This is a genomic window from Bremerella alba, from assembly GCF_013618625.1.
GTDB lineage: Bacteria > Planctomycetota > Planctomycetia > Pirellulales > Pirellulaceae > Bremerella > Bremerella alba.
On sequence record NZ_JABRWO010000020.1, the window covers coordinates 1 to 57671 of the forward strand.

At 56.1% G+C, this 57671-nt stretch carries 47 protein-coding genes and 1 tRNA gene (1 of these 48 running past the window's edge); 16 read left to right on the plus strand and 32 right to left on the minus strand.

Translation table 11 applies throughout. The annotated features are described in order from the left end of the window. Together HOV93_RS24195 and HOV93_RS24200 are read left to right on the plus strand one after the other, a co-directional pair. Positions 1–404, plus strand: a 404-nt coding sequence (locus tag HOV93_RS24195) for a hypothetical protein (RefSeq protein ID WP_207399139.1), incomplete at its 5' end; no start/stop codon positions are given. A gap of 303 nt (positions 405–707) precedes the next feature. After that, positions 708–2066, plus strand: coding sequence for a TIGR01777 family oxidoreductase (locus tag HOV93_RS24200; RefSeq protein ID WP_207399140.1), 1359 nt, complete (start codon positions 708–710; stop codon positions 2064–2066). A 98-nt stretch (positions 2067–2164) separates the two neighbouring features. Here HOV93_RS24200 and HOV93_RS24205 read toward each other — a convergent pair whose 3' ends face one another. After that, positions 2165–3328 carry a hypothetical protein gene (locus HOV93_RS24205; RefSeq protein WP_207399141.1) on the minus strand — a complete coding sequence of 388 codons (1164 nt, stop codon included), beginning with the start codon at positions 3326–3328 and terminating at the stop codon, positions 2165–2167. 293 nt (positions 3329–3621) lie between these two features. Between HOV93_RS24205 and HOV93_RS24210 the strand changes: the two genes are divergently transcribed. After that, positions 3622–5025 (plus strand): FAD-binding domain-containing protein, encoded by a 1404-nt coding sequence (locus HOV93_RS24210; RefSeq protein ID WP_207399180.1) that lies wholly within the window; start codon positions 3622–3624, stop codon positions 5023–5025. Positions 5026–5276: 251 nt separating this feature from the next. After that, on the plus strand, positions 5277–5474 hold the full coding sequence (gene rpsU, locus HOV93_RS24215; protein WP_144972544.1) for a 30S ribosomal protein S21: 198 nt from the start codon (positions 5277–5279) through the stop codon (positions 5472–5474). A gap of 106 nt (positions 5475–5580) precedes the next feature. On the opposite strand, the gene HOV93_RS24220 is transcribed toward rpsU, so the two are convergent. From HOV93_RS24220 to HOV93_RS24235, 4 genes are all read right to left on the minus strand, one after another. Next, positions 5581–6252: an SGNH/GDSL hydrolase family protein gene (locus tag HOV93_RS24220; RefSeq protein ID WP_235990960.1), complete on the minus strand. Its 672-nt coding sequence runs from the start codon at positions 6250–6252 to the stop codon at positions 5581–5583. Positions 6253–6437: 185 nt separating this feature from the next. Next, positions 6438–7712, minus strand: coding sequence for a Gfo/Idh/MocA family protein (locus HOV93_RS24225; protein WP_207399142.1), 1275 nt, complete (start codon positions 7710–7712; stop codon positions 6438–6440). Positions 7713–7863: 151 nt separating this feature from the next. Continuing rightward, complete coding sequence (locus tag HOV93_RS24230; protein WP_207399143.1) at positions 7864–9936, minus strand: AAA domain-containing protein; 2073 nt, start codon at positions 9934–9936, stop codon at positions 7864–7866. After that, complete coding sequence (locus tag HOV93_RS24235; RefSeq protein ID WP_207399144.1) at positions 9866–11344, minus strand: MFS transporter; 1479 nt, start codon at positions 11342–11344, stop codon at positions 9866–9868. Before HOV93_RS24235 ends, HOV93_RS24230 begins: the two co-directional genes overlap by 71 nt. Positions 11345–11696: 352 nt before the next feature. On the opposite strand from HOV93_RS24235, the gene HOV93_RS24240 reads away from it, so the two are divergent. The 3 genes from HOV93_RS24240 (at position 11697) to HOV93_RS24250 (ending at position 17078) form a co-directional block, all read left to right on the plus strand. Next, positions 11697–12245 carry a DUF2760 domain-containing protein gene (locus tag HOV93_RS24240; RefSeq protein WP_207399145.1) on the plus strand — a complete coding sequence of 183 codons (549 nt, stop codon included), beginning with the start codon at positions 11697–11699 and terminating at the stop codon, positions 12243–12245. A 3-nt stretch (positions 12246–12248) separates the two neighbouring features. Further along, positions 12249–14036 carry an Hsp70 family protein gene (locus HOV93_RS24245; protein WP_207399146.1) on the plus strand — a complete coding sequence of 596 codons (1788 nt, stop codon included), beginning with the start codon at positions 12249–12251 and terminating at the stop codon, positions 14034–14036. Positions 14037–14228: 192 nt separating this feature from the next. Continuing rightward, a complete protein-coding gene (locus tag HOV93_RS24250) occupies positions 14229–17078 on the plus strand; it encodes a hsp70 family protein (protein WP_207399147.1) in 2850 nt (949 codons plus the stop codon). Between the two features lie 297 nt (positions 17079–17375). Here the strand turns inward: HOV93_RS24250 and HOV93_RS24255 are convergent, their stop codons facing one another. Next, positions 17376–17960, minus strand: a complete 585-nt coding sequence (locus HOV93_RS24255; RefSeq protein ID WP_207399148.1) for an LOG family protein — start codon at positions 17958–17960, stop codon at positions 17376–17378. Positions 17961–17993: 33 nt separating this feature from the next. Then, positions 17994–19028, minus strand: a complete 1035-nt coding sequence (locus HOV93_RS24260; protein WP_315853468.1) for a DUF3500 domain-containing protein — start codon at positions 19026–19028, stop codon at positions 17994–17996. A gap of 179 nt (positions 19029–19207) precedes the next feature. Between HOV93_RS24260 and HOV93_RS24265 the strand changes: the two genes are divergently transcribed. The 3 genes from HOV93_RS24265 (at position 19208) to HOV93_RS24275 (ending at position 22429) form a co-directional block, all read left to right on the plus strand. Beyond that, positions 19208–20098: an alpha/beta hydrolase gene (locus HOV93_RS24265; RefSeq protein WP_207399149.1), complete on the plus strand. Its 891-nt coding sequence runs from the start codon at positions 19208–19210 to the stop codon at positions 20096–20098. 292 nt (positions 20099–20390) lie between these two features. After that, on the plus strand, positions 20391–20939 hold the full coding sequence (locus tag HOV93_RS24270) for an REP-associated tyrosine transposase (protein ID WP_207399150.1): 549 nt from the start codon (positions 20391–20393) through the stop codon (positions 20937–20939). A gap of 605 nt (positions 20940–21544) precedes the next feature. Continuing rightward, positions 21545–22429, plus strand: a complete 885-nt coding sequence (locus HOV93_RS24275) for a CBS domain-containing protein (RefSeq protein WP_207399151.1) — start codon at positions 21545–21547, stop codon at positions 22427–22429. On the opposite strand, the gene HOV93_RS24280 is transcribed toward HOV93_RS24275, so the two are convergent. The 4 genes from HOV93_RS24280 to HOV93_RS24295 form a co-directional block, all read right to left on the minus strand. Beyond that, positions 22426–23718, minus strand: a complete 1293-nt coding sequence (locus tag HOV93_RS24280; protein WP_207399152.1) for a hypothetical protein — start codon at positions 23716–23718, stop codon at positions 22426–22428. The genes HOV93_RS24275 and HOV93_RS24280 overlap by 4 nt on opposite strands. 113 nt (positions 23719–23831) lie before the next feature. After that, positions 23832–24716 carry a phytanoyl-CoA dioxygenase family protein gene (locus HOV93_RS24285; RefSeq protein ID WP_207399153.1) on the minus strand — a complete coding sequence of 295 codons (885 nt, stop codon included), beginning with the start codon at positions 24714–24716 and terminating at the stop codon, positions 23832–23834. 94 nt (positions 24717–24810) lie between these two features. Continuing rightward, on the minus strand, positions 24811–25488 hold the full coding sequence (locus HOV93_RS24290) for a hypothetical protein (RefSeq protein ID WP_207399154.1): 678 nt from the start codon (positions 25486–25488) through the stop codon (positions 24811–24813). A gap of 33 nt (positions 25489–25521) precedes the next feature. Beyond that, positions 25522–25971, minus strand: coding sequence for a TraR/DksA C4-type zinc finger protein (locus HOV93_RS24295; protein WP_207399155.1), 450 nt, complete (start codon positions 25969–25971; stop codon positions 25522–25524). Between the two features lie 141 nt (positions 25972–26112). On the opposite strand from HOV93_RS24295, the gene HOV93_RS24300 reads away from it, so the two are divergent. Together HOV93_RS24300 and HOV93_RS24305 are read left to right on the plus strand one after the other, a co-directional pair. Further along, the gene (locus HOV93_RS24300; RefSeq protein WP_235990962.1) at positions 26113–27105 is read left to right on the plus strand and encodes a 3-keto-disaccharide hydrolase; all 993 of its coding nucleotides are present in this window, start codon (positions 26113–26115) and stop codon (positions 27103–27105) included. Between the two features lie 460 nt (positions 27106–27565). Continuing rightward, complete coding sequence (locus HOV93_RS24305; protein WP_207399156.1) at positions 27566–28543, plus strand: acyl-CoA desaturase; 978 nt, start codon at positions 27566–27568, stop codon at positions 28541–28543. Between the two features lie 83 nt (positions 28544–28626). Here the strand turns inward: HOV93_RS24305 and HOV93_RS24310 are convergent, their stop codons facing one another. From HOV93_RS24310 to HOV93_RS24355, 10 genes are all read right to left on the minus strand, one after another. Beyond that, positions 28627–29415: a response regulator transcription factor gene (locus tag HOV93_RS24310; protein WP_235990963.1), complete on the minus strand. Its 789-nt coding sequence runs from the start codon at positions 29413–29415 to the stop codon at positions 28627–28629. A gap of 51 nt (positions 29416–29466) precedes the next feature. Beyond that, positions 29467–30420 (minus strand): sensor histidine kinase, encoded by a 954-nt coding sequence (locus HOV93_RS24315; protein WP_235990965.1) that lies wholly within the window; start codon positions 30418–30420, stop codon positions 29467–29469. A gap of 270 nt (positions 30421–30690) precedes the next feature. Continuing rightward, positions 30691–31089 carry a hypothetical protein gene (locus HOV93_RS24320; protein WP_207399157.1) on the minus strand — a complete coding sequence of 133 codons (399 nt, stop codon included), beginning with the start codon at positions 31087–31089 and terminating at the stop codon, positions 30691–30693. A 33-nt stretch (positions 31090–31122) separates the two neighbouring features. Further along, positions 31123–32574 carry a neutral/alkaline non-lysosomal ceramidase N-terminal domain-containing protein gene (locus HOV93_RS24325; RefSeq protein WP_207399158.1) on the minus strand — a complete coding sequence of 484 codons (1452 nt, stop codon included), beginning with the start codon at positions 32572–32574 and terminating at the stop codon, positions 31123–31125. A 108-nt stretch (positions 32575–32682) separates the two neighbouring features. Continuing rightward, positions 32683–33276, minus strand: coding sequence for a hypothetical protein (locus tag HOV93_RS24330; protein ID WP_207399159.1), 594 nt, complete (start codon positions 33274–33276; stop codon positions 32683–32685). A 102-nt stretch (positions 33277–33378) separates the two neighbouring features. Beyond that, a complete protein-coding gene (locus tag HOV93_RS24335; protein WP_207399160.1) occupies positions 33379–33687 on the minus strand; it encodes a hypothetical protein in 309 nt (102 codons plus the stop codon). Between the two features lie 61 nt (positions 33688–33748). After that, entirely contained in the window at positions 33749–34765 is a 1017-nt protein-coding gene (locus HOV93_RS24340) for a DUF1559 family PulG-like putative transporter (protein WP_207399161.1), read from the minus strand. Positions 34766–35250: 485 nt separating this feature from the next. Further along, on the minus strand, positions 35251–35457 hold the full coding sequence (locus tag HOV93_RS24345) for a hypothetical protein (RefSeq protein WP_207399162.1): 207 nt from the start codon (positions 35455–35457) through the stop codon (positions 35251–35253). Positions 35458–35665: 208 nt separating this feature from the next. After that, positions 35666–36727: a ribonucleotide-diphosphate reductase subunit beta gene (locus tag HOV93_RS24350; RefSeq protein WP_235990967.1), complete on the minus strand. Its 1062-nt coding sequence runs from the start codon at positions 36725–36727 to the stop codon at positions 35666–35668. A 131-nt stretch (positions 36728–36858) separates the two neighbouring features. After that, positions 36859–39786 carry a ribonucleoside-diphosphate reductase subunit alpha gene (locus tag HOV93_RS24355; RefSeq protein WP_207399163.1) on the minus strand — a complete coding sequence of 976 codons (2928 nt, stop codon included), beginning with the start codon at positions 39784–39786 and terminating at the stop codon, positions 36859–36861. A gap of 925 nt (positions 39787–40711) precedes the next feature. On the opposite strand from HOV93_RS24355, the gene HOV93_RS24360 reads away from it, so the two are divergent. From HOV93_RS24360 to HOV93_RS24370, 3 genes are all read left to right on the plus strand, one after another. Further along, positions 40712–42871, plus strand: a complete 2160-nt coding sequence (locus tag HOV93_RS24360) for a DUF1592 domain-containing protein (RefSeq protein ID WP_207399164.1) — start codon at positions 40712–40714, stop codon at positions 42869–42871. A 38-nt stretch (positions 42872–42909) separates the two neighbouring features. Continuing rightward, positions 42910–44286, plus strand: coding sequence for a DUF1552 domain-containing protein (locus HOV93_RS24365; protein ID WP_207399165.1), 1377 nt, complete (start codon positions 42910–42912; stop codon positions 44284–44286). Between the two features lie 149 nt (positions 44287–44435). Beyond that, on the plus strand, positions 44436–45293 hold the full coding sequence (locus HOV93_RS24370; RefSeq protein WP_207399166.1) for a transporter: 858 nt from the start codon (positions 44436–44438) through the stop codon (positions 45291–45293). A gap of 191 nt (positions 45294–45484) precedes the next feature. Here the strand turns inward: HOV93_RS24370 and HOV93_RS24375 are convergent, their stop codons facing one another. Then, on the minus strand, positions 45485–46381 hold the full coding sequence (locus HOV93_RS24375; protein WP_235990969.1) for a peroxidase family protein: 897 nt from the start codon (positions 46379–46381) through the stop codon (positions 45485–45487). A gap of 8 nt (positions 46382–46389) precedes the next feature. Between HOV93_RS24375 and HOV93_RS24380 the strand changes: the two genes are divergently transcribed. Next, on the plus strand, positions 46390–47454 hold the full coding sequence (locus tag HOV93_RS24380; protein WP_207399168.1) for a tyrosine-type recombinase/integrase: 1065 nt from the start codon (positions 46390–46392) through the stop codon (positions 47452–47454). Between the two features lie 59 nt (positions 47455–47513). Here the strand turns inward: HOV93_RS24380 and HOV93_RS24385 are convergent. The 10 genes from HOV93_RS24385 to HOV93_RS24430 all read right to left on the minus strand — a co-directional run. Beyond that, positions 47514–47587: transfer RNA gene (locus HOV93_RS24385), tRNA-Val, on the minus strand. Positions 47588–47653: 66 nt separating this feature from the next. Continuing rightward, positions 47654–48004 carry a Sec-independent protein translocase subunit TatA/TatB gene (locus tag HOV93_RS24390; RefSeq protein WP_207399169.1) on the minus strand — a complete coding sequence of 117 codons (351 nt, stop codon included), beginning with the start codon at positions 48002–48004 and terminating at the stop codon, positions 47654–47656. A 91-nt stretch (positions 48005–48095) separates the two neighbouring features. Continuing rightward, on the minus strand, positions 48096–48314 hold the full coding sequence (locus tag HOV93_RS24395) for a Sec-independent protein translocase subunit TatA/TatB (protein ID WP_235990971.1): 219 nt from the start codon (positions 48312–48314) through the stop codon (positions 48096–48098). A gap of 207 nt (positions 48315–48521) precedes the next feature. Further along, on the minus strand, positions 48522–50630 hold the full coding sequence (locus HOV93_RS24400; RefSeq protein ID WP_207399170.1) for a hypothetical protein: 2109 nt from the start codon (positions 50628–50630) through the stop codon (positions 48522–48524). A 3-nt stretch (positions 50631–50633) separates the two neighbouring features. Further along, positions 50634–51053 carry an ExbD/TolR family protein gene (locus HOV93_RS24405; RefSeq protein WP_207399171.1) on the minus strand — a complete coding sequence of 140 codons (420 nt, stop codon included), beginning with the start codon at positions 51051–51053 and terminating at the stop codon, positions 50634–50636. 23 nt (positions 51054–51076) lie between these two features. Next, entirely contained in the window at positions 51077–51943 is an 867-nt protein-coding gene (locus HOV93_RS24410) for a MotA/TolQ/ExbB proton channel family protein (protein WP_235990972.1), read from the minus strand. Then, the gene (locus tag HOV93_RS24415) at positions 51944–54895 is read right to left on the minus strand and encodes a tetratricopeptide repeat protein (protein ID WP_207399172.1); all 2952 of its coding nucleotides are present in this window, start codon (positions 54893–54895) and stop codon (positions 51944–51946) included. Positions 54896–55254: 359 nt separating this feature from the next. Beyond that, positions 55255–55920 (minus strand): 3-keto-disaccharide hydrolase, encoded by a 666-nt coding sequence (locus tag HOV93_RS24420; RefSeq protein ID WP_207399173.1) that lies wholly within the window; start codon positions 55918–55920, stop codon positions 55255–55257. A 158-nt stretch (positions 55921–56078) separates the two neighbouring features. Continuing rightward, positions 56079–56930, minus strand: coding sequence for an AraC family transcriptional regulator (locus HOV93_RS24425; RefSeq protein ID WP_207399174.1), 852 nt, complete (start codon positions 56928–56930; stop codon positions 56079–56081). Positions 56931–57127: 197 nt separating this feature from the next. Continuing rightward, a protein-coding gene (locus HOV93_RS24430) for a hypothetical protein (RefSeq protein WP_207399175.1) crosses the window boundary here: on the minus strand, positions 57128–57671 show its 3' portion. It continues 50 nt past the right edge of the window; 544 of the gene's 594 nt are visible here — the last part of the coding sequence; its start codon lies beyond the right edge, outside the window; the stop codon is at positions 57128–57130.

The following is a 57671-nucleotide window of genomic DNA, read 5'->3' on the forward strand; positions in this document are numbered from 1 at the left end:
CCAAGGTTTCCAAACCGAAGCCGCGAAGAATCGACGGGATCAGGGTTCCTTCTGCCCAGGAAATGGACCGCGCGCTGGCGTGGGTTTCATTTCACCTCAAACTGCTCGGCCTGCAAGGCGGCGAAGTAAGGCGACTGCGGAAGCAGCTCAAGAAACGCGGCCAAGCGGAACGTCTCGCTCCGCGAACGACCCACGTCCGCGGTCATCGCCCCAGCCGTACGAAGAAAACACGCGTGCAGCGTGTGCCACGTCTTTGTTTGCGGGAATATGCGAAGACGAGCCCGGCGGTTAATCGGGCGTCGCAGACAACATCTGAATCGCAAAGCCATGCCCACGAAGACATGAGCCTGGCACCCGAAAAGAGGCCGCAAAGCTCTCCAGCAAACGAACGCGGGCCTCCGTGATCAAGCGACGAAAATCACCTTCGTAGGGTGCCGAGCAGTGACGCGAAGCGGAACGTATCGCACCGAATGCGGTCTCTAGCGACAAACAATGCATGAACATTGTTCGTGGTGCGATGCGCTGGCGTTGCTCTCACCCTACATGGACTCAATGCCAGTCCCCTCTCCACCGAGGACGGTGGAGAGGGGACTGGCGTGCGAGTTTCCCTTTTGCCACCAAATTCCTGTAAAATCAGGGGGCTAGTTAACCGTACTTCAATCTAGCGGTCAGACGGGTAGAGAGTGTCTCTTCTCGGAGGTTAATGGATGTTTACATTTCGCAGCAAAATTCCCGTTTCGGTGGCTACGGCGTTTCATTGGCACGAGCAGCCGGGGGCGCTTGATCGCTTGATTCCTCCGTGGGAAGACGTGCAGATCGAGCACCGCAGCAATTCGATCGAGCCTGGCAGTCGCGTGGTGCTGAAGATGCACGTGGCCGGCTTTCCGCTGCGCTGGGTCGCCGAGCACACCGAGCTCGAGCCTAACTCGCACTTTCACGACCGCCAGGTTTCCGGCCCATTTGCCCGTTGGGAACACACGCATCGGTTTCTTCCTAGCGAAGATGGCCAGTGCGTGCTGGAAGACCAGGTCGACTACCAAATCCCTGGCGGAGGTCTCGGCGATCGGTTTGGTCGCTCGAAGGTCGAGAAGATGTTGCTGCAAATGTTTCGTTACCGGCACGATACCACCACCCACGATTTGATCGCCCATGCCCGTTATCAGGAACGTCCTACGATGAAGATTGCTATCTCCGGTGCCAGTGGCCTGGTTGGCTCGCAGCTGGGCCCTTTCCTTACCACCGGCGGACATGAGGTCGCCAAGATTTCGCGATCCGCCGGCGAGAACACCATTCAATGGGACATCAAAAACCAAGAGATCGACTCGACAAAGCTGGAAGGGCTCGACGCGGTCATTCATTTGGCTGGCGAAAGTGTCGCCGCGCGATGGACCGACAAGAAGAAGCAAGCCATCATCAACTCGCGCGTCGATGGAACTCGCCTGTTGAGTGAGTCGCTCGCCAAGCTTAAAAACCCGCCGAAGGTGATGGTGTGCGCTTCGGCGATGGGCTTTTATGGGGATCGCGGCGACGAAATCCTGAGCGAAGGTTCTCCCCCCGGCGATGGCTTTCTGGCCGATGTTTGCCAGGCGTGGGAAGAGGCCGCCCAGCCGGCCCGCGATGCCGGTATCCGCGTGGTGCATGCCCGGATCGGCATTGTGCTGAGCCCGAAGGGGGGCGCGCTCGCCCAGATGTTGACGCCGTTTAAGCTCGGTGTTGGCGGGCAGATTGGTTCCGGTAAACAGTGGTGGAGCTGGATCTCGCTGGATGATGTCGTCGGCGCGTTGCATCACCTAACGATGAACGATCAGATTCGAGGGCCGGTGAATTTATGTGCCCCGAAAGCGGTCACCAATCACGACTTCACTAAGACCTTGGGACAAGTGATTTCGCGTCCGACCTTCCTGGCCGTTCCGGAGTTCGCCGCCAAGCTGGCCATGGGACAAATGGCCGACGAGATGCTGCTTTCCAGTTGCCGCATGGAACCGAAAGTGTTGGAAGAAACGGAGTATTCCTTCCGCGACCCCCACCTGGAACGTTGCCTGCGGAAGCTGCTAGGCCGGCAGTAATAGGGTTGAAATGTAGGGCCCACGTGACGCGGGTCGCGAAGCGGGTACCAGGATTCCGACCCGCGTCACGCGGGCCCTACCCAAAGTATGTGGCGGCGTTAATCTTCGTCTTCTTCCCAATCTTCGTCGCCGTCATCGGCGTAGGTTCGCGTCCAGATATCGGCGGCGACGGGCTCGGTGATTGAGGTCTGAAATTCCCATTGGGTCGATGGCGCACCGGAACCATTTTTCAGCTCGATCATATCGCGAAAGACCTGCTGCGGGGTGCCACGAGACAATGCGTCTTCCAGCTCGGCAATGCGTTGATTCCATTGCTGACGCTGCTCGCGAAGCTCGGCGGCGTCCTCGTCATCGTCAGGCTCTTCGAGCACGTCGGGGTAGTACTCTTCGTCGTAAACTTGCAGCAACTGTTCGGCCATCATCCGCTGGTGAACGACCACACCGTAACTTTGGAGATGATCCCATTGAAAGGAATTCAGCTCGGCCTCTTTGCGATAGCGCCGCAGTGCCCGATCGCTCAGAAATTCGTGGATCGCGGCTCGCCATTGAAGTTGAATCTGGCGAACCGTTTCGTCGGTGCACTCGTCGCCGTTCATGTCGGCGATACGACGAATTTCGTCTTGGGTCGCGCCGCCCCGTTCGATCCGCCAATCCATTTCGCGAGCGTAGGCCTTCTCGAAGTAGGCCGGAAAGTTTTCCTGGTTGAACGTTTCCATTTCGGTGGCCGGGGCTTCTTCGCGGAAGCGGCGGACGATCTCCTCGACCGAATCTTCGGGGAAGAACTTGTGCGTCGCGAACGGAGGGATATCCATGCCGTGATACTTGGTGCTGCCAAAGGTCCAGCCGGTGCCATCGTGGTAACGGCGGACGACGTCGCACCAGACGCCCATCACTGGGTGCGAATAGACGACGCCGAGCGTCGACTGATCGGCATCGAGCAAGACACGCATGGGGGTGACGATTTCTTCGGCCACGTAGTCTTCGAGCTTGGTAAAACCGAGACTTTCAAACTGCTCGACCGTGGCATCGAATTGCTTTCGGTGGTCGTCCATGACCCACTGATCGTCGGGATCGTCCAGGTCACTTCGCTTGGTCAGCTTAATGCGGAAAGGAGGAACGCCGCCCCCCAGGCCTTGAGCAATAAGATCGCCGAGCGACTTCAACCAGCTCCGCATTTTCCAGCGAATGAGAAGATACGCGACGACCAAAAACAAAACCAAGGCGACAAACACACCGCCCACAATTTGAAAGAAAAGTTGCATGACGTCCCCCGCCGAGCTGCAATAAGATCAGGTAGAATCCAGCTGACGGCAAGGTACCAACTGCCTGAATAGGATTCCAGCACTTTTTTGTGAAGCCATCGTTAATTGGCGAATCCTTTTTCGGTTCGCATTTACTTCACCGTGTGTCGCTTGGCGGAAAGCGTCCTGCAGACTTGTCATCCCCCTTAAACCATGAAATGGCATTACCCTTGTCGGCCGAACTTTGGCACCTGCGAATTCACGAAATCAACGACGCCCCGGTCAACGAGACGGGGAAGTATGTCCTGTACTGGATGATCGCTAACCGCCGGACCGAGTGGAACTTCTCACTGCAACGGGCCGCCTGGTGGGCCGACCAGCTGAAGAAACCGCTCGTTGTTTTTGAACCCCTGAGGGTGGGTTACCCATGGGCCAGCGACCGTTTGCACACGTTCGTCTTGCAGGGCATGCTCGACAACCAAACGGCCTTGTCCGACAGCCCCGTCGTTTATTATCCCTATGTCGAGCCACAGCCCGACGCCGCCAAGGGGCTGCTGAAGGCGCTTGCCGATGATGCGTGTGCGGTGGTGACCGACGACTTTCCCTGCTTCTTCTTGCCCCGCATGGTTCAGGCGGTCGGCAAGAGGCTGAAGGTCAAGCTCGAAGCGATCGACAGCAACGGCCTATTGCCGATGCAAGCCGCAGATCGCGACTTCCCTGTGGCTCACAGCTTCCGGCGATTTTTGCAGAAGGAGTTACCGCCTCATTTGGAAGTCTTCCCTAATGCGAATCCAATGGCGAAGAAGTCGTTTCCGGCCACCAACCATAAGCTGATCGCCGACATAATTCAGCAGTGGCCATCGATCGATAAACAGACGCTCGAACGCCCGGCCGACTTCATCGCCGGATTGCCGATCGATCACGAAGTAGGCCCGGTCGATACGCCTGGCGGAACGCTCGCCGCACGAAAGCAAATGCAGTGGTTCCTTAAAGAGGGCCTGCCACGGTATGCCGACGACCGGAACAACGTCGAAAGCGAGTGCGCCAGTCAGCTGTCGCCGTATCTGCACTTTGGGCATCTCTCGGCTCACGAGGTCTTCCACCATCTGGCGAAGCAGGAAAAGTGGGAGCCGAACCAGCTGAGCACCAAGGTGACCGGCAGCCGGGAAGGGTGGTGGAACATGAGCCCCGGGGCCGAGGCGTTTCTCGACGAGATTATCACCTGGCGCGAACTGGGCTACAACATGTGCCACCTGCGAGACGACTACGACCAGTTCAGCTCGCTGCCGGACTGGGCCCAGAAAACGCTTAACGAGCACAAAGACGACCCGCGCGAGCATGTTTACACGCTCGAACAGTTCGAGAAAGCCCAGACGCACGACCCGCTCTGGAACGCCGCCCAGCGGCAACTGGTGCAAGACGGGCGGATTCACAATTACCTGCGGATGCTGTGGGGAAAAAAGGTCTTGCACTGGACCAATACGCCAGAATACGCCGCGAAGATCTTAATTCATCTGAACAATAAGTACGCATTAGATGGCCGGAACCCCAACAGCTATAGCGGAATCTTCTGGTGCCTGGGACGATACGACCGAGCCTGGGGGCCCGAACGCGAGATCTTCGGCAAAATCCGCTATATGACCAGCGACAGCGCGATGCGAAAGCTCAAACTGAAGAGCTATATAAAACAGTACAACGAGGGAAAGCTGTTCGACTAAAGAGGTGAACGAGGTGGAACAATCGGCGCCAACTCGCCGCATTCTTCCTAAATTGACCAAGATTTGCCCAAGAATCGGGGTGTAGAGGGGCGATTTCTTCTAAATGGACTAGATGCATCGCTTGCTCTGGCGGTATATTAGTTGTTTGTCTTTGAGGTCAAGCGCCACCGGTATTGAAAAGCGCTTCCCATAATCCACATTTTCCGGCAGCAAGTCGGGCTATCGAAACAAAGGAAATCTTTAGGTAACCAATGGTTAAGGTACTCGTTCGCGACAGGGAATCGATTCAAGAAGCAGTTCGTCGGTTTGGTAAGTTGGTTATGCGAAGCGGTCTCAAGAAAGAGATGCGCCGCCGCAAGTATTACGAAAAGCCGAGCGACCTGAAGCGTCGAGCCCGCCTGCGTGCTGAACGCCGCGCCATGAAAGAACGCCTGCTGGTTCAAGAGTAAGCTCTTGCCGCACGCATCGACTGCCTAAAGTCGAGTCTATAAAAGAGAACGCCCAGTGTTTACACTGGGCGTTGTTGTTTCTTGATTGCTTAACGACTCAACGGCCTTAGTCCTGCAGGTGAGGCTGAATCTCTTTCGCCCAGACGGCGTAGCCTTCGTCGGTCATGTGCAGGCCATCTTTCTTAAACAGTTCTGGCCGCGGCTTGCCATCTTCGCCGAGCATGGGGGCGTCGATGTCGATGAACTCGCAGTTGTCGGTCTTGGCACATTCCTGGGCGATCAGCTTGTTCGTCTCGCGAACTTCCTTGATCATCTTCCAACGACTGAGGCTTGGCTTGACGGCGATGTACAGGATCTTGGTGCTGGGAAGCTCTTCACGAATCGTCGAGACGAACTCTTGGAAGTCTTCGCGAATCCGCTCAGGCGTATACTTTGCGGCCACGTCGTTATCGCCAGCATAGACAACAACCGTACGCGGCTTGTACGGCAGGATGATTTTGTCGGCGTAGTAGACCGAGTCTTCCAACCGGGAACCACCAAAGCCACGATTCAAGCCATTCAACTTGGGAAATGACTTATCCAGATCCCACATCCGAATGCTGCTGCTTCCCACAAAAACAACGCCGCCAGGTTTGACCGGGTTTTGCTGGTCCTTTTTGGCGAACTTGTCCATATCCTTCTGCCACTTGGCAATGCTCGCCGGCACTTCACCATCGGCGGCAAAACTGGTGGCAGCAAACAGAACCAAAAGAGCGAGACTCGCAAGCGTTTTTATCATGGGTGTGAATTCCTAATTAGATATGAACTGAGGCGGGAGGGTCATGACGCGAGAGTTTGTTCCCAACCAAACCCCAACGGGACTTAGAAATGGTAACGCAAAAATCAAAGAATCCTGACCGAATTTATCCAAAAGAAAAGCGGGATCCAGGGGATCCCGCTTTAACGAATTGGTCGTCTGCAAGACTAGCCGAGCACGTAAGGGGCGCGGTGGGCGCGGTGCGTCATCTCGGCAGCTTCGTTGTCGCCGTTGATCTTTTCCGAGACGGGGTCCCATTCGATCTTGCGTTCCAACCGGCAAGAGATATTGCCCAGGTGGCAAGCGGTTGCCGTGCGGTGGCCGATTTCGACATCGCAGATTGGCAGTTCGCGGGTTTCCATGCAGCTCAAGAAGTTCTTGTGATGGTTGCTGCTGTCGATCAAATGGATATCCGAATCCTTCAGCTTGATCGCCCCGATTTCCTCGGACGACGGCTTGAACACGCCACGGTTGACGTAGATCTCGCCCTTGTCGCCGATGAAGCGGGTGCCCATCTTGATGTCCTTTTGACCCTGGCCGACGATCATCTTCACGCCGTCGCCATAGTCGTAGGTGATGCGGCAAGCTTCTGGTACTTCGTGGGCACCATCGGGATGAAACTTGACCTGCTCGGCATGAACCGACAGCGGGCCGCTGTCGTCCTTGCCCATGCCCCAGTGGGCGATGTCGATATGATGGGCACCCCAGTTGGTCATCTGACCGCCGGAATAGTCCCACCAGAAACGGAAGTTGTAGTGAACCCGCTTCGAGTTGTACGGACGAACGGGTGCTGGGCCGAGCCAGAAATCGTAATTCAAGTTATCGGGTGCTTCGCCATCAGGCGGCAGCTTGCCGGGGTCGTTGGCATTGGCGATACCAACATGCACCGTGTGGACCTTACCGATATAGCCGTTGCGAACCAGTTCGCAGGCCTTACGGAAGTTAGAAGACGAACGCTGCATCGAACCGGTCTGCACGATACGCTTGTTCGCCCGAGCCGCGTCAACCATCTTGCGGCCTTCGTTGATCGTCAGCGACAGGGGCTTTTCGCAGTAGACGTCTTTGCCTGCTTCGCATGCGGCGATGGTCGTGATGGCGTGCCAATGGTCAGGCGTGCTCACCACAACGGCGTCGATGTCTTTGCGATCCAACAGCCGGCGGTAGTCCTCGAAGATCTCGACCTTGCGGTCCTTCTTATCGAGCACGGTCTTGGCGGCGTTTTCGGCATGCTTCGAGTCGACATCGCACACGGCAACCGCGTTGTCGAGGAACTTGCCCAGGTTGCCGCGGCCCATGCCGCCGACACCAATGTGACCGGTCAGAACCCGATCGTTGGCACCAAAAGCAGTCGAAGGGATGAACATCGGGGCCGCCGCCAAACCGGCAGCCGCTGTGGATGTCATGAGAAACGAACGACGAGAAACGCGATTATTAGCTGTCATGGATACCTCGTTGGTTCAAAGCGAACTAGCCTCTACTCGACCACGGCAAGAAAGGATGGAAGCTTCCGGCGGGGCGGTAAACTTCTTAGTTTAGCTGAAATCGGTTGCCGCGTTAAGTCAAAGAAGACACCATTACCCCTAGGTTATCGGATTATTCCATTTCTTCCCACACGCTGTGATAGCCATCAACCGCCTCGGCATACTGTAAGAACCGCTCGTAAAACGAGTTACCGCCGATCGTCGAGCTGTCCCCCACCACAATCAGCTTCCGCCGTGCCCGGGTCAACGCGACGTTCATGCGGCGCGTATCGTGCAAAAAGCCGATCTCGCCAGACGTGTTCGAGCGCACCAGCGAGATGATTACCACCTCGTTTTCTCGGCCTTGAAAGCCATCGACCGAGTCCGCTTCGACCCCGGGGGGCAACTGATTCCGCAGAAGTCGCACCTGGGCCGCATACGGAGAAATCACCGAGATCGCCGACGGAAGAATCCCCGCGTCGATCAACTGCGTGGCCTTTTTCACAACGAATCGCGCTTCGGCGTCGTTCACGCGGCTCGAGGTCGTTTCGTCTTCCTCTTCAACGAAGTCGGCCCCGGCGGTGTCGAAGAACTGCCACGGCTTAGGATCGACGTACGCCTGATCGCTGAGCAGCGGCTGCAGGTCGTGCGTGGCGACTGAATCGTCCGCTTCCAACTGGCCATCGTAAAACTCGAGGCTGCTGAAATCCATGATCGACGTGTGCATCCGATACTGACGCTTCAAGAGTCGGGCGATCGCAGGCCGCTTTCGCACCAACCGCTGCTGCATGCTATCCGAGAAGCCAGCCGAGGCCGCTTCCTGCGAAAGGATCGTCGGCGGAAGCTGGCAGTGATCGCCCGCCAGAATCACGCGTCCACTACGAGCCAATGGAATCCAGCACGCTGGCTCGACGGCCTGACATGCTTCATCGATCACAACCGTGTCGAACGTTCGCCCGGCCAGCAGGTCGTCGTCGACACCGGTCAACGTGACGCACAGCACCTGGGCATTGGAAAGGATTTGATCGAGCGTCTGCCGCTGGATGCGTTGGGCATCGTCGAACAACTGCCGTGCTTCGTCGCGCAGGGCCGTTCGCTCGCCGGGGGCTGGCTTGGCTCGCGTGTAACGCCCGGCACTGCGCAGCTTGGCCTGGGCATCGCGGATCAGCTTATCGGCCAGCTTGGCATCGGGGTGCGAGCGAGCCTGGTAATCGAGCGTGGCGTCGTGCAGCTGCTCGGAAACGCGCGCCGGATGGCCCAGCCGTACGGCACGAACTCCTTGGGCCATCACCCGCAGCATGAGGTTATCGACCGCCAAATTGCTGGGGGCACACGCCAAGACTTTTTCGCCTCGGTCGACAAGCTTACGAATCAGATGCGCCAGCGTCACGGTTTTGCCGGTGCCTGGCGGACCATGAATGATGGCGACGTCCTCGGCTCGCAGGGCGTTCTCGACGGCGTCCCACTGCGACTCGTTCAGGCTTCGTGGCGCGTCGCCTGTTTCGGCCGTCGCATTAAAGCGTGGGGGCGATTCGCCTAGCAACACATCGCGCAGCTCGGCCAGGCGAATGTTCTGAGCGCTCGCCGCTCGCTTCAAAGCGAACTCCATCCGCCGACGCGTTACTTCGTCGTCGCTGGGGATCAGGTTGAACGGGTCGTCGTCGTTCTCGAGAAAGTCCTGCGTGACCACTTCGATCGAACCATCGCGTACCGAAGCGACCAAGCCGCGAACCTGGTTTTGCTCGACATCGTGCACGATCAGCGGCGAGCCCGAGCGAAAGCGGTGCGGCGGCAGCGAGGCCCCTTGGGTCTTGGGACGGAACTGACAGATGACCCGCCCGGCCAAAGCCGACCATTGCTCGTGCAGCTTCAATCCTTTGAGGATGCCTGCTTTTTGCTTGCCATCGGCCAGCCGTTGCGATTCCTCTTTCGCTTCCAAGGCCATCCAGCGGCGGAAGTCGGCAAACAACGAAGGCCACTCGAGTTGGTCTGGCTCGAAGAACGCGTCGACTTCCGGCAGCGTTTCGCGAAGGGTTTTGGCGGCCCGCTTGGCGCGGTCTTCGGCGACTTCGACGCTGGCCTGACGGCGGACCAGGTCGATGGCCCCGATTTCCTTACCGGGGATATCCGCTTCTTCAATCAGCAGCCTGAAGAGCTGGTTGCGGTTGGTCCCCGGAGGAAGTCCCCGTAAATGAAGCCGTGCCATGGGTAGTGCTTTGTGGATGAGAATGCTTGCTGGGGTCCGCCACCTCTTCGCGTGCGGCGGGCGGGGTCGCGAAAAAGCACGCAACCGCCTGAAGGAACAACATGGTAGCAAACAACCACAGCACTGCGTCATAGCTGCCGAGAAGTTCTTTCCCCTGGCTCATCAGAAACGGTCCGGCGGCGCTGCCCCCCACGACCGACATCATCTGAAACCCTTTGATCTTGCCCAAGTGGGCTCGACCAAAATAGCGGGCCAGCAACGAATTCGATCCGGCAGCCGACACCCCCTGGGCCATACCAAAGGTCAGCCCATACACGCCGGCCATCCACACCGAGTCAATCGAAAGGTACGTCATGACGCCAATGCTTAGCAGCACCGAGCCGGCAACCATCAAGTAATTCAGCTTGAAGTAGTCGGCCAGAATACCGCCGAAGAACTGGCAACTGGCCATGCTGATGGCCATCGTCCAGAAGATGACCTGCGCGTCTTCTTCGGTGAGGCCACGGCTTTCCAGGTACGGCACCACCATGAACATGAGCGCGGTGCCAATCATCGCCCACATCGTCATAAACGAAAGGACAATCCAGAACGAACGTTCCTGAAACGCATCGCCCAACGACAACTGCGGCATCATGAAAAACGATCCGCGATTTTCAGTTTCGTTATCGCTGCGAGGGACTCGCTTATCGCCATCAGGCAGTTGGCCGATTTCTTCGGGATGATTCCGAAAGACAAAGATCAGCAGCGGAAACATGATCGCCCATACGCCGATACCCAACGCAAAATAGGCTTGCTGCCAACCGAGCCAGCTGATCAGCGCGATGGTAATCACCGGAAACGTAGCAAACGCGATCGGTGCCGACATGTTTCGAATGCCGTTGGCGAAGCCCAACTTCCGCTGAAACCACATGTCGGCCGTGTTGGTCGCCAACAGCGTCAGCGAGCCTTGGCCGAGGGTACGGATCGCTAAAAACGCGACAAACAGCGCGTACGGTCCTTCTACCTGAGACATGAACATACACGCCAGCCCGAACAGCACGATGATCATCGTGATCGTCTTCCGCAGTCCCCACCGGTCGGCCAGTGCACCGATCCAAGGAACCGGAAACGCGGCCAGAATCGTTCCCCATAAATAGGCAGTAGTGACCGTTACGATCTCGGCGTCGATCAGCTCCTTGGTCAGCACAACCTCTTGCCCAGGGTGCGCGTTGCGGAATGTTTCGGTCGCCAGCGAAGTGGCGATATGTTTGTTGAACAGGGCCACTCCGTAGGTCTGCCCAGGGCTGGTGCAGTACTGAGCGACCATCGCCACACCCAGCATCACCCATCCATAAAAGAAAGGGGTCGCTCGGACGAGTGGGTCGCGTCGCAAAGAGGCTGCCTCAAACGAGGCGGCGTCGGTGGCCATAAGTAAAGGTTGCCTGAATCTGTTCCAACGAAGATTTGCAGGCCAATAAATACCTGCGCGGACTCATATACTAACAATGGGTCTGGTAGGAGGAAACGGCTAATGGGGGTTCGGTTCGCCGTATTTTCTAGCACTCATTTGCACGCCCGTAAGCTGCAATACGTGGGGCATTTTCGCCAACAGTTGCAGGCCAATTGCAAGCTATTCACATTGCCGATACGTTGGAACGTCTTAGACACCCAACAGGGTGTCGTTTTGTTTGCGTAAGAAACCGCCTCGGGTGCGATGATAACGTCCGCATGAGCACGCCCCCTGTCGAACCCATACAACAATCAACCATAGCGTGAAGTGAATGAGCCGAATTGGTTTAGCTTTCAAGCTCTTTTTTCAAATTCTCTTTAATTCCGAAGTCGCCGAGCGCGCCGAAACCCTCTCGCTGCCGGCCCCTGAAAAAGAGGCCAAGCCAGCAGAGACCCCGCCGCCTAAGCCCAAGCCGAAACCAGCCAAGCCGCAGCGGCCAGAAGGTATCGATGCGTTGGTGCTGTTGGCTACGCTGCAGCGCGAGGCCCGCTTCTTAGACCTGTTTCAGGAAGACCTGAGCGAATACGACGACGCCCAGATTGGTGCCGCCGTGCGAGATGTGCAGCGCGACACCAAGGCCACCCTCAACCGCCTGTTCGCCATTGGCCCGGTATGTGACGAAAACGAAGGAAACCGCATCGACCTAACCCCGTCCTTCGATGCCAGCGAGATTCGTCTGGTGGGTAACGTACAGAACGAAAAGCCTGCCGGGGGTACGCTCGTGCATCGCGGTTGGCGGGCCACCAAGTGCGACGTTCCGACGTTCAACGGCACGCTCGCCCAGGCCCAAGTGCTCAACCCGGCGGAAGTGGAGGTTTAACCTATGGCGGCTAAATTTGTCATCGGCGTCGACCTGGGAACCACCAACAGCGTCATCGCCTACAGCGATCTGGAAGCCGAACAACCGGTGGTCGAGCTGTTAGAGATTCCGCAGTTGGTCGCGGCCAGTACACTCGAGAACCGCACGTCGCTTCCCTCGTTCTTGTACCTCGCCACCGAGGCCGATCAGCAAGGAGGCAAGCTCGGTCTGCCGTGGGACGACGATCAAGCGTTCGCTACCGGCGAGTGGGCCCGGCGTCAGTCGGCCGATACGCCAGACCGCACCGTCGGCGGCGCGAAGAGCTGGCTGTCGCATCATAAGGTCGACCGGCAAGGCGAAATCCTCCCGTGGAACGCCCCGAAAGAGGTCGGCAAGATCTCGCCGGTGGAAGCCTCGCGGCGGTACCTTCAGCACTTAGTAGCGGCCTGGAATGAAGCCCAGCCCGAGCATGCGTTCGCCGATCAAGCGGTCGTGCTGACGGTGCCGGCTTCGTTCGACGCGAGTGCCCGAGAGCTAACCCACGAAGCGGCCATCGCGGCTGGCTTCCCGGCCGATTTCACCTTGCTGGAAGAACCCCAGGCCGCCGTATACGCCTGGCTGGGTCACATGGGTGAGTCGTGGCGGAAGGCGCTTAGCGTGGGTGATAAGCTGCTGGTCTGCGACGTCGGTGGCGGAACGACCGACCTGACGTTGATCACCGTCGAAGAAGAAGCAGGCGAACTGGTCCTCAAGCGGATGGCCGTTGGCAATCATCTGCTGGTAGGCGGCGACAACATGGACCTGGCGTTGGCCTTTCATGTGGCCGAACTGTTCAAGGAAAAGAACGTCACGCTCGATCCGTGGCAATCGGTCTCGCTGTGGCACAGCTGCCGAGCCGCCAAAGAACAACTGCTGCAAGAGGGTGGGCCCGACAAGCACCCTGTCAGTATCTTAGGGCGCGGCAGCAAGCTGATCGCGAAGACCGTTTCTGTCGATGTCGAGCGCGAGCCGATCAAAGCGATGCTGTTGGAAGGTTTCTTCCCGGCATGTGCTGCCACCGACAAAGCGGAACGGGGCTTCGCCTCAGGCTTTCAGGAACTGGGCTTGCCGTTTGAATCGGACCCAGCCGTCACACGCCATCTGGCCGAGTTCTTGGCGATGCACGCCGAGAAAGCAGGCAGCGCGATTCACCCGACGCATGTGCTGTTCAACGGGGGCGTTTTCAAGAGCGAACCCTTCCAGACGCGGCTGATGGAAACGATCGAATCGTGGCAGCCGGAACAGCCTCCGCAGCGGTTGGCAGGCGATCACGATCTCGACTACGCCGTCGCTCGCGGTGCGGCCTTCTATGGCTGGGCGAAAGAGAAGGGGGGCATTCGTATCCGCGGCGGAACGGCTCAGGCCTATTACGTCGGCATTCAAACATCTGGCCTGGCGATCCCTGGGGCCCCGCGTCCGTTGAACCTGTTGAACGTCGTGCCGATCGGCATGGAAGAAGGAACCGAAACCGATGTGCCCAGCGCCGAGGTTGGCCTGGTGGTGGGCGAGACGACCAAGTTCCGCTTTTTCTCGTCGCCGATCCGCAAAGACGACCAGCCAGGGCAGATGATTCAGCGGTGGGACGAAGCCGAGATTTCCGAGACCGACAGCCTGGAAGCTTCGCTGCCGCGCGACGACAAGATCAACGAGCCATATGTGCCGGTGACCTTTCACAGCAAAGTGACCGAGCTCGGCATGCTCGAGTTGTGGTGCGTCAGCAGCAAGACTTCCGGCCGCTGGAAACTGGAGTTCAACGTCCGCGAAGAGGATTGAGCCTGTCCTTTTTTATAAGAGTAGGATTCGCCACAGAGGGCGCAGAGAGCACCGAGAGAAAGCAGGAACACACCACGGACAGGAAGAGAAATGGGGTGCCTGGTTTCTCTTCCGTGTCATTCGTGCTTCACGGTGTGCTTTCGGGCTAGTCCATTGTTCGTTTGAGCGGCTAATCGAGTAACCATTCCCACCATGTCCATCGTCCAAGCAACCTCCGCCCAGCCGCGTCCCGGCGAAGAAGAGGAACTCCCCAGCCGCTATCTCGTCGGCATCGACCTGGGCACGACCAACTCGGCCGTGACCTTTCTCGATACGCAGACCGACGGCGCAACCATCGAGACCTTCGCGGTCCCGCAAGTGATTGCCCCTGGGCAGATCGAACCCCGCACCACGCTGCCGTCGTTTCACTATCAGGCGGCTCAAGGAGAGTTCACCCCAGATGCCCTGCGGTTGCCGTGGAGCAAATCGGAAGAGACCACCCTGGTCGGTACGTTTGCCCGCGACCATGGAACGAGCGTCCCAGGCCGGATGATTAACTCAGCCAAGAGCTGGCTTTCGCACTCTGGCGTCGACCGCACGGCGGCCCTGTTGCCGTGGCATGGCAGCGCCGATGTCGAGAAGCTTTCGCCCGTCGAAGTCAGTAGCCGCTACCTGCAGCACGTGCGATGCGCGTGGAACGATCGCTTTAAGTCAGAGCCGCTGGAGAAGCAAGATATCGTGCTGACCTTGCCGGCGTCGTTCGATGAAATCGCGCGAGAGCTGACCGTCGAAGCGGCCAAACAGGCAGGGCTCAATCGCGTGGTTCTCATCGAAGAACCTCAAGCCGCGTTCTACGACTGGCTGGCCAAGCACGCCGACAGCTGGCAGCAGCATGTTTCGCCGGGGCAAACGATCCTGGTGTGCGACATCGGCGGCGGGACCAGCGACTTCACGCTCATCCGGGCTCGGGCCGGCGAAGAGAACCTGGTGCAGTTTCATCGCGTGGCCGTGGGCGAACACCTGATCTTGGGTGGCGACAACCTCGACCTGGCCTTGGCCCATCATTTGGAACAAAAGCTTTCGCCCAACGACAAACTGCCTGCCGATCGGTGGTCGATCTTGGTGCGTCGCTGCCGTCAAATCAAAGAGACGTTCCTGGGCCCAGATCCGCCGAAGTCGCAGACGGTCAGCCTGCCGGCGCTGGGATCGAAGTTGATTGGGGGTGCTCTGCAGTGCGAGGTAACGCGCGAAGAAGTGCACCAGGTGCTGGCCGAAGGCTTTCTGCCGGAATGCCAACTGGCCGATGCCCCAGATACGCGGACATCCGGCTTTCAGGAATTTGGCTTGCCGTATGCCCCCGACGCAGCGATAACCCGTTGGCTGGCCCACTTTCTGCGAACGCATCAGGAAGTGATCGAAGAAGCCAGCCGACATGCAAGCGGAGCCGTTCGGCCTGACCTGGTTTTACTGAACGGTGGCTTCTTCGAGTCGCCAGTTTTGAAGCAGCGTCTGCTCGACGTGCTGACCCGCTGGTTCACGCAGGACGACGCCAACTGGCAGCCGGTGCTGTTAGAGAACCAGCACCTCGACCTGGCTGTCTCGCGCGGGGCGACCTACTACGGGCAAGTCCGCCGGGGCACCGGCGTGAAGATCACCGCGAACCTGGCCCGCACTTATTACATTGGGATCGGCAGTGGCGAAACGCTCGAAGCGATGTGCCTGCTGCCAGCAACGACCGAGCCAGGCCAAGAGATCGATCTCAACTTGACCTTTCAGCTGCGCGTGTCTGAGCCGGTCGAGTTTCCACTGTTTATTTCCAGCACGCGTTTGATCGACCAACCCGGTCAACTGGTGCCGATCGATCCCCAGCAAATCAAAGCCTTGCCGCCAATTCGTACGGTCCTCAGGGCACGACGCCGGGCGGCGGCAGAGACGATTCCGGTGCACCTGCACGCCAAGCTTACCGAGATCGGTACGATTGAACTATGGTGCGCCGAGGTCGACAGCGACCGCACCTGGCGGCTGCAGTTCGACATTCGTAGCGCCACGCAAACCGACGTCGCCGCGCACCAATCGGCGAAGGAAGCCGAGGGGATGCTCGATGAATCGTTATGGAACGACGCGGCGCAGCTTCTCAACGAAACGTTCGGCAAACAGGCATCGCGCAAGCCGCAACCGTTGATCAAAGACTTGGAAGCGGCCCTGGAAATGCGTCGCGACCAATGGCCCACATCGCTGTTGCGCCGCATGTGGGAACACCTGATGGACCTGGAGTCAGGCCGCAGCAAGAGCCCCACGCACGAGTCGCGTTGGCTGAACCTGACCGGCTTCTGTTTACGGCCTGGCTATGGGCTGGCGCTCGACGATTGGCGGGTTTCCGAGACGTGGAAACTGCTGCAAGGGAGGGTGCTGCACAACGACGACAACTGCCGTAATCAGTCGTTGATCTTGTGGCGACGGATTGCCGGGGGCCTCAATCGCGGGCAACAGTTGGCCATCGCCGAACCACTTCTGTTGGCCACGCGCGCAATGCACAAGCGAATGACCAGTGGCGGCGGAGGCAGCACAGCCGCCGCGACCTTCACCCCGCAGCAAGCAATCGAAGCTTGGCGTCTGCTGGGAAGCCTGGAGTTGCTCGGAGCCCAAGAGAAAACCGAGATCGGCCGCAAGCTGGTCGACCTGCTAGGCAAGAAGAAACTGGAACCGGCCCGCGGAGCGATGGCCTGGACGATTGGCCGTATGGGAACGCGCGTGCCGGTATACGGGCCGCTCAATACGCTGGTCCCCAAAGAGATCGCCGCGAAATGGATGCAGGCGATCACCACGCAAAAAACAACCAACCGGGCCGACCTGCTGGCCGTCATGCAGCTGGCCCGCCATACCAAGGACCGCTATCGCGACCTGCCAGAAGCTGCCCGAAACGAGGCCGCCGCCTGGTTAGAAAGCCAGCAAGCTTCCCAGCACTGGGTACGCATGGTGCGTGAAGGAGGTCAGCTGGATGAAGAAGAGCAATCGCAAATCTTCGGCGAGAGTTTGCCAACGGGGTTAACGTTGGTGCGTTAGCCATTGCCCGGTAGGGTGCGTGCAGCGCCAGCGCATCGCACCAATTAAGGTCCATCGTGTCGCAGTGCGTTTTGGCAATTCGTGGTGCGATGCGCTATCGCTGCTCGCACCCTACGGAATTAATCTTTGTCAGGGCGTTCCTGTTCGACCTGCTTGCGAAGGGCTTCGACGTCGATGGATTGCTCGATTTGATCGTATGGGATTTCTAGGATCGTTAGGTTTCAATGACTGTGATCATCGCAGTGCGAAACGCAGCATCCGCCTTTTCCGAGATGTCATTACCTTGAACAGGCAAGCTCACGTCTCTGAGCGATCGATCCACCGCGGGTTTTCGTGCGGGTGGGCGTCGATTAGTTGCTGTAGGACCTCGGACGGTTCGCTTGCCGTGAGCAACAGACTGCGGTTTTCGGGGGACATGAACTGCTGGTCGGCGGCTTGGTCGAGCATGGCCAGCAGGGGATCGAAGAAGCCTTCTACGTTTAGCAGGCCGCATGGTTTGGCGTGGAAGCCTAGCTGGGCCCAGGTGATGACCTCGAACAGTTCTTCGAGCGTGCCGTACCCGCCGGGCAGGGCCAGAAAGCCGTCGGACAGGTCCGACATTTTCGCTTTGCGCTGATGCATCGAGTCGACGATGATCAAGTCGGTCACGCCGTGGTGGGCCAATTCGCGTTCGACCAAGGCGCCCGGGATCACGCCGATCACCTCGCCACCGGCCGCGAGAACGGCGTCGGCCAGCGCGCCCATCATGCCGACTTTTCCGCCGCCGTAGATCAGCTGAATCTTACGCTCGGCCATCAAGCGGCCTAGCTGCTGAGCGACTTGAACATAGGCAGGCCGGCTTCCAGATGCCGACCCGCAAAAGACACACAAACTTTCCATCATCAATTCCGTTAGGATGGAATGACTATAGGAGCGTTACTTCGCCGACAAAGCGAAGTCGCCTCGCATGTCACGCCATACGCAGTGAATGTGATTGGCCGGGTTGCCCGAGACATCTGGTTGAGCATTGACGAATTCAATGAGAAACGATTCTCCTTGAATGCGATAGTAATGCGGAATGCCCCCTTTGAAACCACCAGCCCAGGCAAAGTGGATGCCGTCCCAACCTGCTTCTTCGATGCTGGCGTTGCGTTTGGCGGCAACGTCTTGCGGCATGGCCGAAACGTAAACGTCAATCAGTTTCTTCAATGTGGCTTGCTGGTCTTTTTTCAGATCGGTCCAGGCAATTCCTTCGGGCGCCGTTTGTGGCGGTTGTGGATCGGCGGCGTTGCGGATCTCGGCGGGGCACTTCTCAGCGATCACCGCTTTTTCGAGCTGCTGTTTGGTGAGCGAGTTCGCCAGGTCGAAGGCAATTTCTTCTTCGGCCTTCAGCACGGCCATGCCCTTGGGATAACCATCGAGCACTTGCTCTTTGACTTCGGCCGGGTTGGTGGCGAAGAACTGCGGCGTCGACGATAGAACCTGGTCTCCCTCGACAACGAAGTTGAGCGACAGGTGATGCCCCTCGAAGCTGAGGCCCCAGCGGCTTTCAGGCGTGGGCTCGCCGAAGATGGTCACGTAGTAACGCTCGGTATCGCGGATGGGGCCCTTCTTTTGAATGTGTTTGAGCAGGGCTTCGAGCGAAATGATCTGGGTTGTTTTTTTATAGCCAGCTTCGCTCAGGGCCGTTTGCAGCAGCGCGTGGGTCTTCTGGCGTTGATCTTCGGTCATGTGCTTCATCTCGAGACCTTTGCGTTGGTCTTTAGGAATGAAGTGCCAGTCGAGACGCTTCTCGCTATCGTACGGATAGAGCATCGCTTTCTTCTGTTCGGCATCGAGCGTATCGACCAGGGATCCGGCCGCCGACGTCATTTTGTCGCTGGTTCCGGCCAGGCGATAAAATGTGTAAGCGGAGGTCACAGTGGCCAATGCGAGCACTACAGAAGTTACGGCAAGCAGACTTTTTCGCACGGCAAGTCCTTTAGAAGGGGAGGGGAAGGGGGTAGGATAGCGGACAGGTCATCAAGCGAAACTATTGCTTCGCGGTAATATAAATTACCATGAGACATGGCAAATTGCATCCCGATTGACCGCCAAACCTGCCAAACTCGGGCCCCTACCTCACCGATTTCACCTGTGGAGACCACATCATGCTGAAGAATCTAGCGTTGAGCTGCCTTGTTTTGTTTCTCTCGTGTGCGTCCGTTTGGGCTGCCGAAGGCAAAAAGGCTCCGCTTTGGGAAGATGGTGCCCCCGGTGCGAAAGGGACCGAAGAGAAAGACATTCCGACGCTGACCACCTATTTGCCAGCTTCAGAAATCAATACCGGTTGTGCCGTCGTTGTGTTTCCTGGTGGTGGCTACGGCCATTTGGCCACCGGGCATGAAGGGATCGATATCGCCAACTTCTGGAATGACCTGGGCGTGGCCGCGTTTGTGCTGGAATACCGTCACAAGGGTCGTGGCTATCAGCACCCCATTCCGCTGCAAGACGCTCAGCGTGCCATCCGCACGGTGCGTGCCCGGGCCGAAGAATACGACGTCGATCCCAACCGCGTGGGCATCATGGGTTTCTCAGCCGGCGGTCACCTGGCTTCCTCGGCCGGTACCCACTTCGACGCAGGCAACCCCGACGCCCAGGACCCTGTCGACCGCGTTAGCTGCCGGCCAGACTTCATGATTCTGTGCTACCCGGTGATCGCATTCGACCAACCGTACACGCATCGCGGATCGCAAAACAACTTGTTGGGTAAAGACGCCGACAAAGAACTCGTTCAGTCGATGTCGAGCGAACAGCAAGTCACCTCTGATACGCCACCGACGTTCCTCTTTCACACCACCGAAGACACCGGCGTGCCTCCGAAGAACAGCGTGGTCTTCTACCTGGCGTTGGTCGAAAACAAGGTGCCAGCCGAGATGCACGTTTTCGAGAAAGGTCGCCACGGCGTCGGTCTGGCCAAGTCGATCCCCGGAACGGCCGAGTGGGGCAAGCTATGCCACCTGTGGTTGAAAAACCGCGGCATGCTCAGCGAGAAGAAGTAAGCCGACCGTTACCCAAGCGGAAAACTTGCGGGTAACTAGGTACAACCAGAAACATCGTCTTCGGCAGCTGACAATGGACTCTACATCCATTGTCAGCTGCCGAAACGTTTTTAGGCATCCACTTTTTGGCATCCACTTCGTAGGGTGTGAGCAGCGCCAGCGCATCGCACCATGAAGTGCCAACATGCGTCGCCAGAGGATTGAGACCGCATTTGGTGCGATTCGTTCCGCTGCTCAGCACACTACAGGTTGAACTCTATGAAAAGTAGATTTCGCACTTCCAGGGGAATCGATGAGTAACTACCGACGAGTTGCGATAGGGAGGACCGTCTTCTTTACCGTGAACACGGAAAATCGACGTCCCCTTCTAACAACTTTGTTGGGACGACAAAGCCTACGAGTTGCCATCGAGAAAACGCGTGTTGAGCTCCCTTTTTCCGTGATTGCGTTCGTATTGCTCCCAGATCACTTACACACGATCTGGGAATTGCCGAAAGGGAGCGAAGACTTCTCTAAGCGGTGGCAAAAAATCAAAGCGACCTTCAGTAAACACTGGAAACAGAAGGGGGGAAAGATTTTCCCAGTCAATCAAAGCCGTGAATCACGCGGGGAAACGGGCATCTGGCAACGTCGTTTCTATGAACATACCTGCCGAGATGAAGATGACTTAAAACGCTGCGTGGACTACATCCATATCAATCCAGTTAAGCATCAATTAGTCACCCAAGCCGCTCAGTGGCCTTGGTCGAGCTTTCATCGATTTGTCCGTTTGGGCGAATACGATCTCAAGTGGGGCAATTCCCAATTTTGGCGGGGGGATGAATTTCGCGATTTTGATTGAGATCGAAAAGTGAAAACTCCGTCTCCGAAATTAGAACCACCGTTTCGTAGGGTGCGAGCAGCGCCAGCGCATCGCACCATGAAGTGCCTACACGCGTCGCAATAGGATTGAGACCGCATTTGGTGCGATTCGTTCCGCTTCGCGTCACTGCTCTCACCCTACGGAATTGCCTACGGAATCCTCTACGAGATCTGGCGTGGGACTGGTTAAATCTTGCCGAAATTAGAACCGCCGTTTCGTAGGGTGCGAGCAGCGCCAGCGCATCGCACCATGAAGTGCCAACACGCGCCGCAATAAGATTGAGACCGCATTTGGTGCGATTCGTTCCGCTTCGCGTCACTGCTCTCACCCTACGGAATTGCTTACGGAATCCTTTACGGGATCTGGCGTGGGACTGGTTAAATCTTGCCTTTGGCGTCGGGCAACCGCAGCGAATTGCCTGGGGCGGGGCTGCATGCTTGTTATAACCGTTACCAGGTGAAACATTTCCCCCCAGAATTGCCGTGATCTATTCTACAAGTCACCCATCTGACGACGGGTAAAGCAGTAAGCTTTGGTAGGTAAAAGAATCCAACAATCGCTTACCTTTCGGGGCACACTTGGTCATGATTGTCAGCCACTCGTTTTTAACACGAGGACTAGAAACGCTGGTCACCTATAATCCGATCAGCGTTCATGAAGACGTCACGCTCGACGAACTTCTTGAGCGGCTCTACAGCACCGGCTTTCATCATTGGCCGGTTGTCGATGACCAGCAACACATCATCGGGATGATCTCTGACCAAGATATTGTCAGGGCAGCTACCGAACGTCATATCGCGAATGCCCCTCAGGACGAGTGTCGCAAGAATTACAAAGTACGTGTCAGCAACTTTATGAAGCGACACGTTCAAATGATCGATGACTCGGCAAGCCCTCTGGATGCTTTAAGCCGGATCATCGAACAAGGTATCCACTGCTTGCCGGTTACCAAAGCAGGTGCGTTGTGGGGGATGGTGACAACGACCGACTTCATCCGCGAATTGGCCTACAGCTCGCATGTGGTTCGCGATGTTGCTATTCAAGAGGTCTACGACGCCGATCCTGAACTCGTTGAAATAGACACGCCAATCGAAGAAGTCCGCAAGCTGTTTATCGCAGGAGGCCTGTCGTACGTTCTGGTCATCCAAGGCGATTGCCCGCTCGGGGTGATCACGGCCCGCGACCTCCGGCGTCACTGCTGTCGTCAAATGGCACGCACGCTCTTCGACGGTAAGCTCGGCGAAACGTGCACCGCGATTGACTTGCTGAAAACAACCAGTTGCCTACAACGAACGAGCGACCTGGGATCTGCCGCCACTACGATGTACGAACAACAGATCAATGCGGTGATGGTTTGCCCTCGTGGAGAAGAGTACTTTGGCGTGATCACCGAAGAACAGATTCTAAATCGCGTTTGTAACGTGGAACTGGCTGCCGCCCACAAAGAGACCGTCGGCACCTCGTACTAACGTCCCAAGAGCGTTAACCGTTCGACTTCCAATGGAAAGTCGTAGTAGGTGCGAATGCTAGAGGTCTTAGAAGAAAGAACACGCACCCGGGCCGAGTTGCCGGTGGCCGGGCGGTTATTTCGGCGTGTTTCCAACGAAAGACGCTTCTCTCCACGCTCTAGATCTTGCTTCCGATCGATGTGCTGTTTGATCTCGGCTTCGAATCGCTGTTGCGTCTGCAAGCGACGTGTTCGCAGGACATCGCGACTGGAAACCAGTCGACGCCCTTCGGCCTGGACCAAGGCCAGGTCTCGTTCGTAATCGTTGACTAGACGTTCGAGCCGAAAGATCTCGCGATCAAGACGATCCTTGCGTGCCGGGTCATTTGTCCGGCGGCGTTCTTCGTTTAAGCGAAAGACATCGTCAATCAAGATTGCCAGCTCTCGCCGAATGACGCTTTGCTGGGCTTCGAGCTGAGAAATGGAAACGTTGAGCGGGGCTTCCAGCTGAGCAAAACGCTGTTCTTCCTGAGTCCACTCACTACGTAGCTTGTCAATCTGATCGGAGGCCTGTTGCTGATCGACTTCAATCTGCTTGCGGCGAATCTCTAATTGCTGCTGGTTGTTTTGCTTTTCCATCTGCTCCTTTTGCTTGGCGTCGTCCTTAGCGTCTTGCTGTTCGGTTGTCGAAGAAGTGAACAAGGTCGTCACGTCTTGATAGTTGTTGTCGAATTCGGTCTGACGTTTACCAATCAAGGCCGGCTGAATGGCTTGGCGTGCCCGCTTTACAAACAGCGGCGTAATATCACCGGAACGCGGACCTTCGTAAAAACCGATCAAGCGGCCTAGTGCCCGAATGGTATCGACGACATCTTCTTCGTCCTGGCCGGTCAGTTCGCTGGTGGGAAGCTCGGGGGCCAAGCGTTGATGGATGCGCAGCAAGGCAGCCTCGAACTTTTCTTGCAGGGTATTCACCCAGATGAGTGCTCGCCAACTACGAAAGTGCTTTTTATCGACGTCGATCGCAGCTTGAAAGGAGGCGGCCGCATCGTCGTACTGATGGTGTCGTAAAAGCGCCAGGCCGGCGGCATACAGGGCATCGGCATCCTGAAGTTGACGTGCAGCCAGGGAACCTTGGCGGACCTTCTGCATCCCATCAGGACCGATTTGCCAACCGTCGCGCAGTAGTTCGTCGATCACGGCTTGCGAGTCCGCAGCCACCACAGGACCAGCCGACCACGCCAGACTGCCAAGCAACACGATGGCAGCCGAGAACATTACAAACGATACTTCACGGGGAGATTGCCCCATACCATGACTCCCGAGGCGTCCCACCGACACGATAAGACAGCGATAAGCTTTATTCAAAAGAGACTTATCGTATCGTAGGAACATCCGGGGAAAATGACAAGAAACTTTTCGCTTTAGGCAACACTGGCCGGATCGAACAACAGCGGAAAGAACGGGCCTTCCATCTTTTGGCCGACCGCGATGGGTGGCACGCCGGTAAGCAGTTCTTCGTTCTTGTCGCTGACCACGCCATCGCGAAACGCATTGATCACCGTCGCGCGTCGTGGTCGGTCGACTCGGTTTTCAAACGAGCCATGCACCATTAATGGATGATGAAAAGTTGCTTCGCCTGCTTTCAGTTCGGCACCCACCGGATGCTGGAACTGCTCCCACTGTTGGTCGTCGAGCACGTCGCGGATGGCTTCCATGTTGCCGGCCAGGCCTGTGATTGGCAACAAGTCCCACTTGTGACTGCCAGGGATATACTGCACGCAGCCGTTCTCGTTGGTGGCATCGTCGAGACCGATCCAGCACGTCAAATGATTGATCGGCTTGGTGCGTGTCCAGTACGAGTAATCTTGATGCCAGGCCACCACCCCGCCATGCTTGGCAGGCTTGCAGAACAGTTGGTCGTGCCAGAAACGGACCGGACCGCCTAGCAGTTGGCTGGCCGCCATCACAAAACCAGGTGCCCACAACACATCGTGAAATGCCGGCCGAAGTCGCCAGGCACCCAACGCATGAAAGAGCACCGTTTCAGGCGTGGTCGATTCGTTGGTGTGGTACTCGTACCACAGCTCACGCCCTTGGTGATCGGCTTCGAAGAATTCGGCTAACTCACTGCGAAGCACTTCGATCTGCTTGGCATCCAAGATCTTCACGCCGGCCAGGTAGCCTTGCTCGTTAAAGAAATCGAGTTGCTCTTGTGTTAAACGGTATTGCTCCCAGCCATCGGCATCGGTGGGCCAGGCAAACAAATCAGTGGCGAGTTCGTGTAGTTCAGACCAATCGCGGGCCATAGTTCAGCACTTCCGAAGAAGGTTTATCGAGAAGAAATAGCGAGGTTGGTCTGTTTATCGCAAGCAATGGCCCGGAAATCAAGTCATCGCGGCTTTAATGCTGGTGGTCATGTTCATCGTGGTTGTGACCATGATCGTGTTGATCGTGATCGTGCGAATGCCCGGCGTGGCTTCCACTGGGGTGCAGGTCGTTGAAATGGATGTGCAGCTTGGGTCGCGCCTTGACCAGTTTCGACATCCCGTCGTCGGTCAACTGGGTGCCGTCGGCATAGAACGATTCGAGCTGCTGCATGCCGGCAATCGCGTCGACGGCGGAATCGGTGACCGGGCTATTAATCAGATGCAGATAAAGAATCGTAGGGCTATCACCAATCTTGGCGATGCCTTGGTCGGTTATATTTGGCGAACCCACGCGCAGTAGTTCCAACGCGGGCAGGGCAGCAATCTTCGCGATCCCTTCGTCGGTCAACTGGCTGGCCGGCAAGTTGACGATCTTCAGCGTTGGTATCGACGCGATAATCGCGGCTTCTTCATCGGTCACTGGGGTTTGGTCCAGGCGAAGCTCACGCAGATCGGTTGCCTCGCTAAGGTGTTGCAACTGCTGAAGCGGTACGACCGAATCCTTGACCTGAATGCTATCGGTCGCCGCCGACGAGACATCCAGCAGTTGAAGCTCGAACGAAGGTTCAGCACGCTGCTCGGCCTGGCTGGGTGGTTTGGCAAAACAGCCGGTCAGGGAGGCGACGAAAATGAAAAACAGGAAACGCGACATTCGATCTTCTCGATAGCAAAGGAATCCGGCAGGTCAGCCGCAGCGCGGACAACGCAAACGATAACGCGTCAGTCCACCGCCGCGGGAGGTGCTTGATATCATAACCTCTCCGCACTTCCGACAGAAATCGGGCTGCGTGTCGTCTTCGCCATCATCATCTTTCTGCTGACAAGCGACGCAGATCTTGGTATCTGGGAAGATCTCGAGCCGCTCGGGCGGTATCGTCTTGCGGCAATCCTGGCAAACGCGTCCGTCTCCCCAGTCTTCCTCTTCATCGCGGGGAAGATCAATTCGCAGGCCGACGCGTCCGCATTCGTCGCAGGTCAGCTTATGGCTGCTGCGCTCAAACAGTTCTTCGACGATTGCCTGGTCGGGGTTTTCTTCCCGCCGCAGCATACCGACTTGATTCAACAGTCGAAATTTATCGGCCGTACCGACGAGTCGGTGCCAATGACAATCGGGACAGCTAATTTCTTTCAGCATGCGTTTTCCGAGCAAAAATTGAGGCCGGCACGCCAACCTATCGTTTTTCAAAATGGGGCCAGTTAGAATAGGAGACCACGTCAGCGGCCGATACCTATCTGGTATTGTTGCAAAAATCCCCCACCCCGAAGAGGACATCTGATGTCGATGCGTAGTTTTCTTGCCTTGGTTTGTTGCCTCGCTGTGGCCTCGATTGCTTGCGGCCAAGAGTTCAAAAGTGGTATCGAGTGGCCCGAACCGAAAGTGGTTACCCCCGGCGATAAGCCAGCGGACCCTCCGTCAGACGCGATCGTGCTGATCGGTACCGAAGATCTTTCGGCCTGGAATGGTGGCGAAAAATGGAAGTTTGAAGACGGCGTCGCGACGGCAGCCAAAGGGCAAATCAAGACCAAGCAGAAGTTCGGTGACATTCAATTGCACATGGAATGGGCTTCCCCGGATGAAGTCAAAGGGAGTGGTCAAGGACGTGGCAACAGCGGTGTCTTTTTGATGGATACCTACGAGATCCAAATTCTCGATTCGTACGACAACACGACGTACTTCGATGGTCAGGCCGGTGCCGTGTACAAACAGTCGCCACCGATGGTTAACGCAATGAAGAAGCCCGGCCAATGGAACACGTACGACATCATCTTCACCAAGCCGGTCCGCAACGAAAAGGCCGATGTGATCGCTCCGGCCCGGATCACCGTGATCCATAACGGGGTGCTTTTGCAAAACAGCTACCCGATTCGCGGCAGTACCCATTGGCACAAGGCTCCGGAATACGACCGTCACAAAGACGCGGAAAGTATCAGTCTGCAGTTTCACGGCAACCCAGTAAGGTTCCGCAACATGTGGGTCCGCGAAATTCAGCCGATCGAGCCAACCTTCGTGCCGGAAGACTCTGAAATGGTCCGTTACCGGGCCGACTGGTCGACCGAGCCAATCACTGCGACGCCACCTCAAGAGAGTGAATCCGACAAGGAAGAAGCGGGTAAGAAAGAAGCCGACCAGAAGAAGGCTCCTAAAAAGGAAGAGGCCAAAGCGGAAAAGGCGAAGCCTAAGAAGGAAAAGATGAAGGAAGAAGCCAAGCCGCAGCCAAAGGCCGAAGAGCCTAAGCAAGACGCGAAGAAGAGCGACAAGCCCGAGTAAGCTCAGGCTATTAGCCTCTTGCAGACGACATATTACCGAGGGTGGCCGACGGGTCACCCTCGGTTCGTTTCTTGGTCCCTCTGGGGAATAAGGATGGGTGCTTGGCGATTAGATTCCGCTCTTGCATTAGCCGCTTGTCGGTGATGCCCCCCCAAGGTTCTTGGGAAGATCAAACGAGCCACACGTACTAAGCCGCCGGATAACGTCTCGTTTACGCCCTCCCAATCGGCTCAGCTATCACACGCTGCCCCCCTGGCCGGGGCGGTTTTCTGGCGAAACGCATGCGGTAACCCTAGTTCTCACCCGCATTTACATAACTATTACATAGCTGCGACACGCCATTTACCCTCGGCGAGACGATTCCTCTTACAATTCTTCTCAATCCGCGATACTTCTGCGTATGTCAGAAATCGCCAATTGGACCTCTCCCCCTCAATGGATCGAAATTAAGGACATCTCAATGTCGATCGTCACCGAAAACGAAAAGACTTCGCTGCTCGGTGAGAGCAATCTCACCAAAGAGCGACCTAGTAAAAATAAGAAGGCGGATACTAGCCGACCGCGTCAGTCGAAGCCTTACAGCCAGCGTTTCCGCAATGGTAGTGCCTGGCCCATTATTGCATGGATCGGTTTGATTCACGTCGGGGCACTCGCGGCTCCGTTCTGCTTCACCTGGAGCGGACTGATCACCGCCGTCGTGCTGTTTTATCTGACCGGCTGCGTTGGAATCACGATGGGCTTCCACCGCTACTTTACCCATGCTGGCTTCAAGACCATTAAGCCCGTTCGTTGGACGTTGGCTTTCATCGGTCAGCTTGCCGGCGAAGGCTCGGCGATCGACTGGGTCGCCACGCACCGCAAGCATCACGCCCATAGCGATGGCGAAGACGACCCGCATTCGCCGCAAGATGGTGGCGTGTGGGCTCATATCATCTGGCTCTTCCCGCATCACACCGGACCAGAAAAAGACGAACTGCACATGCGTTGGGCACCTGACCTGCGTAAAGACAAGTTCATCTGGTTTTTGCACAACACGTTCATCCTCTGGCACTTGGTGCTGGGCGCCGGCCTGCTGGGCTTGGGTTATTACCTGGGCGGCTGGTACACCGGTATCTCGATGGTCGTGTGGGGCATGTTCCTACGATTGACCGTGCTGCTGCACGTGACTTGGTTTGTGAACTCGGCCACGCACATCTGGGGCTACCGCAACTACGAAACCACCGACAAAAGCACCAACCTCTGGTGGGTCGGACTGTTGGCCTTCGGCGAAGGCTGGCACAACAACCATCACGCTTACCCACGCATGGCCGTTCACGGTCACAAGTGGTGGGAATTCGACCTGACCTGGAACGTCATCCGCGTCATGCGAATGTGCGGCCTGGTCTGGAACGTGGTCGACTACAAGCAAAAGACCAAAGACGGCGCGATCAAGGTTTAATCGCCTGCTCGGCAAGTTCAAAGAATGAAACAGAAAAGGCCATGCAAACCGCATGGCCTTTTTTCATTTTCCATCGACGAAATCTACGCTTCCGATTCGTCAGTCTCAGGCTTCTTTTCGGCTTCCTCGTTGGTGACTTCCCCGTTGGGAATAAACTGATAGCCGGCGTCGCGAATGGTGATGAAGTGCTTAGGCTTCGATTTGTTTTTCTCGAACATCTTTCGCAGCCGGGCAATGAACTGGTCGGGGGCCCTGGTCGAGACATTGGCGGGCATTTCCCACACTTCCCGCAGTAGCTCTCCCTTGGGAATGATACGATCGGGGTGGGTGACGAAGTAATGCAGCAGTTTCGACTCGAGCTGCGTCAACCGAATCGGCTTGCCGTCGACGAAGGCCTGAAACGTATCGAAGTCGATCTCGACTTCGCCGAAGCTGTACTGATGGACCAGTTCTTGTTCCGCGTCTTTCTGAGGTTGTCGACGACGACGCAAAGACAACAGGTTCTTCACGCGGCTGAGAAATTCGTCGAGGTCGAACGGTTTCATCATGTACTGATCGGCCCCCACATCGAAGCCCCGGGTACGATCTTCCGAGAGGGTACGGGCACTCAAGATAAGGATCGGCATGTCTTCGCCGTTACTTCGCAGCGTTTCACAAACGGCATATCCGCTCATGCCTGGCAGCATCAGATCGAGAATCACGAGATCGACTCGGCCCGGGTTTTCTTCGGCGATACGCAAAGCCATGCGGCCATCTTCCGCGACCGAGACCTGGTATCCTTCCGCTTCCAAGTTAAAGCGAATCCCCATGGCCAGGTGGTCTTCATCTTCCACCACTAAGATGTGCGTGTCGGCATTCGGTTTCATCGTCATGACAATTAGGATGCGGTTAGGGCGTTAAGGAATACTTCGATCAAGAGGGGTTCAAGCCGGGGCAGGTTCAGGCTTGTGGGCTTCTTCCAAGGTCTTTGCCCCCGGCAAGGTGACCACAAACAGGGTCCCGCTTCCCTTCGGCGGATCCTTGACCCGCACGTCCCCCTTCATACGGCGGACGAGCGTTCGCACCAGGTACAGCCCCAGCCCGGTGCCAGGCTTCTCGCGCTGTAGTTCTAACCCGAGCCGTACAAAACGACCGAATATCTTGCGCCGCTGCGAGAAAGGTATCCCAGGCCCGTTGTCGGTCACTTCAATGACGGCTTCGTCGTTGTATTTTACGCGCAGTTGTACCTTTACTTCGGGATCTTTGCCTGAATATTTTACCGCGTTATCGATTAAGTTTCGGAAGATAATCTCGATATCGCCATGTAGTCCGCGAACGATGCAGGGAACCGTTTTCAGCTTGATCGTCTCTGGCGGCAAGCGATACAAAAGGGCCACCGATTGGGCACATCCGGCCAATACCTTATCGAGACGGACATCTCCTTCTTCGGCCTCTTCTCGCCGGCGATCAAACCGGCCTGCTTCCAAAAGGTGATTGATCAAATGATCGAGCCGCTCGACGTCTTCCAGCATGGTCTCGTAAAACGCGCCCACTTTGTCAGGCGGAATCGATCTACGGTTGAGCGTTTGCAGGTACAGCTTAAGAGAAGCAATCGGGCTTTTCAGTTCGTGCGTGACGCTATCGATGAAGTTGGCCTGCCGTTGGCTCAAGTTGATCGCTTTAATCGAAAGGACCATATAGAAGATCACCCCCGCCAAAACCACGGCCAGAAAGGTCGCCCCGATCGGTAGAAACGTCCAATAAAGGGGAGCCGCCTGTTCGTTTTCAGTCGCCCCCCACACCGTGATCATCACCCAGCCAATGATCAGTGCGATCAACAGCACGATCATGATTACGGCGATCGTAATGGGCAAACGCAGGGTGCGGCGACTAGACATAGACCATCAGGTATAACGAAAGCTCGGGCACAAAAGTGATGTGCCGCTATTATAACGAGAAACGGACGCAATCCGAGGTCATCACGGCTTGCCCCTTTTGCCGCCGCAGGGGAAGCGGGACGACGCTCACCTTATCATAGCCCCAGTGGTCGATCGAGAATCAGAGAGCTCCTTTTCATGCGTCGTTTTTCCGTCAGCTTCCAAGCTGACTGGCTTGTTTCACCGAGCTAAAACAAGCGTGGGGCCGACGTTCGATCGTTCTCGATGCTCTTAAATGGCTACCAGTAGATGCCAGGCGACGCCTTGTTCGGCTGCCCGGGCGAGGACCTGGTTCCAGATGTCTAGCTCGCCCAGCACTTGCTTCGTGTTGGGCAATGTGGCCGGATGGGAACGCAGGTGTTCTTGTAGCGCTGAAACCGTATGCAAACCTTGCAGCGGCGCGAACCAGGTTTCTTTTTCGAGCTTGACGTCCGAAAGATCAATCCCATTGATCTCGGCCAACGCATCGGTCACCGCCGGTGATTGGCTTTTGAAATCGGTCAGCGAGACAACCCCCAGCTTCCGTGCCAGTCGCCCGAGAAAGATCTCGGACTTGGCGATTTCCTTGCCGGGCACATCTTCCGGGACGTCCGTCACTTTGTGATGCAAAACGATTAAAAATTCCGGCATAGCGTAGATGCCTTGTCGATTGCCTAAATGAGTTTACTTTGCCTGCTCCTGAAGAGAATTAGACAGTCTCATCAAATTTTCGACAATCTTTGTGCTCGCTTTTTCTTCCACAAAATTGGTGCCCAACCACGTCTCGTAGCCCCCAAAGCGATGCTGCTCTGGCGTCGGCAAGTAACCGAACGAACCGTTGGCCAACTCGATCGTGAACGCTTCGGCAAACGGACTACGATCTTTGATCTCTAAACCGGTCTCGGTGAATGTCTCGAATGGGATCGCTGAAATGCCCAATTCGCCGATCTTAATGACCTGTATGGGGACCTCTACCACCTCGGGAGCATCTTTTATTTTTTCAATACGGCTGGCGTAAATCTGTTCGCGACGGTGGCCGGACGCATCGTCCTTCAAGCGAGCTTCGACTTCTTCAAAGTGCTTGATCATTTCCGGCGTTGGCTGGCGTGTTTGCAGCGGAAGCTTCATCGCGGCGGCTCCTAGTGGAACCCAATCTTGGAAGGTAATTTTTTCGTGTGCTGCGGCCACTTTGCTGGCCACTTTTTCGGCGACTTCCTGCATCTTCTCGTACCGGGCATAACGCTTGGGGCTCTTTTGCGTGAAGTCGATGTTATTCACATCGCCACTGGTCCCGTTGGAGAGAATGCCCACAAACGCCGGTTGCTGATCGGTCGCGTTTAGCTTGTCTTCGATCTTCTTGGCGAAGTAACCAAAGTAGTCGGCCGAAACGTCTCCACCACGAACGCCGCCGACGTAATGCAACGAATAATTGGCCAGCAAGGCAATCGGTCGTCCGTCTTGGCTTTGGACGGAAAGAAAGCAGATCTCGGGGTCCACCGGGCCGGCTGGTCGGTCGAGCGCACTGCTGCCGCGAGGAGGATTCATCCGCACGCGATCGACACCGCCAAATGGATTGGTCAACTGCGCCGCGTCGTTCATAAACCAGCGACGATTGAAGACTTCGCTCGGCTCTTGGGCGGCTCCCCAACCAATCTGGGCTGGCTCCAGGTTGTTGATCGCCCGCTGCACGCCGTCGGCGATGCGCTGGACCAGAAACGCTCGATACCCGGTGAGTTTATTCTGTTTGATGATCTTCGACTCGCCACGCACAGTGGTCGCCGAGTGCGTATGCGTGGCGGCCATCAACTGATGCGAAGCGGGGATTCCGGTTGCCTCTTCGACCAGCTGCTTGGCTTTGTCGAAGACGTCTTCAGGAATGCCTACGTTGTCGCAAAGGACAATTGCCAACCGCGTTGTCCCGTCGTCGAGTACCAGACAGCGTGCATGTAGTTCGTCGTGAATATGTCGAGCTGGAATGGGCTGCCAGTTTCCGACAATCATTTCCCCGAGCGGCGGCGTGATGTTACTGGTCGCCGCGCCGGCGAGTAATTGCTTCTCAGCGGCATTTGCGGAAGGGGCCCAGGCGGCAACAGCCACCAACAAGCAGAGCAGTACGTTGGAGAAATAGCGAGACATGGCAGTTTCCATTTCGCGGAGTTAAGGCGAGCAATCTAAGGCAGGTTCTCACAATGTACCAACATAGAACGTGATATCAATTTCATTTTTAAGGTCGCACGCACAAAATCAGCGATCTTGTTTTTGTTCCCACAACTGCGCAAACCAATCGAGCGACTCAAGCTCGCTGCGTAGCGGCGTGCGGATGAACTGCGGGGCGCGAAAGATGTACTCGACTGACTTCCATTGCCCATCGGCGCACAAGGATTCGATATGCCTGATGGCCGACGCTTGGGAAAAGGCTTCCTTCAAGTCGCTCAGCTCGCTGAAGTTGGTCGGCAAGCCGGTCCAGATGACGGCGTCGAAGTCGGTTAGATCGGCCCAGGCGGCAATCGTCGGCGGGACGGAGGCCTGCGATAGCCCAGGCGGATGGGCATGCGGCAGGTAGATGCCGACCTCTTTTTCGGAGGCATTTTCACGGATTTGCAGATCTTGGATTGCCTCGGCCGGGCTCTCGCGGTGGCTGATGGTGTAGGCCACGCGGCAATTGGCTCCTAGCTCTTCTTGCAGAACCAGGGTGAGGGCCCGTTTGCGGCTGACGGAAATGCGAGTGAACTCCAAACGCAGCATGGGCCCATCGAAATACCAGGGACCGTGATGCTGATCAAACTCGGGCCGATCGTCCCACAGCAGGGACCCCCAGCCGATGATGGCCGTTTTCATCTGTTTCCAAGTAGAAAGTCGACTTCTTGTTTTCATCTCTTAGATATAACGGATGAAACAGAGGAAGTCGACGGTGCCCGCTCGTAACCTGGGTCAACAAGCCTAGAGCTTGTCTGCCATCTCCTGGGCCATGGTTTTGACCCGAGCAGTGTCTTTTTCGGCAACCAGTTTTTGGAAATCAGCCATCAGTTCGGCGGCTTTCTCGGGCATGGCTTCTCGCATCCCGTCGATTTCCTGATAGAGTTGCGATTTCATCGCTTTCAGGTTGCCGGTCGAGCCAATTTGCTGAAGTGTCTCCTTCGCATCTGGGGCAGGGGGAACGACCCTGACGGGTGATTCTCCTGAGACGCCGCAGCCTGAGAACACAAGAACAACCAGCACAAACCAATGGTAGTGAACACGCAGAGTCATGGACTTTTCCTAGTCGCAAATGGGAAATTCATCAATGGAATAATGGCTAACGAATGAAGTGCTATGGGTTTTGCACAACCTCTCCACCATTTCGACTTCCCATTGCGTGATATGCGCTCGAATCGATCGTTTCCGTAATAAAGCGAACCGACCCGTCTGCCAACGTAAAGTTGACTCCGCCCGGATGACGGCTGCGGGCCACATAAATTCCCTTTGAGCTGCCATGGTTGCCGGTGTTGGTCGAGGTCATGCAGCTGGGATATTTCCAGTTGGGCGTCGCCATGGTGTTGAACATGGCGTATTCCAAGGTGCCGCGTGTCCAACGCAAAGCGGCATAGCTGCTGTGATTCGACTTGTTGTTCTCGCAGGCGACCCCAGCGGCATCCAGCGATGCCTGGGTGATGGGACCTTGCGAAGTCGATTCATTGGCCGACCATGAGAGCCCGCGAACCACGTCCGATTCGACTCGATAGAACGAATCATCCCCGTCCCCAGTAAGGTGCTCGCCGACGAGGATCGTATTGGTGGTTCCGTCGGTAATCCCAGCGAAGTTGACTTCTTTGTACCTGCAGAAAACACCGTTCTGCCGCGCTTCGTCAACGTCCCAGCCCAGATTCGATCCTACGGAGAATGGATAATTGCAGTTACCTTGGCGAGACGAATCAGGAAAGCTCGAATCAGAAGGACAGACGAAACCGGAAATCCGATTGTTTTGAACGAGCGATTCCGCGTTACTGGCATTGTGATAGAAGTTTTGCGTGGCCGTCTTTACTTGTTCGTAAACAGCAGACTGCTCGATGAACGGCAAAATTTTGACGTGAGGACTGGCCGAGTAACTGGAAGAAGCACCTGAGACCACGCCAAGCTGGTTATACCGCGGAAAGGTTAAGAAGGTGTCGTGGTAGTTGTGGAGGGCGAGTCCTAGCTGTTTCTGATTGTTGGTACACGACATCCGGCGAGCCGCTTCGCGTGCCATTTGCACGGCCGGCAGTAACAGGGCGATCAGCACGCCGATGATGGCGATCACCACCAAGAGTTCGACAAGGGTAAAACCAGAAGGACGTTTCAAACGTCGCATAGCAGTCTCCATCACAGATGTAGGAAGGGGAGGGGGTGAATGCGTGGGAATATATGAGAGTGTCAAGCGAAGTAATACAAACAATATGCCAAACGGATATTTCTTGATCACAATGAGGATCCCTTAAGCCGGGTTGGGACTGCCCTGTAAAGCAGCAATGTGGTTTTCTCTACCACAGAGCCAATAGCAGTCAGGTAGATCGTGATATCACGGCAAAAAACAGAAATCTCAGGAAGATTGATCTCTCTTACAAGCGTGCGGCGTAACAGGGGCCATTTATTGGCCACCACCCTAATTATTAGTGCATGGCTGCGAGATATTTAGGCATGCCTTACCGCTCGTTCTGTGCACAGCAGACCGACCACTCGGTGGGTGTCTCCTGAGAAGCAGGATCAATAGAAATGGGATGCAGCGTGAGCGACGGCCTATCGCCCGAGAGGATCGCTTGGCTCTGGGCGGTTGTCCCATTGGTTTCCGCGTGTTGGCTACTCTTTGCCGGGTTTATCTTTGCCTGACTTGCTGAAGGCCAGATATCCGCCGATGGCAATCATAGCGACCGAGACCCCCAAACTGCCAGCGGCTTTCGAGATATCGTGGGAATCGTTCAAGTCGTATTCAGTAAAGACTAACTTGAGGCCAGACATGGCCATCAATCCACCCAAGATAACGAGAATGTATCCGAGGACTTTCATCAATCGCATCCCACGAGGTTGATAAGCAATTAAAAAAGACGGGCTACCGCTAGGGTAGCCCGCCTTCGTAGTCCTTTACAAGACACAATCCTTAAGTTGTTAGCCCCTCACCTTAAGTCTGGCTCCCTCAGGGAAGAGGAGGCCCAGAAAGGTGAAGCGCTGCTCGCGGGGAATCGGCCAGGTTGTGTTCTGGCATCCCGGCGGATAGCTAGTCCCAGTTGAGACCGCTGGAGCTTTGGTATTCGGTGACTCGCGTTTCAAAGAAGTTCTTTTCTTTGGCGAGGTCCATGGTTTCGCTCATCCATGGGAACGGGTTGCTTGCCTGATTGAACTGCTTCGGCAAGCCAATACGTTCCAAGCGGCGATCGGCAATGTGATGCACGTAGTCGCGGAACAGGTCACGGTTCAGGCCGAGGATACCATTGGGCAAACAATCCGAGGCGTAATCGATTTCCAATTCGACTGCTTCGTGAATCAGGTCGATAATCGACTGCTGGAACTCTTCGGTCCAGACGTCCGGGTTCTCTTGCTTGATGCCGTTGATCAGGTCGATACCGAAGTTCAAGTGCACCGTTTCATCGCGCAGGATGTACTGGAACTGCTCGCCGATGCCGGTCATTAAGTTGCGGCGATGGAACGACAGCACCATCACGAAACCGGTGTAGAAGAAAATACCTTCCATGATGATGTAGTAACCGATCAGGTTTCTCAGGAAGGTCTGAATTCCCTCGAACGAGTCGGTCTTGAAGTCGGGGTCGAGCACTTCGCGGGTCAAGTTCATCTCGAACTCGTCCTTCTTGGTGATCGCCTTGACTTCGTGATACATGTTGAAGACTTCGCCTTCGTCGAGGCCCAGGCTTTCAACCACGTACAGGAACGTGTGCGAGTGAATCGCTTCTTCAAAGGCCTGACGCAGAAGGTACTGGCGAGCTTCGGCGTTGGTCACATGCTTGAAGATGGCCAGGACCAAGTTGTTACCAACCAGGCTTTCGGCTGTCGAGAAGAACCCGAGGTTCCGCATGATGACCTTACGCTCGTCGTCGGTCAGCTTGTCGCTGCGCCACGTTTCGATGTCCTTGGTCATGGGAACTTCGGTTGGCATCCAGTGATTGGCACAACCGTTGACGTAATGCTCCCAGGCCCAGTGATACTTCAGCGGCATCAGTTGGTTGACGTCAACCTGGTGGGCGTTGATCAGCCGCTTTTCATTGGCGTTAACCCGCTGGGTGCCGGTCATTTCGATATCGAAGCCGAGGCTTGGAGTGGACATCGTGTTTTCTCCGAAGGAAAATTTGTGCAGGGAATTCGCTTCTTGCCATCGCGTCGGCCACCAGGGCCACGGGGCCGACGCGTTGTGAACAGGGGCCTAACCGTATCGGCGAGGCCGGCGACAACACGTGCCTATTGGCACGATTCGCAGTCACCGTCCAGGTTGCACTGCTTTGCTTCCGGCTGTTGCTCTGGCAGTTGATCCAGATCATCGGTTTCGGCCGCCTTATCGCGATCGACCTTGATGTTGGACGAGGCACTCTGGTTCTTCATCCAGCGTGGCTGAATGCCGAACTTGTTGACATCGATTGTCGACTTCTCGACCTGGGTCGCACTGAGCGTTCGCAGGTAATAGGTCGTCTTGAGGCCTTTGTTCCAGGCGAGGAAGTACATCTCGTGCAGCTTCTTACCGCTTGGCTCGGCCATGTACAAGTTGAGCGATTGCCCCATGTCCAACCACTTCTGACGACGAGCGGCACACTCGATCATCCACTGCGGAGCGACCTCGAACGCGGTCAGGTACTTCTGCTTGATGTTGTCCGGGATACGGTCGATTTCCAACAAACCGCCGTCGTAGTACTTCAGCGATTCGATCATGTCGGAATCCCACAAGCCGAGGTCCTTCAGATCTTGCACCATGCGGCGGTTGATCTGGGGGAATTCGCCCGAAAGATTGCTCTTCACGAACAGGTTCTTGTAGGTCGGCTCGATCGACTGAGTGACACCGATGATGGTGGAAATGGTCGCCGTCGGAGCGATGGCCATCACGTTGCTGTTACGCATCCCGTTCTTGGCGATCGCGTCACGAACGACTTGCCAATCCAACTTCGAGCTGCGATCGATGTCGATCGGCAGGCCACGTTCCTCTTCCAGGATTTCCATCGAATCGATCGGCAAGATACCGCGATCCCACTTCGAGCCCTGGTAGGTCTCGTAGGTACCGCGTTCGCCGGCCAGTTCGCTGGAAGCCAGCAACGCATAGTAGGAAATGGCTTCCATACTTTCGTCGGCGAACTCGACCGCTTCTTCACTGGCGTAACCCACACCCAAAGCATACAAGGCATCTTGGAAGCCCATCATGCCCATTCCGACCGGACGATGCTTGCGGTTCGAGTTGCCTGCTTCGTCGGTTGGGTAGTAGTTGATGTCGATCACGTTGTCGAGCATTCGCACGGCCGTGTTGACCGTTTCCTGCAGCTTCTCGTGGTCGAGCTTGCCATCTTTGACGTGGGACAGCATGTTGATGCTACCCAGGTTACAAACGGCCGTTTCTGCCTTCGAGGTGTTCAGCAAGATCTCGGTGCAGAGGTTGCTGCTGTGCACCACGCCGACGTGATCTTGTGGCGAACGAACGTTCGAGGGGTCTTTCCAGGTGATCCAAGGATGGCCGGTCTCGAACACACGAGTCAGCATCTTGCGCCACAGTTCCAAAGCATTGATGCGGCGGAACATGCGGATCTTGCCCTCGTCGGCGAGCTGCTCGTAGTGCTCGTAACGCTCTTGGAACTTCTTGCCGTACAGGTCGTGCAGATCCGGCACTTCATCCGGGCTGAAGAGGGTCCACTGGGCGTTTTCACGGACTCGTTTCATGAACAAGTCAGGAATCCAGTTGGCCGTGTGCATGTCGTGCGTACGGCGGCGATCGTCCCCGGTGTTCTTACGCAGGTCGAGGAATTCCTCGATGTCCATGTGCCACGATTCGAGGTACGAACAAACGGCCCCCTTACGCTTACCACCTTGGTTAACGGCAATGGCCGTGTCGTTGACCACCTTCAGGAACGGAATGACGCCTTGGCTTTGGCCGTTGGTTCCCTTGATGTGGGCATTGGTAGCACGAATGTTCGACCAGTCGTTGCCCAAACCGCCGGCCCACTTGCTGAGCATGGCGTTGTCGCCGACCACCTTGAAGATGTGCTCCAGGTCGTCCATGACGGTGCTCAAGTAGCACGAGCTGAGCTGCGGGTGCAGCGTGCCGGCATTGAACAGCGTTGGCGTGGCGGAAGTGAAACGGAAGGTCGACAAGATGTTGTAGAACTCGATTGCCCGAGCTTCTTTGTCGTCTTCGTTCCAGGCCAGGCCCATCGCGACACGCATCCAGAAGTACTGTGGTGTCTCGATACGGCGGCCTTCGACGTGCAGCAGGTAACGATCGTAAATCGTTTGCAGGCCTAGGTAAGGGAACGCGGCGTCACGTTCTGGACGCAGGGCCGCAGCGATCTTGGTTAGATCGAACTCACGCAGCTTTTCCGACAAACGCTTGGCTTCGATGCCGACGCTGATGTATTCCTCGAACTGACGCTGGCAAACTTCGGCCAGATCTTCATTCGGGTGAATGTGACCCAATGCTTCGTTGTAGATCACCATCAGCATCAAGCGGGCAGCGACGGTGTCGTAGTCGGGGTCGCGTTCGATGCGGCTACGCGATGCCAGGATCATGGCCCGGTAGATCTCTTGCGGCGTGATGCCGTCGTACAGCGTGCGATAGGTTTCTTCGACCAGTTCTTCGGCCGAGCAGTTTTGCTCCAGCCCACGCACAGCCGAATAAATCCGGCGACGCATGCGAGTCGAGTCGAACGGCTGCTTCTCGCCGGTTTCCACTTTCACGTGAATGCGTGGAGCTTGCAGCGTGCCGTCGGATTCGACCGCTCGCAGAGCTCGCAACTTGGCATGCTGTTCACGATACAAGATGTAGCGTCGGGCAACGGAGAAGTGCCCGTGACGCATCAGCTGAATCTCGACGGCGTCCTGAATCGTTTCCACGTCCACGCCATCGCGGCTGAACGGTCGATTTTCGATCTGATTGACCACATTGGTCGTGATTTCTGAGATCTGCAGCTGCAAAGCGCCTTCGATGGGTTGGCCATCGGCGATCCCAATTTCGGCTCGGAACGCTCGCTCGATCGCTTGCTCGACGCGGGCCGATTCGAAGGAAGTAATTCGGCCATCCCGCTTGCGGACGTCCAAAGATACCTGGGTCGTCACTGTCGTCATGACATCGTCTCCTACAGGTTGCTGACTGCCAGTCGGTTTCATGCCGTCTGGGTTCTTCTTTGATTCCATTGCCGTCGCCTTAAATCAGCCTTGAATACAAACCTTGCATGAACCTCACACCGGGGGGTGACAACGTTCGAAAATTGACAGCATCAAGCGCAAGCAAGCCGCGTAGGTTTTACTTGGTCGTCCATGACACAACGTTCAGACGAGAACTTGAGACTCCTAATCTTCACCCCTGATAACAGGGGTAACGTCACCCGCTCAGCTTGGCTGCCTATTGCCGCGCTACCTCGTGGGCACCACTACAAGATATTGTATCGCTGGATCACCAAGGCACAATATCCTGTGTCGCTAAAAATGGTTTATCGCCAGATGTTGGGGGCGAATTGAATCATTCTCAACGACGGGAGCCCAATATATCGTGGTAGCAGACCACGTCAACCACATTATCTTCACATGCCATAAACCATTGCTAGCCAACAAGTAAGGCCAACATCCGACATATCTTTCCACACCCTGTTCGCTAGCAAGCAAGTGCTATCTGACCATGGGGGCGATACCTCAAGGGAGGATTCTCACACCCCAAGTGCCTGAAAACACGACACTTAGCGACTTCGCCCAAACACTAACACTAGATCTTGTGCCAGCAGAGGCCAACTCAGGGAACCCAACCAAGATTTTTTGGACTTTATCAACCTCTTACCGGGACTTCATCCCATCTGCACAAGATAGCGAGGTTAGTGACACGTTTGGTCACGCGCAATTTCGAACTTAAAACGAAATGCGATCGCCGTTATGATGAGGTGATAGCACCTGCCACCTCGCTCCTTCCTTTTTCCCACCCACCATATTTATGTGCTTCGACTTCGATAATGCGCGAAGCGGTCTTTTCGTGGCCGTGTTCAGCCTGACGGTCCTTCTACCCACAACATGTTGGGCCTTGGAACCTGAAGCGCCCGACCACTTCGAGAAGACAATACGACCAGCCCTGGTGAAATACTGCGCTGCGTGCCACGATCCGGAAGATCCGAGCAACCACATTAAGTTTCTCCAAGCCGACACGACCGCTGGCATTCAGCATTTGCGCGGTATTTGGGGTAGCACCGCCGCGCAGCTTCGTAATCGGACGATGCCGCCGTCGGATGAAGATCAACCTAGCGAGCAGGAGCGTCTGCAATTGGCCCAGTGGATTGACGACCACTTGCGGGCCACAGCCTGCGAGCTTGGCCCTTACGCGGGCAACGTGACCACGCGTCGTTTGAATCGCCAGGAGTACGAAAACACCATCCGCGATCTGGTCGGTCCAGAGCTTGGTTATCACGAGACCTTACCAACCGATGGTGGCGGTGGCGAAGGCTTCAACAACAACGGCGAGACCCTCTTTCTGCCGCCGATGCTCATGGAACGTTACGTCGAAGCGGCCCAGGATATTCTCGACGCAGCGATCGTGACGCCGGCCTTGCGCAAAACGTTTTCCGGCGATCAACTGATTCCACAGGGCAAAGCCCAGGCCAACGGAGCACGCCTGTTGAAGCCGGGCCAAGAGCTGACCGCCGGAACGGTCATTTACGTCAGTGGCGATTACGAGTTGACCGTCGACGTTCGCAATGCACAGAAGAAGGAGCTCCGGCTCGTCTTGAAGCTCGATGGACTTCCGGCCGACCGATTCAAGCTGAGCTCGAAGTACGAAGAGCAATCCTTTAGCACGACCGTTCGCCTGAATCGCGGCTTCCATGCGATTGCAGTAGAGAACCCCCAAGCACAACCTAACGTCGAGCTTCTCCGTTTGAAAGTGAAGGAACTGGGAATCAAACGTCCTAAAGAAGCCCAGAAGTTTCACGATCGAATCTTTCAAGCCAATGACGGCAAGTATGCCCAAGACCGGGATGCTGCCACCAAGCTGATTCATCAGTTCGCTTCCCGTGCATTTCGACGCCCTGTGAACGATGACGAGTTGAAACCCTTTTTTGCCCTTTATGATCGAGCTGTGAGCCGCAACGATCCCTACGAGGAATGCGTTAAGCTGGCATTGAAGGGAATCTTGATTTCGCCTCACTTCCTATTTCGGATCGAAGCGACTCCGAAGTCGTCTGAATTGCAGCGCATTAGCGACTACGAACTGGCCACGCGACTTTCATATTTCCTGTGGTCGAGCATGCCGGATCAGCACCTGTTCGACTTGGCCAAGGAAGGCAAGCTTCACCAAACGCCTGTGCTTAAAGCGGAAGTCCAGCGGATGCTGCACGACCCGAAGGCCGACGCTTTTTTCGAGACGTTCACCGGGCAGTGGCTCGGCACGAAAGAAGTGGGCGGAAGTATTTCCCCGATCAACGGCCAGTACCGCGATATCTACTCAAGTGAGTTGGCGGCCAACTTTCGCGCCGAAGCAGTTCAGCTGACGACCTATATTGCGAGAGAAAACCGGTCGATCATCGATTTCCTCGACGCCGACTACAGCTTCCTCAACGATCGCCTGGCCAAGCACTATGGCCTGCCCCAGCTGAAAGGTCGTCAGCTACGCAAGGTCGAAGTCGACAATGGCCAACGGGGCGGATTGCTAGGCTTAGGCGGCGTGCACATGGTGACCTCGTATCCCCAGCGTTCGAGCCCCGTGCTGCGAGGTGCCTGGGTGCTGGAAACATTGCTGGGGACGCCGGTTCCTAGCCCACCGGCGGACATTCCGGCCCTGCCTAAGAAGGTCAGCTCGAAAGATTCCACGACCTTCCGGCAGAAGCTAGAAAAGCATCGCGATAACCCTTCGTGTGCCGCGTGTCACGATTTAATTGATCCCATTGGCTTCGGCCTGGATAACTACGATTTGCTCGGCCGCTGGCGTGACAAGACCGAGAACGGCAAGCCGGTCGATGCCACCGGCATACTTCCCTCAGGCGAGAAGTTTGCTGGCCCGGTCGAGCTTAAAAAGATTCTGCTATCAAGAAAGCAGGAATTCACTCGTCATTTCAGCCGAAAAGTCTTAGGTTATGCCCTAGGACGAAGTCTGGAAGATCCCGACAGCTGTACGATCGAATCGCTGGTCACATCGCTCGAAAAGAACGGCTACCGCTGCCAAACACTGATCGAAGAGATTGTGCTCAGCATCCCCTTTGGTTATCGTCAACTCGCGACGACGCCTGCCCACCCCTCCCACTAAATTCCCTCCCACCGCAATCCTCGACGAAGGAAAGACTGATGCCTCAGCCCATTTCACGACGGACGCTGCTCAAGGGAGCCGGTGCGGCGTTAGCGCTTCCTTGGCTTGAATCGATGAGTCATCGCAGCTTCGGTTCAGAAACATTGAGCGAGCCACCCAAACGCGCGGCGTTTCTCTTTGTTCCCAATGGTGTTCGCAGCGATCAATGGAACCCGGCCAAATCGGATGACGGCAGCTTCGAGCTGACTCCGATGCTGCAGCCGTTGAAGGGGGTCAAAGAAGAGATCACCTTGCTCGAAAATCTGTGGCATAAGAATACCGTCGGTCGCAACGGGCACTGGCCCAAGGTGCCGGCATGGCTCTCGGGTGGGTTCGTCGAACGCACATCGGGCCGCGACATCAACACCGGGGGGATCTCGATCGATCAGGTTCTCGCCAATAAGATCGGCGATCGCACGCCGCTGCCATCGCTGGAACTTGGCGTCGATGCGGCTTACACAGGCGTCGATAACGTCGGGGGCGGATTCACGCGAATTTATGGCTCGCACATTGCCTGGCGAGATCCTCACACGCCGGTCCCGAAAGAAATCGTACCGCGACTGGCCTTCGATCGCTTGTTCCGCACGACCACGGCCGGCCCGGTTGTCTCGGGGTTCAATCCAAACCAAAAAGCCGTCGCCGATTCGCTGGCTCGCGATGATGCGAGTGTGCTTGACCTGGTACTGGAAGACGCCAAATCACTGCGGGGGAAAGTCGGGGAAGGGGACCGAGCGAAGCTGGACGAATACCTCGAGTCGGTTCGCAGTGTCGAGAGACGCATCGAGAGCGCCTTGAAACCTCAAAAGCGTTGGATCAACGAGGGGCGTTTCGACCTGCCGCGGCCTGGTCCTGGCATTCCGGAAAGTCACGAGGAACATGTTCGCTTGATGCTCGACATCATGGTCCTGGCCTTTTGGACCGATACAACCCGCATCTCGACGTTCATGCTCGGTAACGCGCAAACCGGCCGAAACTTTGGCTTTATCGACGGCGTACGCGGCTCGTTCCACGGTCTGTCGCACCATCGCAACGAACAGAAGGAACGCGAGCAATACGAAAAGATCGTGCTCTGGCACTTGTCGCAGTACGCATATCTAATCGACAAGATGCGCAGCCTCGACGAAGGGGGCCGGTCGCTCTTAGATAACAGCCTAGTGATGTACGGCTCGAGCATCAAAGATGGCAACACGCACCAGGAAGAAGACCTTCCGCTGCTGCTGGCCGGCAAGGGGGGTGGCAGCTTCAAGACCAACCGCCGGATCACCGCGCCGAAAGATACGCCGCTGTGCAACATGTACGTCTCGATGCTTCGGCATATGGGGGTCGAAGCCGAGAGCTTCGGTGACAGTACCGGTCACCTAGAAGGCTGGAGCTAGCACGACCTTCGCGATTACTTCGATTGCGGCAAGTTTGTGAGCTGCACGAGAACGATTTACCGGCCATCCGCTGCCGACCGATTACAGATGAAGGGTCATTTTGGTATCGACCCTTCGATTTGATTTCGGCTTGTGCAGGAATTGTGCCCATGGCTCGCTTGTGGATTTTCTGGACCCTATTGGCAATCGTGGCGGTTGCTCCTAGCGTCGGCCATGCGCAGTTTCCGACAGAAAGCATCGCCGAAGACGCCTTCGAAGAATTTGAAGCCGAAGCGGAAGAAGAGGGCGAGATCGAGACCGATCGCGATTCATTCACGCCATCGACTGCCGTGGTTGGAACGGGCCGGTTCGTCTTTGAATCGGCCTACACCTTTGTCGACAACCGGGGCGTGCCAGAGACGCACAGTTTCCCCGAGATCCTCACACGCTACGGCGTATCCGAGAACATCGAACTTCGCTTCGGTTGGAATTACGAAGCTGGTGGGGCCGGCAATCCAACTTCCGGCAACGTCCCCGACCAGTTCGAGGAAGAAGCCGAGCTTGAGCGTGAAAGCAGCGTCCTGTATGGAGCAAAGTTCCTCCTCACCGAGCAGTGCGGCTGGACGCCAGAGGGTTCGTTGATCGTTCAAGGCTTTACACCTACTAGCGGTGAAGCGACCGACAGCAGCATGTCCGCGACCTACGTAGGCGGCTGGACCCTACCCAACGACTGGGTCTGGGACTCGGCCCTTCGCTATAGCACCGGCAGCGAAGAAGAGGACCACTTCAACGTCTGGGCACCCTCGACGGTCGTGAAGGTCCCCTTCGGCGAACGCTGGAAAGGGCACGTTGAATACTTCGGTATCTTCACTGAAGGGCGCGAAGCGGAAAGCACCCAGCACTTCTTCAGCCCTGGCATGCACTACTTGATCTGCCCCGACTTTGAAGTCGGCGTGCGCGTTGGCTGGGGCTTGAACGACCAGTCGCCAAACTTCTTCAGCAACGTGGGCTTGGGCCTGCGGTTCTAAGAAGCAGGGGGCGTTTCCCATGCTCGATCAAGTCTTGGCTTTTCGACGATCATCGAACGAACACGAAACGCCGAGAGACTTCGCTCTCGGCGTTGGATGTTTTTCGCTGCACTGATACTTGACTTCACTCAACCGGACGGGCTGGTAAAACTAAAACCAACCCAGAGGATGTCGTACCTCCGCCAAGCTCGTTAGCCTAGCGGATTGTTCCAAAACCGAACGATCACGTCGAAGGGAAGATCGTCTTCCACGTCCACCGTATCACGTCCCAACAGTGTGGCGATTTCAAGTGATTCAATATCCGAGAAAATCACATCGTTGTTGTTGACACTCGCGGTTCCATTGCCGATCACGAAGTCGTCATGACCGAGTCCACCATAGAGCCTCAAAACGTCGTCAGCAGAGTCGCAACCGTACAATTCAATACCATGCTCTAAACTGCCTTGTCCATTGGCCATGAATAGGTTCACGGTGTCTGCGGAGGTATTCGAGCCAACGAGAATCACCCTGGAGACCTCATCTTGGGACTGCCGCGAGATGATTTGTCCGTTGTCGTTGTTCACGACCGTCACAAAATTCTGAGTCACGAAGACGGACACGTTCGCGCCAGCCTCCGGTGCTTCCAGAATTAGCACGGACTCCTCAAAGAAGACGTTGTCCTGAATGTTTTGGACATCCGTATTCCATCGGATGATGTTCGCCAGAGTCACCTCTTCCAAATCAATGACACGCGAAACCTCTTCCGATTGCAGGAACGCGTCCTGCGTATAGAAGAATCGGTCGCCGTCACGCAGACGCTCGAACTGATTGCCAACGATTGCGTGGAGCAATTCGCCAGCGCTGGAACCTGGGACATGGTCCTCGGCCAAAACACCAGTGAATATATCAATGTTATCCACCGTGCCGAACACTTCCTCAAGCTTCGCCTGAATCTCGGGGTCCGAGCTGATCTCTGCGAAGCTGGTCACGGACTCCAGCCCGTACCGGTCGCGAAGATTGTTATAGTCGGGAAGTCCGTGATCGCGTCCGCGCTGAATGTCGAGAGCAGCAAGATCCAGCCCGCCTGCGAGTTGAGAAATTGCTTGCATCTCCACAGATGGGAACAGCTGTCGAGCCCGATACTGCTGCATGGGTAGCCGAGCTTAAAAAGGACCTGGCAGACAAGCTGGTTCGCGCAGGGCTCATTGCTCCTAAGGTCGATGCTGGGGCGATCACTCTTGAACAACACCTAACCGAGTACGTCAATCGACGCACGGACGTCAAGCCGGCGACTCGCGTGAATTGGGGTCACACGCAGCGAACCTTACTGGACTTCTTTGAGAAGGACAAGCTACTGCGATCCATTACGCCAGGCGAGGCTCGCGACTGGCAACGATGGCTTCAAACAGGCGAAGCGAGAGAGAACGCCCACGCCGACCGCGGGATAGATGACGGACTGGCACCAAACACTATTCGCAAACGAGTCTCTAACGCTCGGCAGTTTTTGGAGGACGCCCTCTCGCGGGAGTTGATCGCTAAGAACCCGTTTGCCAGCCTTAGAGGATCCGTAGGGGCGAATCACGCTCGCGACTTTTTTGTTACGCGTGAGATGGCGGGCCGAGTACTCGAGGCCTGTCCGGACGCGCAATGGCGCCTCCTATTCGCCCTGAGCCGCTACGGTGGCCTTCGCTGCCCATCAGAGCATCTCGCCTTGCGATGGATCGACATCGACTGGGAGCGAAGCAGGATGCGAGTTCGCTCCCCCAAGACAGCGCACCACGAGGGGAAAGACCACAGGATCATCCCAACCTTCCCGGAGTTGAGACCATACCTTGATACGGTCTGGGACGAACCGTCTGACGATCGGGAATTCGTAATCACACGATATCGTCAACCAAATATCAACCTACGCACGCAGTTGGAACGAATCATCGAGCGGGCCGGCCTATCCGGATGGCCGAAGATTTTTCAAAACTTAAGGGCCAGCCGGGCAACCGAACTCGCGGCCGAGCATCCCGAGCACGTCGCGGCGGCATGGGCGGGACACTCAACAATCATCGCCAAAAAGCACTATTGGCGGGTTACCGACTCGGACTTTGAGAAAGCGCTCTCGGGAGGGTTGGCGCAAAATGCGGCGCAGCACGCGGCTGGCGATGAATGCACGCGATCGCGAGGCGCATAAAAAAACCCCAGTATTACCGGGGCAAGCAAACTCCTGCAGCTATGTACAAAAGTTCACTATGGGCGATATTGGATTCGAACCAACGACCCCTGCCGTGTGAAGACAGTGCTCTAACCAACTGAGCTAATCGCCCGGGATTTCTAACTGATGTTGCCCCACTTTTATAGGTCGGACGTACACGCAGAAAGGTTCGCCGGAATTACGTAAGTTCCGATTTCTCCGGCGTCGACGATTGAGGCGGGGGCTCGAATTTTGGAGCGCTGGCCTCTTCGAAGTCGTCGTAATCATCGAACTGTGTTGGCGAACTCTTGGAACTATACCCGGCATCCACAGAATCCTCAACCTCCCTTGTCGCGGAGTGGAACTCGGACTGGATGTCGGACAGGCCCCGTTTGAAGTCGCCGTAGTACTTCCCAAAGGTTTTGGCCACGCCAGGCAGGTTTTTGCCGAATAGCAGGATCGCAATCACTCCGATGATCGCCATCTCTTGCATGCCCATCCCGCCAAAGAAACCGAGAAGCGCCGACGATGTTCCTATTTCATGCAACATTGCGTGAATGTTTCACTCCATCAGGCAGCGTTCAAAGATCGTCGCTGCCGCGTAATCTGCTTGAAAATGAACCCTTACGACTTACCGCGAGTTACGCCTTGGGCGCTTCGCCGTTGTCGTGGTCGGCCGAATCGTCCGACTTGTCGTCCATTCCGCGTTTGAATTCGTTCACGCTCTGGCCCATGCTACGCATCAAACCAGGCAACTTCGTCGAACCAAACAGCAGCAAAAAGATCGCCAGGATAATGACCATTTCCTGAACACCAGGCATGCCAAAGCCGACCAACGCTAAATCATTCATACCGATCATGCTATATCCTCACACTCAAAAGTTAGAGCATTGAAAATACACGCAAACAAGTCGGCGAAAGCGAGTCAGCACCCGGGTGGGTCCAACCAGAACCAAACTCGTGCGGTTCCCAAGATAAAAAAACGGAACGTGTTAGACTGAATTCCGACTCTCTATTCTATGCAGACCGGCCCCGATGTCAAAGGGTCTCAAATTGTCGGAAGCTGCTTAGTAGCGAGGTATTGCTACCGATGGTAACGGTTTTTCGGCAACTCGGGGCTCTTCCGCCTCGAAATCGCGGTAGATAGGTAAGTAGCGGAAGTAAACTTCCAGGGACAACGCGGCCATTGCTGTTGAATAAACACGGCCTCCATAACCACCCCAGCGGCACTTTGGATCCCAGCTACCGGTGAACTCGCCTCCTTTAATCTGAGAGTCGAGTAGCTTTGGCTGAAGTTTGCCGGCCCAGCGTTTCCACGAATCGTCCTGCATCTGGTACATGGCCAGAGTGCCGTAGTACCAGTAGTAAAAGTCGATGTCGTCGCGGTTAGGTTCGCTCAGCATGACGAACTCGGTCGCTTCTTCAATCTGCTGAGGCGAATTCTCAATTCCCAGAAAGAATCGGCACGTCAACGCTTCGGCGGTCATGGTAGGGCTTGCCTTCTCTCCGGGCCGGTAGGCGGCGAGTCCTTTAGATGGACCAGCGGACGATTCATCTAAGAACCGTGTCATCAGGTCGCGCGTGGTCTTGTCGATCTCGATGCCAGAGAGTGCAGCGCTGTGCAGCGCCAGAACCTGCCAACCAAACTGGCTCATGTCACCGCGATCGCCGGGGTGATACCGCCAACCACCCATTCGCGGATGCTGAGCGGTGATAGTGTAGGCCAGTCCGCGATCGAGGAAAGGACGAATGCGTTCATCTTTGGTCATCGCATACGCTTCGCTGATCGCCAGAAGAGCCATCGCGTGACAATACATCTTGGCATAGGTGCCGGCCTGACCACCAAGACATCCGTCGGGATGCTGATGATTCACCAGGAACTCGAGTGACTTTTGAACCGTTACCCGATGCTTTCCATCCAAATGAGTATGCCCTTTGCCCAGAAACGCCAGCGTCGCCAGACCAGTGATGCCCATATCGGCGTTGTTGCCGGCACCTTGTCGATCGTGACCGGCGACTTTCGTTTCCTGCCCGGCACCATGCCCGACCGCGTCCCAGCGGCCGTCGTCTTCCTGATTGGCGGCCAGCCAGTCGAGTGCCGAGTTCAGCGCCGGCTCGATGTCCTTCGAGCCCCCCATCATTTCAATCCAGGCACCGGAGTCTTCGACAACGCGAGCCTGCATGATCAATGGCAGCGGCTGAGTATCCATCCGCGTGCGTGTCGCCCGAGGAAGGGGCAGATTGCGAGCCGCCATCCGGCTGGCCCACAACTGTTGCATTTGGTTTCCCTTCAGCGAAGCCAAGGTCGCATCGAGCGCCGTCGAACTTTGCGGCGTGCGTTGGCTTCGCGCCATCGCTTCCAACTGATTCGTCGAAGCAAGGAGCTGGTCTCGCTCGCCGGTTAAAGCATCGGCCGAGTCGGAATTGGCCATGGTATCGCGCAGCGTTTGCACATCGTTAGAAGGATCGCTTACCACTTGAGTTGGCATCGGTGCGCTACGCATCTGCGGCATACTGCGATCCACGCGATCGAGCGGAGGCATCGGCAGCGGTGATGATTGCTTTTCTACCAGGGGCGTTGACGCGGCAGGGGAGGGGGGCGTCATCGCTTTGGCCAATACAGGGCTCGGCGCCACTTCCAATTCAGGCAGTGGCCCGGTTGCCGGCACTTCGTTTTCGACCACTTGTTCGATCGGCAACGGCGGCTGAGGGATGTCCCACGAACGCTGCTCCAAATTGGGCATAGGTGGCTGCGGCAGCGGAGGCGTCAGCATTTCTGGCGTGGGCATTTCCATTCTCTCGAGCGGCGACATAAGCCCTTCGACCGGGGCAGGGGACATGGCCAGTTGGTCCCACGGTTTGACTTCCTTGTTGGCTTCAGACTGTTCGTCGTGTTGGAAGTCGATCTGACTCAGTCGAATATTAACCGGAGCCGAATTGCCAACACTAGCCGGGGCGAATAAATCGGTAACCTGAGCGTACGTCATCAGCAGCAAATGGGCGAAGATCGAAAGCACGACGCACTTGGAAACCGGTCGAGCCTGTCCCCAGCGCGTTTGCATGAGAATCAACAGCGACAGGGTAATGGACGCCAAGCCACCCCACAGAATGCCCCACACAATTTGCGAGGTTGTGTGACTCAGCTCCGCAATAAAAGCGAACGAGGCGGGGGTCATGCGTTACCTCCGCTCGTTGGATAGGCGAACCGAAATGGCCATCTCGGCGATCCCGGCCTGACGAACCGTCGTGAGCACCGTAGCGACCTGCTGAAACGGCACGTCACTATCCCCACGCACGAGCACCCCGAGGTCCTGATATTCGGCCTGAGATGCAGTCAAATGTGCTTTGAGATCTTCCAAATTGACCTCTTGCGTTCCGAGCATCACCCGACCATCACGAAAGATGTTGATGACCTTCTTCTCAGGAGCAGCAGTCAAAGCCCCCATGTCGCTCACTTGCGGCACATCCAGGTCGACCGATCGTTCCATTTCGGTGAACTTCGATCCCACCATGAAGAAGATGATCAACAAAAAAAGTATGTCGATCATCGGCGTCAAGTTGAGTGACTGGGCTTCTTCGTTATCCGTCTTCAGCGGCATGACCGTCTCCCTGATGGGTGTGACTAGGCCGCTTTCGCGGTGGAACGAGACGCGCGACGCGAGGGAGACTTCTTCTTCTCTTTCCAGCCGTCTGAAGCAATCGCGTTGACGACTTCCTGACTGTGCGAATCGATCTCCATGATCAAGCGATCGACACGACCCGAGAAAAACAGGTATGCGATCAGCGCCGGCAAGGCGACGGTCATTCCGGCCGCCGTTGTGAGTAGCGCCTGGCTGATGCCGCTGGCCAAAAGCTCACGCTGGCCGGTCGCTTCTCCATTGGCGGCAATCGCGTTAAAAGCACTAATCATGCCCAGCACGGTCCCCAACAATCCCAGCAGGGGGCTGATCGTACTGATACCGTTGAACAGTCGCAAATATTGGCGAAGCCGCTGCGTGACACGTTCCCCGGCGTCGAGGATTGCCTGGTCGACTTCAACACAGTTGCGTCCCCACTTTTTTACGGCGGCGGCAAAGACTTCCGCGACGGGGCTTTGATTTTCTTCGCAAAGCGCGAGGGCCTGATCTTGATCGATGCGACCATCTTTGACTTGCTCGATAAAACGCTTCACGAACGGTCGCGGAATCACGCGTCCGCGTCGCAGACTAATCGCGCGCTCGAAGACAAAGACCAGCAGCATGAACGAGCATAGCCCGATCGGATACATGAGCAATCCACCGTCATGAAATACCTGTAGCAGGTTTTTCGTGGGGATGGGGCTCTCTTCACTGAGCGCCGGTAGACCAGGCGGAAGAGGTGCCGGTTCGACCGCCCCTTGAGCCATTAAACTAGAGGCCCAACACCCCCAAACGATTGTCAGCAGTGCACCATAGGCCAAAGATCGGTGAAAGCGTGAGGCGAGCATCCATTCTACCCCATGACTGATCATTTACTTGGTCCTCATTCCATCCCGTTGAGCTTGCTGGGTGCGCTGACGCACGACGCTCAATCGTGTTTCCGCCTCTGGGGCAAAAGGTGAGTCCTCGAATTCAGTACGTACTTCCGTGTAGTACTGCGTGGCCTTTTCCCAGTTCTCTTGGATCTCGTGGCACTTGCCGATCTGTAATAAGGCAGCCGCTTTCCACTTCGGGAACGCTTCGTAATTGGTAGCGACTTGAGCATAAGCCCGAACGGCCGCATCGTAGTTCTTTTGATGGAAGAAGGTCTCGCCAATCATCCACTGAGCCATCGCCGCCGTTTCGCTTTGGCGTGCTGTCGGCGATTGAACCACCTTCGCGTACGCAGCACGTGCCTGTTGGAACTCGCCCTGCCGAGCCAGGCATCGGCCCATCAAGTAGTCGAGTTCATGAGTCTGTGCAAAATCAGGATAATCCTTCTCGATTTTCAAAGCCTTTTGGTAGGCGGCTTCCCAATCGTTTTGATGAGCGAGGATCTGAGCGAGCCGCATCTCGGCAATGGGCAAGCTTTCCAGGTCACGGCCCATGTTGTCGGTCAGCATCTGCTCGAATTGGGTCTTGGCTTCCTCGAACTTCTCGCTGCGAAAGCGGGCTTCGCCCCCCCAGAACATGGCCATGCTGTGCAGAGGTTCATCGGCGACATGCTCGGAAACAGCGTCCATGTGAGGAATCGCGGCTTGCCAGTTGCCGGCCTGCACTTCAACCTGGCCCAACATGTAGCTGCCAAACATGGCGACCTTGCTTTCGCCTTTTTTGTCGAGCAGCTTCTGTAGATAAAGACGTGCTTTCTCGATATCACCGGCACCCAGTGCGGCTTCGGCGATGCGGTAAGTCGAGTCTTCCCACAGATCACTATCTTGGAACCGCTGATGGATCTGATCGAACGCTTCCAGAGCCTGATCCTGCTTCTTCTGATCCATGCGAACCCAGGCCAGGCGATACCACAGGTCTTCTGCCGGCAGCACGTCAGGTTGACTTTCCGTGAGCTCCATCAGGATGGCTTCCGCCTCGGAATCTCGTTGCAGCTGATCGAAAAGCGAAGCACATCGCAGCTTGGCATGAGCAGCCAGGGGATCCTGGGGATGATGCTTGGCCAATTGTTGATAGCGTCCGATGGCCAGCTCGACGTCAATTTCTTCCATCTGCTGGGCCTGCTGATACATTGCCCCCACGGCCAACGCACTATTGGGGTTCTTCTCGAGAAGTTGATCGAGGGTCTTCGTGGCAGCGGTTGCATCCGAGGTAGCCAATTGACACCAAGCTAGACCGGCCAGACCTTGTTCAACAAACGTTTCTGAATTTTCGTTGGCGGCTAATTCCTGATAGAGCGTCTTAGCCCAAGCGATTTCCCCGCTGCGAAAGGCCGCCCCAGCAATTTGCGTTACTTCGCTTAGGTAGGTCACGGTGGCAATCTGTCGACGATCGACTTGGCTCCAAGCCTCTCTCGCGTCTTCTACCTTATCGCAGTGGAGCAGTGCAGTCGTGCGGCGAAGCTGGACGAGATTGCGGTGTTCGGTCGCGGTCAAATCTTTGAGCGAGCGATCCAGAACGTCGACGGTGTTATTCCACTCTTCGTTTTGGCTGTGGATCAATCCCAACAGCATGAGCGACATACCGCGGTAGGGTCCTGCCTGGATCGACTCAGTGGATTCAAGTAACTGCTTCGCTTCTTCTTTTCGCGAGAGGGCAAAGAGCGATACGGCCAGCAAATAGTTCCGGCGATCTGCCTGGGCAGCCTTTGCTTCGACCTGCGGAAATTCCAGCTGCAAGACCTCAATGGCTTTCGCGTGGGCGTCACTTGCTTGCAACTGGGTCGCTAAGTTCATCTGAGCGAGAATGGTCAACGAATTGGGCGACGATCGCTTCGACAACTGCTGCCAGGCAACCTGAGCCGCGGCCAGGTCTTGGCCTTCCAAGTGAATTCTTATCAGCTGATACAGTGCCTCGTCAGTCCACGAAGAATCGGGCCAGGCTTCGATCTGCTGGGTAAGCAGCGCGACAGCCTCGCTGGTGTTGCCCTGAGCGAGGGAAATCTTAGCCAACAGATAGTGGATCTCGTCCTGGAACTGCGGCAAAGACTTGTTTGTCTTGAGCTGCTCCAGGCGATCGACCGCGTTCGGCCAATCACGAACTTGATAGTATGTTTTGGCAATCCAGAAGCTGGTCTGATCGGCAATCTCAGGCTGATCCTTGGCGGCAAGTTCAAAGCGATCGACGGCTCGGCGATAGTTCCCGGCCTTGAATTCTGCGATGCCGGCCTCCAATGCGATGCTACCGGCAGCGTACTTTCCGGGGTGGTCTTTCAAGTCGATCAGCAATTGTTCGTAAGCAAGCCCTGCTTCTTTCCAGTCACCCGTTTGACCAAAACAACGCGCCAGTCCCAAGCGAGACTCCACCGTCATGCTGGCGGAGGTCGCTTCTTTGACCGACTTGCCGTACATCAAAATTGCGTCGTTCCAGCGTTTATCCTTGCTCGCGATCTCGGCAAGATAAGGATAGGCGTGAGAGATCAGCTTGCTATTTTTGTATTTGCTCTGAAAGATTTGAAAAGCGTTCTTCGCAGCATCGTTCTGTCCGGAAAGAAAGTAGCATTCGGCAACACGGAATTCAGCGTGTTCCACGAAGCTATGCTCCGGTAGCTTACTTACAAAAAGCGTGTAGGCACGCAGCGCTTCTTCACTCCGCGACAACTGAACGAGCGACTCTCCGCGGTAGAAGTGAATGACACCTACCTGAGCGTGATCTGGCTGCTGAGCCAGAAATTGATCGAACGCGTCAATCGCCTGCTGCCAATCACCCCGCGCATAATGAAACGAGGCAATCCGATATTGGTCAGCTGCCTGGTCCGCTTGGACCATAGCACTCCCGGTCGCGACCAGGGCGAATACAACAACTAGCCAAAGCTTTTGAAAAGAGGGTCTCATTCCTTGAACCCGTGCAGCATTCTCAATCCATGAGAATTGGGAGCGTGTCGCGGAGAATCATATCCGCAAGCATCGCATTACTGAATAGCGGTCCTGGCCTAAGTGCCGGGACCTCTCTGTCTCCCTTTAGAAAATCGTCCTGCCTGAACCACGGAGTTTACCTGAATTCACGCCAGCACGGGCGATTTTTAAGAACGCCGAGAAATCCGAATCACTGCTAGCGGCGATTTATGGAATACGCCTAGTAACTCGCACGAAAAGCATCGGCATGCTTCTATTAACCCCCCCAAAAAGAGAAAGCCCCTTTCGACCATCGGAAAGGGGCTTCATCGAATGGATTCCAAGCTATTCTCGAAGAACTACTTCGACTCAGGCAGCGACTTGACTCGCAACTTGCGAAATTCGACTTTGTCGCCGTGTCCCAAAAAGCCGATGTGCCCGGTCGAACGTTTCAGGCCAGGATGATCGTTTCCATCCAGCGTGGGATTGCTGCGAATCTCTTCCAGGTCGACCTTAAGGATTTCGGTACCGTTAAGAACGACCTTCACCAAATCGCCATCCACGGTCACTTCCTGCTCATTCCATTCACCAACCGGATTCAAATGACCCCGTTTCGCTGCTGCCAATCCGTAGAGCGAACCATGGTACTGATATTTCTTCAGATTCTCGTACTTCTTGGCGGTGTCGTCCAAAATCTGCAATTCATACCCGTTGTAGGCGGTGTTACCGGAGAGGGGCGCTCGGATTCCCAGGCCGTTATTCGCCCCAGGTGGCAGCTTGAATTCAAATCGCAGAACGAAGTTGGCGTACTCTTTCTCGGTGTAGATGTTTCCGCCGCCTGCGGTTGGATCGCAGACGATGCTTTCCTCTTCGACCTTATATCCCTTGGTGTTGCCCACCCAACCGTCGAAGTTCTTGCCGTTGAAAATCGGGACGAAGCCGTCTTCAGGCTCGGCGGCGAAAACAGAAGAGGTCGGACCAACAATCAACAGGCCCAATAGAAGGGAAGCCAAAAGAGTTCGCATTGTGTGAATCTCGTCAGAAGGTGTGGAAATGGAGGCGGGTCACATTAAGAAATATTATTTTGCGCGAGATATCAGCTCGCGTCAAAGTACAAAGGGGTCTATTTTTAAACCATTCGCACTACGATTTGCCTGACATCCCGCGAGAGACAACCGGACAGCTAATCGGCCCGAGACCGACGCCAGGCACTGGGTGTCACGTCGCGCATTTTGCGAAAAGCACGATAGAAAGTAGAAAGCTCAGCAAAACCACACTCGAACGCGATCGATGTAATCGGGCGTTCGGTCGTTTCGAGTAGCCGACAGGCATGCTCGACACGCAACTCTTGCACGTAGTTCAGCCAAGTCTGCCCTGTCACCCCTCGAAACAACTGAGTAAACCGACGCCGGGGGATCCCAATGCTGCTCGAGGCTTCGTCGATCGTCGTGGCTTCAAAAAAGTGGGTATCCAGGTGGCGAATGTAGGCCACCATCTCGTCGACTCCAGGCTCTTGAGACAGATCGGTCAAGCCATCCGACTTGTCGACCCGATGACTTGAAATCAGCGAGAGGGTCTCCAGTCCGTTTGAAACCATTGCCAATGGCGTTAATGGACTATTCTGCAGCTGCTGATATAGCAAACGCCGCAAACGTCGCTCGATCCGTTGTGCGAAATGCGCCTGACGCGGCAATAACCCCAACGGCAACGCTGAAACCGCTTGCGGGTCGAAGGAAAGCAGCGACCGATGCACGCACAGGACGTAACACGAAATCGGTGAATTCGGCGAGTCTTCTACGCGATTCTTACGACCCGGCAGAACCACCACCATGTCTCGCGGCGCCACCTCGTAGCGATCTTCCGCTACATGGACGTAACCGCTGCCTGAGATGACGTAAACCACCTTCACGAAGTCATGGACGCGAAACTCCATCTCGAAGTCTGGGCCATGATGACTTTCGAGAATCAAGACACCCCACGAGGGGAGGGTCTCTTCCAAGGCGCGATTTGTCAGTGAATGCGTCAAATTCAACATGGGCCCTAGGCTGGCTCGATGGGGAGAAACGCTCCCTAACCTAACTCAAATCGGCATTACTATAACCCAGATTCGGCGATAGGTGAAACATCGGGCGAGTGAATTCATCAAGATAAATTTCAGAGTGAACCAAAAAAAGCGTCGGATCCATTTCGGATCCGACGCTTAAATATAGTTCGTCTTGAGCCATTTGCAGCTTACAGAGGCGATTGCTGCGTCGGACCAACCGGGCCAGGCAGATCCTCTTGGACGTTGCCAACGCGGTGCAGGTGATTATGGTCGATGTAGATCACCTCGCGAGTATCTTCGTCTCGCAGGGTGTGCGGAATCGGCCAGCCAATTCGCTTCACCTCAGTGTAATACACCGTGCACTTGTAGTGAGCATGATGCAGCTGAACAGGGCCCACCAGCGGCATGACGCGTGGCGGATCGATGTAGTCAGCGATCTTTTCCTTGGTGATCCGAACGTTGTTACGTTGAACCTCGTGCAGGAACGGCAGACCACCTTCGACGGGGCGTGCACGTTCTAGGGCTCGCATCACTTCGTCGTCACTTGGCGGATCCAGTGCAACGTGTGGAGCTCCTGGCGGAATCGGCGGAAGAATCGGTGCACGGTCATAACGCTCGTGCACGTGGAATTCATCTTCCTTGTTGTCCATGTAGTATGGGGACACGGGAATCGGGAACAGCAAAGGACCAAAGTATGGGCCTTGGGTCGTACAACCGGTGCTGCTCAATGCG

What these genes read in the sequence shown, in the direction of transcription:
- HOV93_RS24415 (WP_207399172.1), bottom strand. Translation starts at nt 54,895, where the DNA reads ATGAGACCCTCTTTTCAAAAGCTTTGGCTAGTTGTTGTATTCGCCCTG.
- HOV93_RS24310 (WP_235990963.1), bottom strand. Translation starts at nt 29,415, where the DNA reads ATGACGATGAAACCGAATGCCGACACGCACATCTTAGTGGTGGAAGAT.
- HOV93_RS24240 (WP_207399145.1), top strand. Translation starts at nt 11,697, where the DNA reads ATGAGCCGAATTGGTTTAGCTTTCAAGCTCTTTTTTCAAATTCTCTTT.
- HOV93_RS24280 (WP_207399152.1), bottom strand. Translation starts at nt 23,718, where the DNA reads ATGGGGCAATCTCCCCGTGAAGTATCGTTTGTAATGTTCTCGGCTGCC.
- HOV93_RS24375 (WP_235990969.1), bottom strand. Translation starts at nt 46,381, where the DNA reads ATGCAAGCAATTTCTCAACTCGCAGGCGGGCTGGATCTTGCTGCTCTC.
- HOV93_RS24210 (WP_207399180.1), top strand. Translation starts at nt 3,622, where the DNA reads ATGATCGCTAACCGCCGGACCGAGTGGAACTTCTCACTGCAACGGGCC.
- HOV93_RS24205 (WP_207399141.1), bottom strand. Translation starts at nt 3,328, where the DNA reads ATGCAACTTTTCTTTCAAATTGTGGGCGGTGTGTTTGTCGCCTTGGTT.
- HOV93_RS24330 (WP_207399159.1), bottom strand. Translation starts at nt 33,276, where the DNA reads ATGAAAACGGCCATCATCGGCTGGGGGTCCCTGCTGTGGGACGATCGG.
- HOV93_RS24335 (WP_207399160.1), bottom strand. Translation starts at nt 33,687, where the DNA reads ATGACTCTGCGTGTTCACTACCATTGGTTTGTGCTGGTTGTTCTTGTG.
- HOV93_RS24200 (WP_207399140.1), top strand. Translation starts at nt 708, where the DNA reads ATGTTTACATTTCGCAGCAAAATTCCCGTTTCGGTGGCTACGGCGTTT.
- HOV93_RS24255 (WP_207399148.1), bottom strand. Translation starts at nt 17,960, where the DNA reads ATGATGGAAAGTTTGTGTGTCTTTTGCGGGTCGGCATCTGGAAGCCGG.
- HOV93_RS24270 (WP_207399150.1), top strand. Translation starts at nt 20,391, where the DNA reads ATGAGTAACTACCGACGAGTTGCGATAGGGAGGACCGTCTTCTTTACC.
- HOV93_RS24290 (WP_207399154.1), bottom strand. Translation starts at nt 25,488, where the DNA reads ATGTCGCGTTTCCTGTTTTTCATTTTCGTCGCCTCCCTGACCGGCTGT.
- HOV93_RS24405 (WP_207399171.1), bottom strand. Translation starts at nt 51,053, where the DNA reads ATGCCGCTGAAGACGGATAACGAAGAAGCCCAGTCACTCAACTTGACG.
- HOV93_RS24320 (WP_207399157.1), bottom strand. Translation starts at nt 31,089, where the DNA reads ATGCCGGAATTTTTAATCGTTTTGCATCACAAAGTGACGGACGTCCCG.
- HOV93_RS24295 (WP_207399155.1), bottom strand. Translation starts at nt 25,971, where the DNA reads ATGCTGAAAGAAATTAGCTGTCCCGATTGTCATTGGCACCGACTCGTC.
- HOV93_RS24250 (WP_207399147.1), top strand. Translation starts at nt 14,229, where the DNA reads ATGTCCATCGTCCAAGCAACCTCCGCCCAGCCGCGTCCCGGCGAAGAA.
- HOV93_RS24350 (WP_235990967.1), bottom strand. Translation starts at nt 36,727, where the DNA reads ATGTCCACTCCAAGCCTCGGCTTCGATATCGAAATGACCGGCACCCAG.
- HOV93_RS24245 (WP_207399146.1), top strand. Translation starts at nt 12,249, where the DNA reads ATGGCGGCTAAATTTGTCATCGGCGTCGACCTGGGAACCACCAACAGC.
- rpsU (WP_144972544.1), top strand. Translation starts at nt 5,277, where the DNA reads ATGGTTAAGGTACTCGTTCGCGACAGGGAATCGATTCAAGAAGCAGTT.
- HOV93_RS24400 (WP_207399170.1), bottom strand. Translation starts at nt 50,630, where the DNA reads ATGACCCCCGCCTCGTTCGCTTTTATTGCGGAGCTGAGTCACACAACC.
- HOV93_RS24365 (WP_207399165.1), top strand. Translation starts at nt 42,910, where the DNA reads ATGCCTCAGCCCATTTCACGACGGACGCTGCTCAAGGGAGCCGGTGCG.
- HOV93_RS24345 (WP_207399162.1), bottom strand. Translation starts at nt 35,457, where the DNA reads ATGAAAGTCCTCGGATACATTCTCGTTATCTTGGGTGGATTGATGGCC.
- HOV93_RS24305 (WP_207399156.1), top strand. Translation starts at nt 27,566, where the DNA reads ATGTCGATCGTCACCGAAAACGAAAAGACTTCGCTGCTCGGTGAGAGC.
- HOV93_RS24235 (WP_207399144.1), bottom strand. Translation starts at nt 11,344, where the DNA reads ATGGCCACCGACGCCGCCTCGTTTGAGGCAGCCTCTTTGCGACGCGAC.
- HOV93_RS24420 (WP_207399173.1), bottom strand. Translation starts at nt 55,920, where the DNA reads ATGCGAACTCTTTTGGCTTCCCTTCTATTGGGCCTGTTGATTGTTGGT.
- HOV93_RS24220 (WP_235990960.1), bottom strand. Translation starts at nt 6,252, where the DNA reads ATGATAAAAACGCTTGCGAGTCTCGCTCTTTTGGTTCTGTTTGCTGCC.
- HOV93_RS24285 (WP_207399153.1), bottom strand. Translation starts at nt 24,716, where the DNA reads ATGGCCCGCGATTGGTCTGAACTACACGAACTCGCCACTGATTTGTTT.
- HOV93_RS24225 (WP_207399142.1), bottom strand. Translation starts at nt 7,712, where the DNA reads ATGACAGCTAATAATCGCGTTTCTCGTCGTTCGTTTCTCATGACATCC.
- HOV93_RS24425 (WP_207399174.1), bottom strand. Translation starts at nt 56,930, where the DNA reads ATGTTGAATTTGACGCATTCACTGACAAATCGCGCCTTGGAAGAGACC.
- HOV93_RS24340 (WP_207399161.1), bottom strand. Translation starts at nt 34,765, where the DNA reads ATGCGACGTTTGAAACGTCCTTCTGGTTTTACCCTTGTCGAACTCTTG.
- HOV93_RS24230 (WP_207399143.1), bottom strand. Translation starts at nt 9,936, where the DNA reads ATGGCACGGCTTCATTTACGGGGACTTCCTCCGGGGACCAACCGCAAC.
- HOV93_RS24315 (WP_235990965.1), bottom strand. Translation starts at nt 30,420, where the DNA reads ATGTCTAGTCGCCGCACCCTGCGTTTGCCCATTACGATCGCCGTAATC.
- HOV93_RS24275 (WP_207399151.1), top strand. Translation starts at nt 21,545, where the DNA reads ATGATTGTCAGCCACTCGTTTTTAACACGAGGACTAGAAACGCTGGTC.
- HOV93_RS24380 (WP_207399168.1), top strand. Translation starts at nt 46,390, where the DNA reads ATGGGAACAGCTGTCGAGCCCGATACTGCTGCATGGGTAGCCGAGCTT.
- HOV93_RS24370 (WP_207399166.1), top strand. Translation starts at nt 44,436, where the DNA reads ATGGCTCGCTTGTGGATTTTCTGGACCCTATTGGCAATCGTGGCGGTT.
- HOV93_RS24410 (WP_235990972.1), bottom strand. Translation starts at nt 51,943, where the DNA reads ATGATCAGTCATGGGGTAGAATGGATGCTCGCCTCACGCTTTCACCGA.
- HOV93_RS24390 (WP_207399169.1), bottom strand. Translation starts at nt 48,004, where the DNA reads ATGTTGCATGAAATAGGAACATCGTCGGCGCTTCTCGGTTTCTTTGGC.
- HOV93_RS24395 (WP_235990971.1), bottom strand. Translation starts at nt 48,314, where the DNA reads ATGATCGGTATGAATGATTTAGCGTTGGTCGGCTTTGGCATGCCTGGT.
- HOV93_RS24325 (WP_207399158.1), bottom strand. Translation starts at nt 32,574, where the DNA reads ATGTCTCGCTATTTCTCCAACGTACTGCTCTGCTTGTTGGTGGCTGTT.
- HOV93_RS24300 (WP_235990962.1), top strand. Translation starts at nt 26,113, where the DNA reads ATGTCGATGCGTAGTTTTCTTGCCTTGGTTTGTTGCCTCGCTGTGGCC.
- HOV93_RS24265 (WP_207399149.1), top strand. Translation starts at nt 19,208, where the DNA reads ATGCTGAAGAATCTAGCGTTGAGCTGCCTTGTTTTGTTTCTCTCGTGT.
- HOV93_RS24355 (WP_207399163.1), bottom strand. Translation starts at nt 39,786, where the DNA reads ATGGAATCAAAGAAGAACCCAGACGGCATGAAACCGACTGGCAGTCAG.